The organism is Streptosporangium sp. G11 (assembly GCF_051192615.1).
In the GTDB taxonomy this organism is placed as follows: domain Bacteria; phylum Actinomycetota; class Actinomycetes; order Streptosporangiales; family Streptosporangiaceae; genus Streptosporangium.
In genome coordinates this window covers 1-55,543 of sequence record NZ_JBPJUQ010000061.1, presented here as the reverse complement: position 1 = coordinate 55,543, position 55,543 = coordinate 1, and the positions used below count along the sequence as shown (strand labels likewise).

57 protein-coding genes and 6 pseudogenes (1 of these 63 cut by a window edge) are annotated in these 55,543 nt (G+C 68.7%); 32 read left to right on the top strand and 31 right to left on the bottom strand.

The features are described 5' to 3' along the window. The 7 genes from ACSDR0_RS37965 to ACSDR0_RS37935 form a co-directional block, all read right to left on the bottom strand. A protein-coding gene (locus tag ACSDR0_RS37965; protein ID WP_435293782.1) for an ABC transporter ATP-binding protein crosses the window boundary here: on the bottom strand, positions 1-33 show its 5' portion. 672 nt of this gene lie to the left of the window's left edge; 33 of the gene's 705 nt are visible here — the first part of the coding sequence; it begins with the start codon at positions 31-33; its stop codon lies off the left edge, out of view. 403 nt (positions 34-436) lie between these two features. Next, positions 437-757 carry a GNAT family N-acetyltransferase gene (locus ACSDR0_RS37960; protein ID WP_435293781.1) on the bottom strand — a complete coding sequence of 107 codons (321 nt, stop codon included), beginning with the start codon at positions 755-757 and terminating at the stop codon, positions 437-439. Positions 758-1,356: 599 nt separating this feature from the next. Continuing rightward, positions 1,357-1,533 (bottom strand): hypothetical protein, encoded by a 177-nt coding sequence (locus ACSDR0_RS37955; protein WP_435293780.1) that lies wholly within the window; start codon positions 1,531-1,533, stop codon positions 1,357-1,359. 143 nt (positions 1,534-1,676) lie between these two features. Beyond that, positions 1,677-2,636: an alpha/beta hydrolase gene (locus tag ACSDR0_RS37950; RefSeq protein WP_435293779.1), complete on the bottom strand. Its 960-nt coding sequence runs from the start codon at positions 2,634-2,636 to the stop codon at positions 1,677-1,679. Between the two features lie 205 nt (positions 2,637-2,841). Then, a complete protein-coding gene (locus tag ACSDR0_RS37945) occupies positions 2,842-3,822 on the bottom strand; it encodes an aldo/keto reductase (protein WP_435293778.1) in 981 nt (326 codons plus the stop codon). A 160-nt stretch (positions 3,823-3,982) separates the two neighbouring features. Next, positions 3,983-4,333, bottom strand: a complete 351-nt coding sequence (locus ACSDR0_RS37940; RefSeq protein ID WP_435293777.1) for a UBP-type zinc finger domain-containing protein — start codon at positions 4,331-4,333, stop codon at positions 3,983-3,985. 219 nt (positions 4,334-4,552) lie between these two features. Further along, positions 4,553-5,167, bottom strand: a complete 615-nt coding sequence (locus ACSDR0_RS37935) for an NADPH-dependent F420 reductase (protein WP_435293776.1) — start codon at positions 5,165-5,167, stop codon at positions 4,553-4,555. Positions 5,168-5,716: 549 nt separating this feature from the next. Here ACSDR0_RS37935 and ACSDR0_RS37930 point away from each other — a divergent pair. The 5 genes and pseudogenes from ACSDR0_RS37930 to ACSDR0_RS37910 all read left to right on the top strand — a co-directional run bounded on the left by ACSDR0_RS37930 (position 5,717) and on the right by ACSDR0_RS37910 (position 9,160). Further along, complete coding sequence (locus tag ACSDR0_RS37930) at positions 5,717-6,589, top strand: SDR family oxidoreductase (RefSeq protein ID WP_435293775.1); 873 nt, start codon at positions 5,717-5,719, stop codon at positions 6,587-6,589. Between the two features lie 171 nt (positions 6,590-6,760). Further along, a pseudogene (locus ACSDR0_RS37925) lies at positions 6,761-6,988 on the top strand (transposase); the annotation flags it as partial. A 25-nt stretch (positions 6,989-7,013) separates the two neighbouring features. Beyond that, positions 7,014-7,475: pseudogene (locus ACSDR0_RS37920) on the top strand (IS3 family transposase); the annotation flags it as partial. A 193-nt stretch (positions 7,476-7,668) separates the two neighbouring features. Then, positions 7,669-8,418: a MerR family transcriptional regulator gene (locus ACSDR0_RS37915; RefSeq protein ID WP_435293774.1), complete on the top strand. Its 750-nt coding sequence runs from the start codon at positions 7,669-7,671 to the stop codon at positions 8,416-8,418. 37 nt (positions 8,419-8,455) lie between these two features. Next, positions 8,456-9,160 (top strand): GOLPH3/VPS74 family protein, encoded by a 705-nt coding sequence (locus ACSDR0_RS37910; protein WP_435293773.1) that lies wholly within the window; start codon positions 8,456-8,458, stop codon positions 9,158-9,160. A 20-nt stretch (positions 9,161-9,180) separates the two neighbouring features. Here the strand turns inward: ACSDR0_RS37910 and ACSDR0_RS37905 are convergent, their stop codons facing one another. After that, a complete protein-coding gene (locus ACSDR0_RS37905; RefSeq protein WP_435293772.1) occupies positions 9,181-9,774 on the bottom strand; it encodes a TetR/AcrR family transcriptional regulator in 594 nt (197 codons plus the stop codon). 57 nt (positions 9,775-9,831) lie between these two features. Beyond that, on the bottom strand, positions 9,832-10,377 hold the full coding sequence (locus ACSDR0_RS37900) for a sigma-70 family RNA polymerase sigma factor (protein WP_435293771.1): 546 nt from the start codon (positions 10,375-10,377) through the stop codon (positions 9,832-9,834). Between the two features lie 244 nt (positions 10,378-10,621). Here ACSDR0_RS37900 and ACSDR0_RS37895 point away from each other — a divergent pair, with 244 nt between their 5' ends. From ACSDR0_RS37895 to ACSDR0_RS37880, 4 genes are all read left to right on the top strand, one after another. Next, positions 10,622-11,230 (top strand): hypothetical protein, encoded by a 609-nt coding sequence (locus ACSDR0_RS37895; RefSeq protein WP_435293770.1) that lies wholly within the window; start codon positions 10,622-10,624, stop codon positions 11,228-11,230. 81 nt (positions 11,231-11,311) lie between these two features. Further along, positions 11,312-11,689, top strand: coding sequence for a hypothetical protein (locus tag ACSDR0_RS37890; RefSeq protein ID WP_435293769.1), 378 nt, complete (start codon positions 11,312-11,314; stop codon positions 11,687-11,689). Then, complete coding sequence (locus ACSDR0_RS37885; protein WP_435293768.1) at positions 11,686-12,240, top strand: hypothetical protein; 555 nt, start codon at positions 11,686-11,688, stop codon at positions 12,238-12,240. The genes ACSDR0_RS37890 and ACSDR0_RS37885 overlap by 4 nt, the downstream gene beginning before the upstream one ends. A gap of 320 nt (positions 12,241-12,560) precedes the next feature. Further along, positions 12,561-12,896, top strand: coding sequence for a hypothetical protein (locus ACSDR0_RS37880; RefSeq protein WP_435293767.1), 336 nt, complete (start codon positions 12,561-12,563; stop codon positions 12,894-12,896). Between the two features lie 41 nt (positions 12,897-12,937). Here ACSDR0_RS37880 and ACSDR0_RS37875 read toward each other — a convergent pair whose 3' ends face one another. Together ACSDR0_RS37875 and ACSDR0_RS37870 are read right to left on the bottom strand one after the other, a co-directional pair. After that, positions 12,938-13,945 (bottom strand): zinc-dependent alcohol dehydrogenase family protein, encoded by a 1,008-nt coding sequence (locus ACSDR0_RS37875; protein ID WP_435293766.1) that lies wholly within the window; start codon positions 13,943-13,945, stop codon positions 12,938-12,940. Between the two features lie 105 nt (positions 13,946-14,050). After that, a pseudogene (locus tag ACSDR0_RS37870) lies at positions 14,051-14,775 on the bottom strand (IS256 family transposase); the annotation flags it as partial. A gap of 849 nt (positions 14,776-15,624) precedes the next feature. On the opposite strand from ACSDR0_RS37870, the gene ACSDR0_RS37865 reads away from it, so the two are divergent. Next, on the top strand, positions 15,625-16,137 hold the full coding sequence (locus ACSDR0_RS37865) for a hypothetical protein (protein WP_435293765.1): 513 nt from the start codon (positions 15,625-15,627) through the stop codon (positions 16,135-16,137). Between the two features lie 79 nt (positions 16,138-16,216). Further along, positions 16,217-16,918 (top strand): GOLPH3/VPS74 family protein, encoded by a 702-nt coding sequence (locus ACSDR0_RS37860; protein WP_435293764.1) that lies wholly within the window; start codon positions 16,217-16,219, stop codon positions 16,916-16,918. A 204-nt stretch (positions 16,919-17,122) separates the two neighbouring features. Here the strand turns inward: ACSDR0_RS37860 and ACSDR0_RS37855 are convergent, their stop codons facing one another. After that, positions 17,123-19,282, bottom strand: coding sequence for an alpha/beta fold hydrolase (locus ACSDR0_RS37855; protein ID WP_435293763.1), 2,160 nt, complete (start codon positions 19,280-19,282; stop codon positions 17,123-17,125). Positions 19,283-19,443: 161 nt separating this feature from the next. Between ACSDR0_RS37855 and ACSDR0_RS37850 the strand changes: the two genes are divergently transcribed. Beyond that, entirely contained in the window at positions 19,444-19,629 is a 186-nt protein-coding gene (locus ACSDR0_RS37850; protein ID WP_435293762.1) for a hypothetical protein, read from the top strand. 53 nt (positions 19,630-19,682) lie between these two features. Here ACSDR0_RS37850 and ACSDR0_RS37845 read toward each other — a convergent pair whose 3' ends face one another. Next, positions 19,683-20,771, bottom strand: a complete 1,089-nt coding sequence (locus ACSDR0_RS37845; RefSeq protein ID WP_435293761.1) for an LLM class flavin-dependent oxidoreductase — start codon at positions 20,769-20,771, stop codon at positions 19,683-19,685. A 323-nt stretch (positions 20,772-21,094) separates the two neighbouring features. On the opposite strand from ACSDR0_RS37845, the gene ACSDR0_RS37840 reads away from it, so the two are divergent. Then, a complete protein-coding gene (locus tag ACSDR0_RS37840; RefSeq protein ID WP_435293760.1) occupies positions 21,095-21,823 on the top strand; it encodes a MerR family transcriptional regulator in 729 nt (242 codons plus the stop codon). Between the two features lie 7 nt (positions 21,824-21,830). Here the strand turns inward: ACSDR0_RS37840 and ACSDR0_RS37835 are convergent, their stop codons facing one another. Further along, positions 21,831-22,484: a hypothetical protein gene (locus ACSDR0_RS37835; RefSeq protein WP_435293759.1), complete on the bottom strand. Its 654-nt coding sequence runs from the start codon at positions 22,482-22,484 to the stop codon at positions 21,831-21,833. Between the two features lie 86 nt (positions 22,485-22,570). Further along, complete coding sequence (locus ACSDR0_RS37830; RefSeq protein WP_435293758.1) at positions 22,571-25,351, bottom strand: ATP-binding protein; 2,781 nt, start codon at positions 25,349-25,351, stop codon at positions 22,571-22,573. 127 nt (positions 25,352-25,478) lie between these two features. On the opposite strand from ACSDR0_RS37830, the gene ACSDR0_RS37825 reads away from it, so the two are divergent. Beyond that, on the top strand, positions 25,479-25,814 hold the full coding sequence (locus ACSDR0_RS37825) for an integrase core domain-containing protein (RefSeq protein ID WP_435293757.1): 336 nt from the start codon (positions 25,479-25,481) through the stop codon (positions 25,812-25,814). A 379-nt stretch (positions 25,815-26,193) separates the two neighbouring features. Here the strand turns inward: ACSDR0_RS37825 and ACSDR0_RS37820 are convergent, their stop codons facing one another. From ACSDR0_RS37820 to ACSDR0_RS37810, 3 genes are all read right to left on the bottom strand, one after another. Beyond that, complete coding sequence (locus tag ACSDR0_RS37820) at positions 26,194-28,857, bottom strand: RICIN domain-containing protein (RefSeq protein WP_435293756.1); 2,664 nt, start codon at positions 28,855-28,857, stop codon at positions 26,194-26,196. A 706-nt stretch (positions 28,858-29,563) separates the two neighbouring features. Further along, entirely contained in the window at positions 29,564-29,698 is a 135-nt protein-coding gene (locus ACSDR0_RS37815) for a hypothetical protein (protein ID WP_435293755.1), read from the bottom strand. A 44-nt stretch (positions 29,699-29,742) separates the two neighbouring features. Further along, the gene (locus ACSDR0_RS37810; RefSeq protein ID WP_435293754.1) at positions 29,743-30,663 is read right to left on the bottom strand and encodes an IS1380 family transposase; all 921 of its coding nucleotides are present in this window, start codon (positions 30,661-30,663) and stop codon (positions 29,743-29,745) included. On the opposite strand from ACSDR0_RS37810, the pseudogene ACSDR0_RS37805 reads away from it, so the two are divergent. The 4 genes and pseudogenes from ACSDR0_RS37805 to ACSDR0_RS37790 form a co-directional block, all read left to right on the top strand. After that, a pseudogene (locus tag ACSDR0_RS37805) lies at positions 30,654-30,797 on the top strand (recombinase family protein); the annotation flags it as partial. The gene ACSDR0_RS37810 and the pseudogene ACSDR0_RS37805 sit on opposite strands and share 10 nt — an antisense overlap. 55 nt (positions 30,798-30,852) lie before the next feature. Further along, on the top strand, positions 30,853-31,059 hold the full coding sequence (locus tag ACSDR0_RS37800; RefSeq protein ID WP_435293788.1) for a hypothetical protein: 207 nt from the start codon (positions 30,853-30,855) through the stop codon (positions 31,057-31,059). Positions 31,060-31,761: 702 nt separating this feature from the next. Beyond that, positions 31,762-32,193: a GNAT family N-acetyltransferase gene (locus tag ACSDR0_RS37795; protein WP_435293753.1), complete on the top strand. Its 432-nt coding sequence runs from the start codon at positions 31,762-31,764 to the stop codon at positions 32,191-32,193. Further along, positions 32,186-32,596 (top strand): (4Fe-4S)-binding protein, encoded by a 411-nt coding sequence (locus ACSDR0_RS37790; RefSeq protein ID WP_435293752.1) that lies wholly within the window; start codon positions 32,186-32,188, stop codon positions 32,594-32,596. Before ACSDR0_RS37795 ends, ACSDR0_RS37790 begins: the two co-directional genes overlap by 8 nt. Before the next feature lie 23 nt (positions 32,597-32,619). On the opposite strand, the gene ACSDR0_RS37785 is transcribed toward ACSDR0_RS37790, so the two are convergent. The 3 genes from ACSDR0_RS37785 to ACSDR0_RS37775 form a co-directional block, all read right to left on the bottom strand. Further along, positions 32,620-33,615, bottom strand: a complete 996-nt coding sequence (locus ACSDR0_RS37785) for an NB-ARC domain-containing protein (protein ID WP_435293751.1) — start codon at positions 33,613-33,615, stop codon at positions 32,620-32,622. Between the two features lie 180 nt (positions 33,616-33,795). Beyond that, the gene (locus ACSDR0_RS37780; protein WP_435293750.1) at positions 33,796-34,623 is read right to left on the bottom strand and encodes an alpha/beta fold hydrolase; all 828 of its coding nucleotides are present in this window, start codon (positions 34,621-34,623) and stop codon (positions 33,796-33,798) included. Positions 34,624-34,681: 58 nt separating this feature from the next. Then, on the bottom strand, positions 34,682-36,289 hold the full coding sequence (locus ACSDR0_RS37775; protein ID WP_435293749.1) for an alpha/beta hydrolase: 1,608 nt from the start codon (positions 36,287-36,289) through the stop codon (positions 34,682-34,684). A 144-nt stretch (positions 36,290-36,433) separates the two neighbouring features. Here ACSDR0_RS37775 and ACSDR0_RS37770 point away from each other — a divergent pair, with 144 nt between their 5' ends. The 4 genes and pseudogenes from ACSDR0_RS37770 to ACSDR0_RS37755 all read left to right on the top strand — a co-directional run. Continuing rightward, complete coding sequence (locus tag ACSDR0_RS37770) at positions 36,434-36,706, top strand: cupin domain-containing protein (protein ID WP_435293748.1); 273 nt, start codon at positions 36,434-36,436, stop codon at positions 36,704-36,706. 57 nt (positions 36,707-36,763) lie between these two features. Beyond that, positions 36,764-36,943 carry a hypothetical protein gene (locus tag ACSDR0_RS37765; protein ID WP_435293747.1) on the top strand — a complete coding sequence of 60 codons (180 nt, stop codon included), beginning with the start codon at positions 36,764-36,766 and terminating at the stop codon, positions 36,941-36,943. Between the two features lie 131 nt (positions 36,944-37,074). After that, on the top strand, positions 37,075-38,256 hold the full coding sequence (locus ACSDR0_RS37760) for a sensor histidine kinase (protein WP_435293746.1): 1,182 nt from the start codon (positions 37,075-37,077) through the stop codon (positions 38,254-38,256). Beyond that, positions 38,253-38,366: pseudogene (locus ACSDR0_RS37755) on the top strand (DNA-binding response regulator); the annotation flags it as partial. The gene ACSDR0_RS37760 and the pseudogene ACSDR0_RS37755, both read left to right, overlap by 4 nt. A gap of 34 nt (positions 38,367-38,400) precedes the next feature. Here ACSDR0_RS37755 and ACSDR0_RS37750 read toward each other — a convergent pair. Together ACSDR0_RS37750 and ACSDR0_RS37745 are read right to left on the bottom strand one after the other, a co-directional pair. Next, on the bottom strand, positions 38,401-38,739 hold the full coding sequence (locus tag ACSDR0_RS37750; protein ID WP_435293745.1) for a sigma factor: 339 nt from the start codon (positions 38,737-38,739) through the stop codon (positions 38,401-38,403). A gap of 228 nt (positions 38,740-38,967) precedes the next feature. After that, positions 38,968-39,822, bottom strand: coding sequence for an endo alpha-1,4 polygalactosaminidase (locus tag ACSDR0_RS37745; RefSeq protein WP_435293744.1), 855 nt, complete (start codon positions 39,820-39,822; stop codon positions 38,968-38,970). A gap of 310 nt (positions 39,823-40,132) precedes the next feature. On the opposite strand from ACSDR0_RS37745, the gene ACSDR0_RS37740 reads away from it, so the two are divergent. Next, positions 40,133-40,783, top strand: coding sequence for a hypothetical protein (locus ACSDR0_RS37740; protein WP_435293743.1), 651 nt, complete (start codon positions 40,133-40,135; stop codon positions 40,781-40,783). Between the two features lie 66 nt (positions 40,784-40,849). Here the strand turns inward: ACSDR0_RS37740 and ACSDR0_RS37735 are convergent, their stop codons facing one another. Continuing rightward, positions 40,850-41,746, bottom strand: a complete 897-nt coding sequence (locus tag ACSDR0_RS37735) for a DUF5996 family protein (RefSeq protein ID WP_435293742.1) — start codon at positions 41,744-41,746, stop codon at positions 40,850-40,852. 3 nt (positions 41,747-41,749) lie between these two features. After that, positions 41,750-42,454, bottom strand: a complete 705-nt coding sequence (locus ACSDR0_RS37730; RefSeq protein WP_435293741.1) for an alpha/beta fold hydrolase — start codon at positions 42,452-42,454, stop codon at positions 41,750-41,752. Positions 42,455-42,604: 150 nt separating this feature from the next. On the opposite strand from ACSDR0_RS37730, the gene ACSDR0_RS37725 reads away from it, so the two are divergent. From ACSDR0_RS37725 to ACSDR0_RS37705, 5 genes are all read left to right on the top strand, one after another. Further along, complete coding sequence (locus tag ACSDR0_RS37725) at positions 42,605-44,083, top strand: alpha/beta hydrolase (RefSeq protein ID WP_435293740.1); 1,479 nt, start codon at positions 42,605-42,607, stop codon at positions 44,081-44,083. Positions 44,084-44,223: 140 nt separating this feature from the next. After that, on the top strand, positions 44,224-45,102 hold the full coding sequence (locus ACSDR0_RS37720) for a CPBP family intramembrane glutamic endopeptidase (protein WP_435293739.1): 879 nt from the start codon (positions 44,224-44,226) through the stop codon (positions 45,100-45,102). A 310-nt stretch (positions 45,103-45,412) separates the two neighbouring features. Next, entirely contained in the window at positions 45,413-45,985 is a 573-nt protein-coding gene (locus tag ACSDR0_RS37715) for a hypothetical protein (RefSeq protein WP_435293738.1), read from the top strand. A 96-nt stretch (positions 45,986-46,081) separates the two neighbouring features. After that, on the top strand, positions 46,082-47,284 hold the full coding sequence (locus ACSDR0_RS37710) for a low temperature requirement protein A (RefSeq protein WP_435293737.1): 1,203 nt from the start codon (positions 46,082-46,084) through the stop codon (positions 47,282-47,284). A gap of 15 nt (positions 47,285-47,299) precedes the next feature. Then, the gene (locus ACSDR0_RS37705) at positions 47,300-48,394 is read left to right on the top strand and encodes an N-acetyltransferase (RefSeq protein ID WP_435293736.1); all 1,095 of its coding nucleotides are present in this window, start codon (positions 47,300-47,302) and stop codon (positions 48,392-48,394) included. A gap of 235 nt (positions 48,395-48,629) precedes the next feature. Here the strand turns inward: ACSDR0_RS37705 and ACSDR0_RS37700 are convergent, their stop codons facing one another. The 6 genes from ACSDR0_RS37700 to ACSDR0_RS37675 form a co-directional block, all read right to left on the bottom strand. Continuing rightward, positions 48,630-49,238: an NmrA family NAD(P)-binding protein gene (locus ACSDR0_RS37700; protein WP_435293735.1), complete on the bottom strand. Its 609-nt coding sequence runs from the start codon at positions 49,236-49,238 to the stop codon at positions 48,630-48,632. Positions 49,239-49,395: 157 nt separating this feature from the next. Then, a complete protein-coding gene (locus ACSDR0_RS37695; RefSeq protein WP_435293734.1) occupies positions 49,396-49,602 on the bottom strand; it encodes a hypothetical protein in 207 nt (68 codons plus the stop codon). Positions 49,603-49,621: 19 nt separating this feature from the next. Further along, positions 49,622-50,179, bottom strand: a complete 558-nt coding sequence (locus tag ACSDR0_RS37690; protein WP_435293733.1) for a TIGR03086 family metal-binding protein — start codon at positions 50,177-50,179, stop codon at positions 49,622-49,624. A 305-nt stretch (positions 50,180-50,484) separates the two neighbouring features. Continuing rightward, positions 50,485-51,429 carry a pirin family protein gene (locus tag ACSDR0_RS37685; RefSeq protein ID WP_435293732.1) on the bottom strand — a complete coding sequence of 315 codons (945 nt, stop codon included), beginning with the start codon at positions 51,427-51,429 and terminating at the stop codon, positions 50,485-50,487. Between the two features lie 44 nt (positions 51,430-51,473). Beyond that, complete coding sequence (locus ACSDR0_RS37680) at positions 51,474-52,142, bottom strand: NADPH-dependent F420 reductase (RefSeq protein ID WP_435293731.1); 669 nt, start codon at positions 52,140-52,142, stop codon at positions 51,474-51,476. Next, positions 52,139-53,209 carry an LLM class flavin-dependent oxidoreductase gene (locus ACSDR0_RS37675; RefSeq protein WP_362864077.1) on the bottom strand — a complete coding sequence of 357 codons (1,071 nt, stop codon included), beginning with the start codon at positions 53,207-53,209 and terminating at the stop codon, positions 52,139-52,141. Before ACSDR0_RS37675 ends, ACSDR0_RS37680 begins: the two co-directional genes overlap by 4 nt. A gap of 97 nt (positions 53,210-53,306) precedes the next feature. Between ACSDR0_RS37675 and ACSDR0_RS37670 the strand changes: the two genes are divergently transcribed. The 4 genes and pseudogenes from ACSDR0_RS37670 to ACSDR0_RS37655 all read left to right on the top strand — a co-directional run bounded on the left by ACSDR0_RS37670 (position 53,307) and on the right by ACSDR0_RS37655 (position 55,415). Further along, positions 53,307-53,807, top strand: coding sequence for a MarR family winged helix-turn-helix transcriptional regulator (locus tag ACSDR0_RS37670; RefSeq protein WP_435293730.1), 501 nt, complete (start codon positions 53,307-53,309; stop codon positions 53,805-53,807). An 8-nt stretch (positions 53,808-53,815) separates the two neighbouring features. Continuing rightward, positions 53,816-54,424 carry a GNAT family N-acetyltransferase gene (locus tag ACSDR0_RS37665; protein WP_435293729.1) on the top strand — a complete coding sequence of 203 codons (609 nt, stop codon included), beginning with the start codon at positions 53,816-53,818 and terminating at the stop codon, positions 54,422-54,424. Between the two features lie 120 nt (positions 54,425-54,544). Beyond that, positions 54,545-54,763: pseudogene (locus tag ACSDR0_RS37660) on the top strand (low temperature requirement protein A); the annotation flags it as partial. A gap of 253 nt (positions 54,764-55,016) precedes the next feature. After that, complete coding sequence (locus ACSDR0_RS37655) at positions 55,017-55,415, top strand: hypothetical protein (protein WP_435293787.1); 399 nt, start codon at positions 55,017-55,019, stop codon at positions 55,413-55,415. Positions 55,416-55,543 lie beyond the last annotated feature (128 nt).

Sequence of the window (55,543 nt, the reverse complement as noted above, 5' to 3'; positions counted from 1 at the left end):
CGCGACGACGGCGGCCACGAGGTCTCCGGTCACAGGTTCTTCGTGGTCGATGAACCCTTTACCGGAGACTTCTCTGTTTCGCAGCTACGACACGCCGTTGATCACACTTCGAGACAGGCTCTAGCGGCGCAGCTGCTGCCGTCCCGGAGCTGGGCAGCAAGCCCCGCTCGCCTTCGGGCCTTCCGCTGTGCGGGGGCGGACCCGACGGCGGCCGTCGCTGGTCATGGCCCCCTCCCGTCGATGGCTTCAAGCCGCTTTCAACCATGATTGCCTGACCAGGATCCCTCCACGAGACCAGGGTGGTCACTGGCTTAAGTCCCTGGGGCGCCGCAGACCTCCAGCCCAGGTTCATAGCTGACCGCGACACCCGCCGCCTCATAGCGCTTGTCCTCCGACCGCTAGGTGCGGTCGCCGGAGCCAGGAGTCGGCACGGTCATTAGTCACTCACCCGGCTTCTATTGGTGTACACCAGCGCCCTGTACTCGGGGTGCCGGGTGATCCAGCCGGTGTAGAAGGGGCAGACGGCGAGCACGGGAGCTTCGGCGGCACGGGCAGCGTCGAGCGACGTACGTACGAGTGCTCCCCCGATGCCTTGACCCTCGTAGGCCCCCTCCACTTCTGTGTGGACGAAGGCGATGAGGTTCTTGGTGCGGATGTATTCCGCGATGCCGGCCAGCTCACCGTCGACGTATGCCTCATACCTGTTGGCGTCGGCGTTGTCGACGATTCGCATGGTGGGCGGTCGGGAGTCGTTCATCTTTGTCCTCAGGTGCGTAGTGGGCTTGTGGTGGTCAGTGGTTTGGCCGCAGGGACGGCCGTTATGGGGGCAGGCGGTGGCGCCCAGGGCTTATTGAGACTGGTGGCCGCCAGGAGGCCGGCGTGGTCGCGGGTGTCGCGGCCTCCCGGCGCGAACCTCAGGCGGCGGACCGGACATCAGGCCGTGGCCGTCAGCTGTTGGCAGTCGTTGCGGCCAGCGCCTGCCTGAGGCTGGCGACCGCGAGCGGCACCGACCGTAATCTCGTTGAGGGGCGACAGGACAGGCCCCTACAGCCCTACATTCGCGTTCGGCAACCGAACGCCGCCCTTTCCTCGTCCACATCGAGGAGGCGCAGTGCCTTCCGTGCGACGAGTCGGCTCTCGACGACCGTGGCCCGGTGAGCCACCGGCGCTGGCGCTTCGACGACGGCGCGTGCTGGCTGGTGGCGCAGCCCAGCACCCTGCTCCTCGCCTCGCCCGCCGGTTGACACGCGCCTGTCATCCCGTCCCGGACAGGTAGGAGTTCGCGCGCGGGCTCGGGCAGCTCGGACAAGAGCAGCGCGACGTCATCCGGTGTGCCGACGCGGTCGAAGAAACCGATCAGCAAGCGAGGTCGGCCAACCCGGCCGCCGCCTGCCGTGCCACCGCCGCCAGGAGCGGCCACAGCTGCTCATCCTCGCTCTCGTGGTGATGGTGGAGGTTGGCTACCAAAAACTCGCGCAATTCGGCCAATGCGCCCAACGGCACGGATGGCCGCACCGCCGCCTCGGCCAGCAAGGTGGTGGCGCTCCGGTGAAAATCATGAGTCAGCCGCGTCTCGACGACGGCGGACTGCGTCGGCCACGATGCCGTGGGCCGCTGACGGGCGCGGGCCCGGCGTTGCCCGGCCCGCGCCCGTCACCTCCGCGCCTGTCAACGGGTCAGGCCGTACCGAGCACGCCCGATAGGAAGTCGATGCCCTGTGTGATGGCGGCTTGGGCGGCGCGCGTGCCTCGCAGCGGGTTGAGCCCGACGAAGTCGTGCACGATGCCCTGGTAGCGCACGGCGGTGACCGCAACCCCGGCCTCGCGCAACTTGGCCGCGTAGGCCTCGCCCTCGTCGCGCAGCACGTCGGCCTCGCCCACGATCACGAGCGCCTCGGGAAGCCCGGCCAGATCCTCCAGCGTCGCCCGCAACGGAGAGGCGGTGATCTCCGCGCGCTGCGCGGGGTCGGTCGTGTACTGGTCCCAGAACCACTGCATGCCTTCGCGGGCCAGGAAGTAGCCAGTGTCGAACTGCTGGTAGGAGCCGGTGTCGAAGTTGGCGTCGGTCACCGGGTAGAACAGCAGCTGACCGGCGAAGGAGATGCCGCGACGCTGCTTGGCCAGGATCGTGGTGACTGCGGCCATGTTGCCGCCCACCGAGTCGCCCGCGACGGCGACCCTGCTGGCGTCGAGACTCTGCTCGGCTCCGTTGGTGCGGATCCACTCGGCCACGGCGTAGATCTGCTCGATCGCGGTCGGGTACCTGGCCTCCGGCGAGAGGCTGTAGTCCGGGAAGATCACGGCGGCGCCGGTGCCGACGGCGAGTTCACGCACCAGGCGGTCGTGGGTCTGCGGTCCGCCGAAGACCCAGCCGAGGCCGTGGATGTACAGGATCACCGGCAGATCACCGGTGGCACCCACGGGTCGCACGATCCGCACCGGCACCGTGCCGGTCGGGCCACCGCTGATCGTGAGGTCGGAGATGTCGGCGTCGGGCACCTGGCCGGGATCGGCCTGCACGCTGTCCACGATCTTGCGCCCCTCTGCGGGGGACAGCTGATACAGGAACGGCGGCGTGGAGTTCGCGTCGGCGAAAGCCCGCGCGATCGGTTCGAGGACGGGCTTGATCTCTGTCATCGGTGTTCTCTTTCTCAGGTGAACTTTTCTCAGGTGGATGGGGCAAATCCGCTGTGGGCTTGGCCAAGACGCTTGCAGGCGCGGCACCGCGAAGGCATCTGTCACATGACTGCGGCTGGGACTCGCGGGCGCCTGTCAGCGGCCGTGCCGCCGGTGACCGTGCCGCTGGTCAGCCTGCCCGGCCGGGCGGGTGCCCGGGGGACCTTCAGGCGTTCATGCGGGCCAGCCCGGCCGGTGTATCACGCTCGCCGGCCACCCCGGCTTGCGTCACCGCGCGGGCGAGGGCGTCGCGGTCGTTGTCAGTCAGCCCCAATGCGACGGCCGCGACGTTCTCATCGAGCCGGGAGCGGCGCCGGGTGCCGGGGATCGCGACCACACCGTGCGCTTGCACCCAGGCGAGGGCGACCTGCGCGGGGGTGGCGCCCTTCGCCGCGGCAATGCGCCGGACCTGGTCGACGACCCGCAGATTCGCCGCGATCGCCTCGGGCTGGAAGCGGGGAAGCGAGCGCCGAACATCGCTGGGGTCAAGGTCGTCCACGGCGGTGATGTCGCCGGTGAGGAAGCCCCGGCCGAGCGGGGAGAACGCGACCAGACCGATGCCCAGCTCGCCAAGCGTGTCGAGCACGCCGTTGGTGAGCAGATCCCGGGAGAACAGCGAGAACTCCGACTGGACCACGGCGATCGGGTGCACGGCATTGGCCCGACGGATCGTCGCGGCCGAGACCTCCGAAAGCCCGATGTGGCGGACGAGCCCGTCGCGGACGAGTTCGGCCATCCCCCCGACGGTCTCCTCGATCGGCACCGCCGGATCCACCCGGTGCAGATAGAACAGGTCGATCACATCCGTGCCCAGATGCCGCAGCGACCGTTCTGCCGCCCGGCGGGCGTACTCCGGGCGCCCGTTGAGGCCGTGCGGGCGGCCCTCGTCGTCGAACTCCGTGCCGAACTTGGTCGCGAGCACCGCCTCGTCGCGCCGATCCCCGATCGCGCGGGCGATGAGCTTCTCGTTCTCGAACGGCCCGTACGCCTCGGCCGTGTCAATGAGGGACACACCGACGTCCAGCGCGTGCCGCAGCGTCGCGACCGCCTCGCTCTCATCGGTGCTGCCGTAGAAGGCGCTCATCCCCATCGCCCCCAGTCCCTGGACGGGTACGACAAGGCCGTCACCGAACGGGGTCTGCTTCACGTGTCCTCCTGGCGGCGCCCATGGCACCGGTCGAGACGTACAAGGAAAGGGGTGCCTCTGCAGCGGCAGGCCGTCGGGTTTCCCCGGCCGTCAGGAACGGCCCCATGCTGGACCGGGTGCTCGCGGCGGCGCCGGACCTCGCCGGCGGCTGCAGGGCCGGTCACTGGTGCAGGTGGCGGATCCAGTCGGCGGGCACCCGGCCGGCCGGGCCGGGCGCGCTCTGCTCCACCGGGTGGTGGGTGGGCGCGGCGAGCATGGGACCGCTCTCATACATCACCTGCTCGCCGTAGTCCCAAAACCAGTGCTCGCCGGGTTCGAAGCTGCTGACGAACCGGTGGTCCGTGGCGGCGGCGTGCGCGCTGGCGTGCTGGCTGGGCGAGGAGTCGCAGCAGCCAATGTGGCCGCACTGGGCGCAGCGCCGCAGATGGAACCACCAGCCCGGCGGCTGCGACACTTCGCAATCGGCGCAGCCCGTGCCACTGGGCGGCACCGTGGGATCGATTCCCTCCATGGGTCTCCTTCGGTCGTCTTGTGCCCGGCGCGAGTCGCCTGCAGGCGGCGCAGGGCACGGCTTCAGGCGCAGGGTCGGGTGCGGCGCTCACGGCAGGTGGCTCATCAGCCCAGCAGCCGGAGCAGAACAGGCATCGCCCCGGCGACAGGAGCCGGGTAGCTGACGGGCCCCCGGAGCGCGTTGCGAAGAGCTGAACAGTCGGGCGGGTGTTCGTGTTCCCTACTGCGCGCCGGTGTCGGCCAGCCGCACCAGGTCCTGGCCGACCAACGGCCCCGCCGGGACCTGGTGGAGCCTACCGCCATCGGCCAGATCGCCGAGATCGATCGGCGCGAAGCCGACCCCGGTCAGCAATGCGGTAAACATCTTCTTGGCTGCCTCGTCGTCACCGGAGACGAACAGCACGCGGTTGCCTTCGGGCCGCCGCGGATCGGCGCGCAGCGTCGCCGCGAACAGGTGGTTGAACGCCTTGATCACCCGGGCGCCGGGGGCGCGCCGGGCGACCACCTCGCTCGAGGTGAGATCGTCCGCGGCGGGCGGAGGCGTGGCGTAGTCGTTGGTCGCGTCCACCAGCACGCGACCCTGCCAGTCCGGCAGGCCAGCGAGCGCCTCGGCGGTCCGGGTGCCGGGAACGGCGAGCACGACGAGTTCGGCCTGCGCCGCCTGCTGTCGGCTGGCGGCCGACGCGCCGGGCCCCAGGCCGCGTACGGTGTCGGCCAAGGTTTGCGGACCGCGGCTGTTGCTCAACACGACCTGATGCCCACCCGCGAGCAGGCGTGTGGCGACCGCTGTGCCGATGGCGCCGGCGCCCAAGATCCCGATCTGCATGATGGCCATCTCCTTCGGTTTGGGTGATGGCAGCATCGTGGCCGATGGGGAAGGGGAGACGCATCGGTCACATGACCTACCCGCGCGTCGCCTCCGGCGGCGTTGACCAGCAGTTTTCGAGCGGCCACAGCGATGGGGGACATCACGCCGGTGGGAACGCCTGTGCGAGTGGCGGTCACGGCGACTGCTGGGCCTTGACGACAGCCGGCCCGGACGCGCCCGCCGCGGATTCGTCCCCAGCGTGCGGGCGGCGTGGTGAACCACGTGCAGTCAGGTGACAGATGCTGCAAGCGCCACAATAACGGCACGCTGGCCACGACTGCCTCGTTCTGACGGGCAAGGCACCCGCGGACGTGGGGAACGTCGACGTCGTGCTGCTACCCGAGCGGGATGACGACCCGGCCTCAATCCGTTAGAGGGCGAAAAAACCAGGGGAGATCGACGTGATCGGTGCGGCCGCGGCCATCGTGACGCGGTTCACCTCGCGATGGGCAGGCGCGTCTGTGACCTGCCCATCCGCATCGAGGACCTGCGAGGAACTACGGAGGGAATGACGAGATGAAGGTGCTGGTGACCGGGGCGTCCGGTTCGGTGGGCGCCCCGCTGGTGCGGCGGCTGTCTGAACAGGACGTGATGACGCGAGCGGTGGTGCGTCGGCCGGAAAGCGCTGCCGCGCTGGAGGAGCAGCGCCTGCCTGGAGTGGAGGTGGCGAGCACCGACCTGGCGAACGAAGCCGCCGCCCGCCACCTGCTGGACGGCATCGACGCCGTCTTCCTCCTGACGGCGAACGCAGGCAACCAGCTCGCCCAGGAGCAGTCGGTGATCCGGGCCGCGACCGAGGCCGGGGTGCGGCGGGTGGTGAAGCTGAGTGTCGGTGGCGTTTCCCCAGATGCGCCGCTGGCCCTGGCCAGGGTGCATTACGCGGCGGAGCAGAATCTGGCAGCCAGCGGTCTCCCGCGAACCGTCTTGCGGCCGGCGTTCTTCATGGACAACCTGCTGCAGTTCATCGGCTGGATCGAGCCGTCCGGCCGGTTGGAGCTGCCCCTGGGTGACGGTGCGATGCCCATGATCGACGCGCGCGACATCGCCGACGTGGCCGCTGTCGAACTCCACGACTCCTCCACCCACGACAGGGAACTGGTTCTCACCGGCCCGGAGGACCTCACGATGACGCAGGCCTTGGGCCGGATCGCGGAGGTCGTCGGCAGGCCGCTGAGCTACGTCGACGGCAATCGGACGGACTTCCTGCGTCGTTACGTGGCCGATGGCAATTCGCCCGAGTACGCCGAGGACATCGCCACCCTCTACGACGCGATCCTGCGCGCCGGCTACGGCGCCGGCACGACCGACGGGGTGCGCAAGGTGACCGGGCAAGCACCGCGCACGATCACCGACTTCGCGCAGGCGCACAGGGCGGCCTTCACCGGGTAACCGCCGCGGCGGTGACCCCGCCTCCGGCACCGATATGGCGGCACCCGGCATGGCGAAAGCTTTCCTCGCGCCACACTCGCGATCGACGACGCACTGGATCGCCATGAGGTGCCCTGCGGATTCCGGACAGTTGGCTGCATAAGCTGACAGAAGTCTGGAAGAGGTAGGTACGTGACGAGACGTCGTAGGCAGTTCTCGCCGGATTTCAAGGAAGAAGCCATCCGCATGGTGCTGGAGGGCGAGCGGACGGTCGCGTCGGTGGCGCGGGAGTTCGACATCAACGCCAGCACTCTGGGCAGCTGGGTGAACCGGCATCGGATCGTGAGCACCCAGGACGAGCAGCGGCTGGTTTCCGGGCCGGAGCGGGCGCGGATCCGGGAGCGGGAGCGGGAGAACGCGGAACTGCGCGAGAACCTATACCCCCACCTGGGAGGGCTTCTTGTACCTGGCCACCGTGATCGACTGCCACAGCAAAGCGGTCCTTGGATGGGCGATGGCCGACCACTACCGCACCGACCTGATCAAGGCCGCGATCCGGATGGCCGTCGGCACCGGCCTGCTCCAGCCCGGCGCGGTGTTTCATACCGACCGCGGCTCGAACTACACCAGCGACGAGTTCGGCCGTTTCCTGACCGGCCTGAACATCCGCCGCTCGGTCGGCCGCACCGGGGTCTGCTACGACAACGCGATGGCCGAGTCGTTCTTCAGCGCGCTCAAGAACGAATGGCTGCACCGCTTCGTCCTCACCACCCGGGCCACGGCAAGACGGCAGGTCATCCGCTACATCGAAGGGTTCTACAACCGCCGGCGCCTGCACTCGCCGCTCGGCTACCGGCCACCTTTGGAAGTACTCAACGAGTCCCTTTCCACCCAAACAGCCGCCTAGGCTACGCCCATAAGACGGCTGTCCGGAATCACCATGGCCCCTCATGACACGCCGCTCATTTTGAAACGAGCTGTTAAGGAAGCTTTTCAAGATCCGAGTCGTCGGCGCATTGACTCTGTGGTGGGAACACGGTGTCAACTGCGAGCCAGCACCTGACAGCCGACCGCCGGGTCAGACCCAGGAAGGAACCGACGTGGCCTGGAGCACCCGTGAGCTCGCGGAACTCGCCGGCACCACGGTGAACACGATTCGGCACTACCACCGGCTCGGCCTGCTCGACGAGCCCGAACGCCGAGCGAACGGATACAAGCAGTACGGGGTACAGCATCTCGTCGTCCTCCTGCGCATCCGGCGTCTCGTAGAGCTGGGTGTACCCCTTTCCCGGATCGGCGCGATCACCTCGGGCGGCGCCCCCGCCCCGGAAGTGCTGCGCCAGGTCGACGCCGACCTGGCGGCCGAGGTCGAGCGTCTGCGCCGAGCCCGCTCCGACATCGCGATCATTCTGCGCGACGGGGCGCCGGCCGACGCGCCCGCCGGCTTTGAGTCGGTCGCGCCGCGGCTGACCGTGTCCGACACCTCGCTCATCCACGTCTTCAGCCAGCTCTACGACGACGACGCGATGAAGGACCTGCGGCGCATGGTGGACGCCGACACGGATCCCATCAGCCACGACATCGACACCCTGCCGCCCGACGCCGACGAGGCGACCCGCCAGAACCTCGCCGAGAAGCTCGCCGCGCGGCTGGCGCAGCATCTGGTCGACTATCCCTGGCTGCGCGATCCCGCCCGGCATCTGTCGAAGAGCGAGCACGTCACGCGCCAGACGTTCGTCGACGCCGTCGTCGGGCTCTACAACGCCGCCCAGGTCGATGTGCTGGGCCGGGCCGGCATCCTCGCGCAGGAGCAACTGCGCCGCGAACGGGGGCTCAACTCTCCGGCCTGAGCACCTGCGTCGCATCCCGAATCGAAAGGAAGACACCATGGCTCAGCTCGGGACCGCCACCCTGGGCGAAGACCTCCTGTTGCTCCTGTTCCAGCCGAACGCGGGGATGCGGGGCACCGGTGTCATCGCCGGCGAGAACACGCTCTTCTACGTTCTCGGGGGTGCGGTGCTCGCCGATCTCGGCCTCGGTGGACACGTGCGAACCATCCCCGGCTGGGGCGGATCGACCCGGGTGGAGGCCGTCACGGACCGTCCCCCCGCGGACGACACCCTGCGATCGGCGTGGGACTACGTCGCCGTGAAGCCCCGAGGGGTGCAGGCGACGCTCGCCGCGATCGGGCCGACCCTGCGGAGCCCGTTGCTCGACCGGCTCATCATCCGCGGCGATATCCGCGAGTCCACCCGCAAGGCGCTCGGTCTGTTCGACATGAAGGTCCTCGAGGACGGCGGAACCGGCCGGCGGGCCGGTCTGCTCTCCGACGTGCGGGCGGTGCTGGTCGACGGCGTGGAGCCGCAACCCCGGGTCGCCGCGCTCGCGGCGCTGCTGTCGGGAAGCCGTACGCTCCCGCAGTTCGATCCCGAGATCCCCTGGGCCTCTTCCGTCATCACCCGCGCCCAGAAGCTCGAGCAGGGCAACTGGAGAGCCGAGGCTGCCGCCGAAGCGGTCGCCCGCACCGTCACCGCAACCATCGTCAGCAACGTGATCGTCGCGGCGGCTGTCCTCCCGCCGCAGAACCAGTAGCGGGGCAGGCCAGGAGGAGCTCACGGCCGCCAGAGGAGCATCGCCTGGTCGACGATCTCGTCGAGTTCGGCGTGGTCGAGACCGTTGACGGCCTGCACCGAGAGGCCGAACGCGATCGTCGTGATGTATCGGCCGAGTTGCTTCGGGTCGGCGTCGCCCGGCAGGTCGCCCTCATCGACGGCGCGCCGGAAACGTTCCTCGACCCGCGCCTGGCGGCGTTGCGCCACTGGACCAGCGCCTCGTGCACGGCCCGGCTCTCGTCGTTCGACGGCAGCGCGCCCTGAACCGTCAGATATCCCCCGAAGTCTTCCGGAAGGGTCGAGGTGTGGGCCGCACCGCGCAGAATCGCCTCGGCGGCAGCTTACGCGGTCAGCTCGGCCAGAGCACTGTCCAGGTAGCTGCCCAGACCCTCGACGTAGCGCTGCAACGAGCTGCTCCTTGTTGCCGAAGGCCGCGTACATGCTGGTCTTGGTGATGCCCATGGCGCCGGTCAGGTCGGCCAGGCTCGCGCCTTCATAGCCCTGCTGCCAGAACACCTGCATGGCGCGTTCCAGCGCCTCGTCGGTGTCGAAGCCTCGGGGCCGGCCGATGACGGTGCTGCGCGTACCACCCATGGCAGCATCGTAACCCTCGGTACAGAAGTTGCCGAGCCTTTCCGTACCGATCGGTCCCTATCCCGGGTCCACGCGGCTCAGAACGTCCCGTGCGGTGCGCAGGGCGTTGTACGACCGCGAACGTACGGTCCCCTCCCGGATGCCCAGGATCGCCGCGGTGTCGGCCACCGACGTATCCCTCCAATACACCGACACCAGCACCGCTCGCTGCCGCTCAGTCAGCAGCGTCAACGTGTCCCCCAGAACGAGCCGGTCGAGCACTCGGTCGGTCTCGTCGACCGCCGCCGCGGTCCACGCACCGTGGTCGCTGTAGACCTCGGTCGGCCGGGCTGCCCTGCTCCGGGCCGCGTCGATCGCCACGTTCCGGGCGACGGTGAACACCCAACGGCGACGCAACTCGACGTCGGCGGGCAGGTCGTCGACCTTGCGCCAGGCTCGCAACATGGTCTCTTGAAGCAGATCCTCGGCGTCCTGCAGTCGGTCGGACGTCAGACGCGTGAGGTAACGCCTCAGCTGGGCCGCGGTGGCCTCGTATAGTTCGCGCATGCGCTGCTCCCGGGCGACCGGATCCGCCTCGGGCCCCGTGCCGACCGCAACGGACATGGCCATTGACCCTTCACTGTGTATGCCAGTGGCACGGCAGTGGGTAAGCGGCTCGGACCCGCCGGAGCGAACCCACCGCACCACCGTACGTTTGCGGCTCATGTCTTGACTTTCTCCAGTGGAAACCGTGTTCACGCGACACGGTCAAGATGGTGTGAACACGGCTTCCCCGGGCAGCGTCGTGAACGGAATGAGACTGATTTCCTCGCAGCAGGCCGTTCGGGGGAAGCCCGCGGAGGCTGCTGTGCCGGCGTCGTCCGCAGTGTCCGGGGATCCGCCCCGCCTGGCGCAGCGGTTGAGCTCCCTGCGGCAGTACGCCGCCGAGGCCGATGCCTCCCCCGGGCAGCGCCGGCCGTTCGGCCACGAAGGCGAACAGGTGCCGGTTCACGAGCCCAAGGCGACCATCGACGTGCTGATCGCCCACCCCGAACCGGCCGGCCGCGCGGTCATCCGAGGCATCCTGGACGGCCACCCCCACGTCCGGGTCGTGGCCGCCCGCGGCGACGGCGACGAGGCGGTCGCCGAGGCTCACCGGCTGCGCCCGGCCGTGATCCTGCTGGACGACCGGATCACCACGCCGACCGCCATCGCCGCGCTCTCCCGCCGCTCCCGGGTCATCCTGCTCACCGGCGCGACCGAGTCCCACGTGGTCGCCACCCTGCTGCACGAGCCCGCCCGCGGCTACCTGATCTATGACAACTTCGAGCCGACCGACCTGCTGGGCGCGGTCGATGCGGTGGCGCAAGGCCTGTGCTGGCTCTCGCCCATCGCGGCCTCGGTGGCCGTCGCACAGATTCGCGGGTCGGCCGGGTGCACGGTCAGCGCCTCCGCTCGCGCCGCGAATGACCTATAGATGACCTTTCGGGTGAGCAACGCAAATATGCATGATTCGAGACGGCAGACGGTAAGGCTGCGATCAGTGTGGAGCGGTGACATGTCGCGTACGCGCGTAGCGGTTCTCTTCGGCGGGCAGAACACCGAGCACGAAGTCTCGCTGAGTTCGGCCACCGGAGTCGTGCGGCACCTCGACCGGGACAAGTACGAGCTGACCCCGATCCGCATCACGACGGACGGCCGGTGGATCATCGGTCGCGACACGCGCGTCGATCCGACAGAGCTCATGACCCCGGAACCGGCCGTGCCGATGACCGCCTTGCCGAACCTGGCCGCCGCCGTCGACGTGATGCGGGCGGCCGACGTGGCCTTTCCCATGCTGCACGGGCCCTACGGCGAGGACGGCACGGTCCAGTCCGTGCTTGCGCGCGCCGGAGTGCCGTACGTCGGCAGCTGTGCGGCAGGCATGAGGACATGACCAAGAAGCTGCTCGCCGCCGAGGGCATCGCGGTGGCCGCCGGGGCGACGTCAGGCGACGGCGACCACCTCGGCCCGGCCGACCGACGACGGCTCGGACTGCCCGGGGGCCGCGTGGTGGACGTGGGCGTACTCGAGGCCCCGGACGGCACCCTGCTGGTGAGCCCGGCGCTGGAGATCCGCGTCGCCGCGGACCACGACTTCTTCGACTATCAGGCGAAGTACGAGCAGGGCATCACGAGGTTCGTCGTGCCGGCAGACCTCGACGAGGCGACGACGGTTCGGTTGCGCGGCGACGCGATCCGGGTGTTCCGCACGCTCGGCTGCGCCGGATTACCGCGCGTCGACTTCTTCGTCGCGCCCGGCGGCGGGCTCACGGTCAACGAGGTCAGCACCATGCCGGAACTGACAGCGATGTCGAAGTTCCCGCGCATGTGGCAGGCGGCCGGGCTGCCCTACCGGAAACTGCTCGACGTCCTCATCCGCACGGCCCTGCGGCCCAGCGGCCGGCCGGCGCGAGCATTGGCATCGTGGCCGGGACACGGGGCATGAACGAGGAGTACGTCGCGGCCGTCCACATCCAGCGAGGTCGGGTGACCGCGGTCTGCGCCGCGACGGAGGGACCGGTTCGTGCCACCGTGACGAGGCCGACCCGTCGTAGCGTGGCCTTCGACGCCGCGGTGATCGAGGCCGTCCGCCAGGTCTGGAGTTGCCCCGGTTCGGTAGACACATCAGGGCTTGCGGCCAGGCGGCCGCGTAGCCGTCTTGGTGGACGTTCTTGAGTGCTTGTCGGCGCTCGTACTCGGCCGGGCTGAGCTGGCCAAGGTCCTCACCGGGCCGGTGACTTCCTGCTGATCCGGGCCCAGCGTCACGTGGAGGCCGGACTTTTCCGCACCGGCCCGCTGCGCCACGAGGAGTTCTCGGTCCCGGACAGAGCGATCGACCCGCTCCTGATCGAACGTCTGGCCGATCTCGCCGAACGCTGCTTCGCGGGCCGGCCACAGCCGGTCGTCATGTGGGGCAAGACCACCAGCAACGACCGGCTGCTCCGGCACGACCTGTCGGCCGAGCTGCGCATCCGAGGTCTCGACGTCCCGCGGTTCCGGCCCAGCTCCGCCGGGGTAGACGCCGCGCTGACCGGTGGCCTGTTGCTCGCCACGGCCCGGGTGGGGCGGGCCCGGTCCGCCGACCGCACCCGCTCCTGCTGATCAACCGATGGTGTACGCGCCCGAGGGCGTGGAGCGTTCCGCTACGAGATGCGAGGGGGAAGTGCAAGAGTTTCGCCCGCCACGTCGATTGCGACTTTGCCGCGCAGTGCATACGACTGCCTGTTCTCCAGGAGTTCGTGAGCCTCGCCCATTCGGGCGAGCGGAAGAGTCGCGCCGATGACCGGCTTCACGAGACTGCGCTCGACCAGTGTGGTGAGCGCGTCCAGCTTTCCTCGGTTCTGTCGTGTGAAGACGAAGTGATAGGCGGCGTTCCTGCTCCATGCCTCGATGAGGTTCTGCGGCTGCGCGATGTCGACGATGCTGACGACGCGTCCGAAGTCGGCGAGCGTCAGCGGGCTTCGTGTGAGCGTGTCGCCACCGATCGTGTCGAAGACGACATCGACCCCCTTGCCTCGCGTCAGCTCGGCCACGGCATCGACGTAGTCCGCGGAGGTGTAGTCGATCGCCGCATCCGCTCCGAGAGAGCGCACGAACTCATGGTCGCCGGCTTTCGCGGTGGTGATCACTCGTGCGCCGATTGCCTTCGCGATCTGGATCGCGATCGTGCCGACACCGCCCGTGCCTCCATGGATGAGGATCGTCTCCCCCACGGTGAGCTGAGCTCGCGTCACCAGGGACTCCCAGACCGTTCCGCCGACGAGAGTCAGGCTCGCCGCCTCCAGGTGACTGAGGTTCTCCGGCTTGCGGCCGACGAGGTCGACGTCGGCGACGTGCTGCTCGGCGTAGGAGCCGGGGCCGCCAAAGATCCGGGGCGTGTAGTACACCGCATCGCCGGCGCGAAACTCGGTCACGTGGGATCCGACTTCCTCGATCACCCCGGAGATGTCGTGCCCGATGATCGCCGGGAGCGGCACATGATCCGCGTAGTCTCCGCGACGGATCTGAAAGTCGAGCGGGTTGAGGGCGGTCGCATGGACGCGCACCCGCACCTGGCGGGGTTCGACTTGCGGTACCGAGACGTCGCGCAGCTCGAAAGCATCGGCCCCACCGAAACGGGCGAGCACAACAGCCTTCATCAGATCAGTCATATCGGTGCTCCTCATCGTGGTTCTGGTGCGTGACGCAACGGCAAGGTGGTCATGTCCAGCGAAGTGGTTTATGAGTTGACCTTCGTGTGATCCTGTTTCCGCAGGTTAAGCGGTAAGTGTCTGCGGGATCGGGTTCTGCTGCGGTGTGTCGCTGACGATGACACGCATTCGAATCTTGGCCAGAACGTCCAGGCCCATGTAGCGGCGGGCCTCGGTCCACTCATCACTCTGCTCGGCCAAAACCGCACCGAAAAGACGGACGATCGAGGGCCGGTCGGGGAAGATGCCCACCACGTCGGTGCGGCGGCGGATCTCCTTGTTCAACCGCTCCTGAGGATTGTTCGACCAGATCTGCCGCCAGACCTCCCGAGGGAAGGCGGCGAAGGCAAGGAGCTCTTCGCGGGCTGCGTCCAGGTGCTCACACGCGGCCGGATACTTGGCCTCCAAAGCGTCGATCACCCACGTGTGCTGGGCGCGTACCTGCTCAGCGGTGGGCTGGTCGAAGATGGGGCGCACCGAGGTCGCCACCCAAGGCTGCGCGCTCTTGGGCACCCGGGTGAGTAGATTACGCAGGTAATGCGTGCGGCAGCGCTGCCAGGACGCACCCGCCAGTGTCGCGCCGACCGCCGCCACCAGCCCGGCGTGGGCATCGGAGATGACCGGTTGAACGCCCGACAGGCCACGAGCGACCAGACCGCGCAGGAACGTCAGCCGGCCCGCGCCGTCCTCGGCCGAGGTCACCTCCACCCCCAAGATCTCCGGTTGCCGTTGGCATTGACCGCGGTGGCCACCAGCACGTGCACGTTGATGATCCGCCCGCCTTCGCGGACCTATGGATCGCAACAGATCCGGATCGCCCTGCTGGATCCGCTCCGCCAGCCAGGCGGCTGGGTCCACACTGTCGGATACGGCCATCGCTCTGTGCTCCTTCGTTCTTGGTTCAGCAACCTGAAGGATCACGCGATGGCCGTCCTCATTTCACGGCGCCACGCTCACTACCAGGGGAAACTCGTACACCACCTCCGCGGACGCAACCCGGCAAGGTCGGCATCCATCCAGTGAAAACGGTGTGGTTACCACATAGTCCAGCCGTCGGCCGGTGAACGGGGTCACCGTGCCCGGTTCGCCCATCGCCGGATGGCGGCCCGAACACTTCCCTTACTCACGAGTAGCCTGCTGAAATGCGATGGATGAGGACGGAACACCGTCCGGCCGTTGGACAAGATCGGGGTCTGTTCCGGTGCTGCTTCTGGCCATCCGGTTGATCGGACCGGTTGATTCACAACCGGAACGGTGGAGCCGCGCCGGCCCGGCCTCAGGTCCGGACGACGCCACCGGAAAGGAGCATGCCCCCAGCGGCGGGTCGTAACGGTGGCACCTCGGCCGTTCCGGAGAGTTCCGCCGGCGCAGATCCGCTCAGAAGGCAACTTCGGTCCGGAGTCGTTGCGCGAGATCGACGCCCTGCCGACGCGGCGGTCGCGCCCGACAACGCGTCCCAGCTCGACGTGCTGAGCCGAGCCGGCGCCCTCGCTCAACAGCACTGAGCCAGTGGCCCGAGGCGGACCCCGGCGGGGAACGCGCCTGATCCTCAGGAATGCCACGAACAGGGCGTTTGACTCTGTGCTGAGCACACGGTCTCTACTCGGTGGTGACGCATCTCCCCGCTCGAGGAGCCCTCCGTGAATCCCGTCGAAACGCTCGTTCAGAACTTCCGCGACCTCGTGGCCGAGGTGCCCGAACTGGTCCAGCCGTTCGTCGTCATGCTGGCCGGCGCGATCCCGTTCATCGAAGGCGAGGGCGCATCGCCGATCGGAGTGGTCGGTGGGATCCATCCCGTGGTGGCCGCGGTTGCCGCAGCCGCGGGCAACTTCCTCTGCGTACTCGTCGTCGTGCTGATCAGCTCGCGGGCCCGCGCCGCCGCGGTCGCTCACGGACGCCGACCGAGCAGCCGCGAGGAGCGCCCCGAGTCCAAGGGGCGCCGGCGCTTCCGCCGTTACCTCGTGCGCTTCGGTGTGCCCGGAGCGAGCCTGCTCGGACCGCTGGCCGTGCCGACCCAGTTCACCGCGGCCATGCTCATCGCCTCGGGGACCTCACGCTCCTGGGTGCTGCTGTGGCAGGCGATCGCGATCGTCTTTTGGACGACGTTGACCACCACCCTGGTCTGGGGTGTCGTCTCGTTCGTGGTGGCTTGACCTCCGGCTCCACCCTCCCCTGTCGACTGCATCGCGTTTCCCGGACTCGCGTCGCATTCCCCGTCGAAAGGATTACACGATGACACAGCGGCTCGGCCCGCCGACCCTGGCCGAAGACCTTCTGTTACTCCTGTTCCAGCCGTTCTCCGGGCCGGAGGGCACCGGAGTCGTCGCCGGCGAGGAAACGCTTCCCTACGTTCTCGCCGGAGCGATGCTTGCGGATCTCAGCATCAGCCGGCACGTGCGAACCGTACCCGGATGGAGCGGGTCGACCCGGGTGGAAGCCGTCGCCGAGCGGCCACCGACGGACGACCTCCTGCGATCCACGTGGGACTACCTCGCCTCGAGGCCGCGAGGCGTCCAGGCGACGCTCGCCGTGATCGGACCGGCCCTGCGCCGTCCCTTGCTCGAACGTCTCATCGAGCGCAACGACATCCACCGATCAACCTGTGTCGAGACCGAAGCGCCCATAAGGGAAATGTCGACAGACGGCGAATCCGGGCGCCGGAGGAGCCTGCTCCGCGGCGTACGGGGCGTGCTGGTCGGCGAGGCGGAACCGGAGCCCCGCCTCGCCGCGCTCGTGGCACTGCTGTCCGGAAGCGGGATGCTGCCGCGGTTCCATCCCGAGATCCCGTGGACCACCGCGACCATCGCCCGAGCCAAGCAACTCGAGCACGGCATCTGGGCAGCCGACGCCGCCGCCGACGCGATCGCCCGCAGCTTCGCCGCGACCATCGTCAACAACGTGATACTCGCGGCGGCCGTGCTGTCCAAGCGATGAACGAGCCACACCCCTCGCTCCGGACCGGTGCGGCGCGACCGCTCGCGGAGCCAGACGAAGGCGAGCACGGCCAGATTCATGACGGCCAGAATGATCAGCGAGCGGTATCGCGGCGATGACGATCAGCGACTTCCACCAGGCCATCCCGATGTGTGTACCCGAAGGGACGGGCGTTGTCGAGGGAAGCGATGGCTGGCATCGGGTTCACGAAGCGTCGGTCCTTTTCGTTGCGGATCTCTGGCGTACATGGCGGAAGGTGGCGCGCACCTCCGCAGCCAGCAGCTCGGGTTGTTCCCAGGCGGCGAAGTGTCCGCCCTTGGGCAGCTCGTTGTAGTGCACGAGGTTCGGGTAACGCTGCTCCACCCAGCGACGTGCGGCGAGATAGATATCGCGGGGGAAGAGGCTGACGCCGACCGGCACCTCGACCTTCGGGTCGCGGTAGGTGCGGAAGCTCTCCCAGTAGATGCGAGCCGAGGAGGCGGCGGTGCCGGTCAGCCAGTACAACGTGATGTTGTCCAGCATCTCGTCGCGACTGAGCAGGTTTTCCGGATCGCCGTCGTGGTCCGTCCACTGCTCGTATTTCTCGTAGAGCCAGGCCGCCTGCCCCACCGGCGAGTCGGTGAGCGCGTACCCGATCGTCTGAGGGCTCTGGATCTGCTCGTGCTGATAGCCCGACTCGTTGGCCTGGAAGTCACGCCATCGTTGCAGGGCACGCTCCTCCTGCTCGTTCGTGGCTTCCTCGGTACCGTAGGTGGGGAACATGTTGGAGTGGATGGCCCGGACGGCAGGCTCGCCGATGCCGCCCAGCGCGGTGGTGACCGCGTGCCCCCAGTCGCCGCCCTGCGCGCCGAAGCTGTCGTAGCCCAGCCGCCGCATCAGCTCGACCCAGGCGCACGCGATCCGCTCGGGTCCCCACCCGGTCTCGGTCGGCTTGCCGGACAGTCCGAAGCCGGGCATCGAGGGCAGGACCACGTGGAACGCGTCCCGGGGGTCGCCGCCGTGGGCCCGCGGGTCGGCCAGCATCGGTGCCACCTTCAGGAACTCGATGACCGAGCCGGGCCAGCCGTGGGTCATCACGAGCGGCATCGCCTCCGGTTCGGGCGACCGCAGGTGCAGGAAGTGGATGTCGAGTCCGTCGATGCGCGTCGTCGACGGGTTGAGCGCGTTCAGCCGGGCCTCGCAGGCCCGCCAGTCGTAGCCGTCCCGCCAGTAGTCGCACAGTGCTCGCAGCCTGCGCAGCGGCACGCCCTGGCTCCAGTCCTCCACCGGTTCGGGATCGGGCCATCGCGTACGGAAAAGCCGCTCGCGCAAATCGTCGAGCGCGGCCTCGGCGAAGGCAAAGGGCGATGGCCGAACGGCTTTGCTCTCGGCCTCGGCCAGATACGCCGCGAGATCGTCGTACCCGTAGTGGAGCGCAAGTTGCCGGGGTGTGTGACCGGTGTGCGAGGTGAGGTCGAGGCGGGCGCCCGCCTCGACCAGGGCCTGTGCTGCCTCCCGGTGCCCGTGCCACACCGCGTCGTGCAAGGCGGTAAAGCCGTTGTAGGCACCCTGGGCGTCGATCTCGAGCGTCGGCGTACCGCTGGGGCCGTGCGTCGTCAGCGCCCGGATGACACCGGCGTGCCCGGCGAAGGCGGCCTCATGGCCCGGCGTCGCGCCCATCAGCCCGTTGAGCCGGCGCGGATCCGCACCGGCCTCGCGCAGCACGCGGACGATGCCGGTGTGCCCGTCGCGAGCGGCGATCCCGAGCGGCGTGTAGTCGTCGTCATGATCGCCGACGGCCGGCAGTCGCTCGTCGAGGGCCGCACCGGCCCCGATGAGCCGTCTCACCGCAGTGAGGTCGCCGACCTGTACCGCCGCCGTCAGCGCCAGCGACCGGATCCGGTCGGCGTTGGCCGCCATCCGCGCGTGCAGGAGACCGGCGATGGCCTCGGAGCCGTCGCGCAACGCCAGGTCGAGCGCCGTCTCCTGCCAGTGGTTGCGCACAGAGGTACGGGCTCCGCGGGCCAGCAGCAGCCGGACCGCCGCCTCGTGCTTGTGCCGCACCGCGTCCATCAGTGGCGTGTGACCGAGCCGGGGCGACTGCTGGTCGACGAAGGCGCCATGGTCGAGGAGCAGGCCGATGACGCCGTCGTCACCGGCCTGCGCCGCCTTGTGCAACGCCGTGGCGCCCATGCGCGGCTCGACCATCAACACATCCGCGCCGGCCTCCAGCAGCCGCTCCACCAGGCGTGATCGACCGAGCCCGGAGGCGACCATCAGTGGTGTGAGGCCATCGGCGCCGCGGCGGTGCGGGTCCGCGCCCGACTCGAGCAGTTCCACCACCGCCGCCACGTCGTTGGAACGGATCGCAGCTTCCAGTGTCATGCCGGCTCCTTCCATGAATGTCTCCCCGTATGCGACACCCTGTTCCAGGAACCGGGTCAAGCGGCCGGCCCGCCGCACCGGATCTGGCCGGATAGGTCGCTGCCGCGCTGCACAACATCGTCATCGGTGTCCGAAGCGCGGGAGGAGACCTCGGCGACCTGGTGCGACCAACCTTCTACGGCGTCGACTGGGTGCCGGAAAAGTGGGATGAGGTGCTCGCCGGCATCACCGGGGCGCAGGAGGATGACGGTCTGCCCGCTGCGACTCCCATCTCCATGATCGGGGTCCAGGCTCTCTTCACGTCCGAGTTCGTCGTGGAGATCGAAGCGACAGCCGTCCTCGCCTGAGCCGTTGCGATGTGCAAGACCCCGCACCATACGCCCATCGGTGCCGGCATCGCTCAGGTGCTCGTTGCCGTGGCCGCTGCCTCCTTCAGGGACTCGTGCGTCGGGGCGTCCGGCACGTGGGCTGGTTTGAGCGAGGCGAACTCTTTGCGCAGCACCGGCACGACCTCTTCGCCGAGCAGGTCGAGCTGTTCCAGCACCGTCTTCAACGGCAGACCGGCGTGGTCGAGGTTGAAGAGCTGGCGCTGGTAGTCGCCGGCGTAATCGCGGAACCCGAGGGTGCGGTCGATCACCTGTTGCGGGCTGCCCACCGTGAGTGGTGTGTCCCGGGTGAACTCCTCCAGCGAGGGCCCATGGCCGTAGACCGGCGCGTTGTCGAAGTACGGCCGGAACTCGTTCACCGCGTCCTGGCTGTTCTTCCGCATGAACACCTGACCGCCGAGACCGACGATGGCCCGGTCGGGGTCGCCGTGGCCGTAGTGGGCGAACCGCTCGCGGTAGAGCCCGACCATGCGCTGGGTGTGCGAGGTGGGCCAGAGAGTGTTGTTGGCGAAAAAGCCGTCACCGTAGAAGGCGGCCTGCTCGGCGATCTCCGGGCTGCGGATGGAGCCGTGCCAGACGAACGGCGGAACACCGTCGAGGGGGCGCGGCGTCGAGGTGAACGACTGCAGCGGCGTACGGAACTTGCCGGACCAGTCGACGGTGTCCTTCCGCCACAGCCGGCGCAGGAGCGCGTAATTCTCGATCGCCAAGGGGATGCCGGCCCGGATGTCCTTGCCGAACCAGGGGTAGACCGGCCCGGTGTTGCCGCGGCCCATCATGAGGTCGACGCGGCCGCCGGACAGGTGCTGCAGCATCGCGTAGTCCTCGGCGATCTTCACCGGATCGTTGGTGGTGATCAGCGTGGTGGCCGTGCTCAACAGCAGTTTCTCGGTCCGGGCGGCGATCCAGCCGAGCATCGTGGTCGGCGAGGACGGCACGAAGGGCACGTTGTGATGTTCGCCGGTGGCGAACACATCGAGGCCCACCTCCTCGGCCTTCAGCGCGATGGTCACCATGGCCTGGAGGCGCTCGTGCTCGGTCGGGGTCCGGCCCGTCGTGGGGTCCGGAGTGATGTCACCCACGGTGAAAATGCCGAACTGCATCACGAGTCTCCTTCGAACCGGACCGCCTCATTTGCCGACCGGCCGGAGCCGGTGGGCTTCGGCGCGACGACTCCGGCCAGCGGGACTGCGCCGATGCCGACGGTGTTCCCCCCATCGGAAACCGTGTGCTGGCCACACAGTCAACGTCATCGCACAGCCGTGTCCCAAGGCCCCTGGTGGAGCCCCCGCTGGAGTCGAGTAGCACCGGGTGCCGGCAGCCGACAAACGCCGGATCGGTCGCGGCATTGTCGCGATCATCTTCCTGCCGCGTACCCTTCGTGGGCAGGCCTGTCAGCAGGCCAGTGACCGAGAAGGAGATCGACGTGGCTTGGAGCACGAGCGAGCTCGCGACACTCGCGGGCACCACGGTGAACACGATCCGGCACTACCATCGTCTGGGCCTGATCGAGGAGCCCGATCGCCGCTACAACGGCTACAAGCAGTACGAAACACTAGATCTCGTACGCTTGCTGCGCATCCGCCGGCTGGTCGAGCTGGGCGTGCCCCTGTCCCGGATCAAAGAGCTGAGCACGGGCTCCCCCGAGGCGCTGCACCAGGTCGACGTCGACCACGCGGCCGCCATCGAACGGCTGGAGAAGGCCCGGCAGGGCATCGCGGCCATTCTGAGCGAGAACGCGCCGCCCGACACGCCGCCGGGCTTCGAGCCCGTCGCCGGCCGCCTGTCTGAGGCCGACCGCTCGCTCATCCACATATACACGCAGGTCTTCGACGACCAGGCCCTGGCCGACGTGCGGCACGCGGTGGAGAACGACAAAGACGACGCCGTCAGCGCCGACTTCGACGCGCTGCCCGCCGACGCCGACGAGGCGACGCGGCAGAACCTCGCCGAGAAGTACGCACCGTCCCTGGCCCGTACCCTTCGTAACTATCCCTGGATGGACAACGACGCGATGGCCCACGTGTCGAAGGGGAAGTCCGTCACGCGGCAGACGTTCATCGACGCGTTGCGGGAACTCCACAACGAGGCCCAGCTCGACGTCATCCACCGCGCCAAAGAGCTGGCCCGCCGGCAGTTGCGGGCGGAAGGCTGACCCGCCGTCAGTCCGCCACCGCGTCCAGCCACCGGTTGTACCGCAGGCGCAGGGCACGCTCGGTGCTGCCCACCGTCGCGCTGATCGCGAGCGCGATGTTGAGCCAGGCCGACGCGTCGATCGGCGACTCGAAGACACCGAACCGCTCGGCCAGCGGCGGGAACCGGGAGATCGACTCGACGGTCTGCGGAAGGCCGAGGACCAGCGGCACGATGATCAGGACGAGGGAGATCACGCCGATCCAGCGGCTGAGCAACGGACGCTCGCGGTCGAGCCGGGCGCGGCGCCCCTCGGCCGAGCGCGGATCCGGCACGAGCTGCTGCTCGGTCCCGTCGTCGGCGACGAAGTGGCACCGCCGGAGGCCGAAGGCCGACGTCTCCACCTCGATCGCGCCGCCCTCGATCGGGAAGACGGCAGGGAGCCTCGCCCGCTCGAAGCGCCGGCCGTCGCGATACAGGTGGGCTTCGGTGTCGAGGTTCTCGTTGCTCTTCATGTGGTTCACGTCGACCGCGTATTCCGCCGGCCGGCCCGCGCCGACGTCCACGGGAAGATAGAACAGGGACCGGGACAGAGGCTGCCACCAACGGAATCGCTTCAGCGCGCGCCCGTCCCCGAGCTTGAGGCGCTGGATGGCTCGGCGTCGCCGCCATTCGTCGAACACCCGGTCATCAAAGACTATGTTCCAGGGACACAGTCAAGCATGACCGACCCCTGCGCGTACGCACCGACGCGCAAGGTGGCACCGGGTCAAGGGCGGTTGCGGACTTCTCGAGCGGGCGTCATCCGCTGCCGGTCGGTGAGGGCGTCGCGCAGGGCGGCCCGTGAGTTGATGCCCAGCTTGGGAAAGACGCGATAAAGATGCGCCGATACGGTGCGCGGCGAGAGCACCAGACGCGCGGCGATCTGCTTCGTGGGCAGGCCGGCCGCGGCCAGCTCCGCGACCTCGAGTTCCTGCGGGGTGAGGGCGTCGCCGGCTCGGACACCACCGGCGCGAGTCATCCCGGTCGCCCGGAGCTCGGCGGTGGCCCGGGCCACCCACGGCGCGGCGCCGAGCCGCTCGAAGTGCTCGCGCGCGGCCAACAGCTGGGCGCGCGCTTCGGCTCGTAGCGCCTGACGGCGAAGGTGCTCGCCGTAGGCCAGACGCGTCCGGGCGACCTCGAACGGCCACTGCTCGATGCCGGGCAGCGCCAGGGCCACATCGAACAGTCGTGTCGCCTCCGGCGGGGAGGACGTCATCGCGGTCATCGCGGTCGTGGCGAGGGCGAAGCGCGGCGAGATGCGGTCGACCCGGGCGTCCCGCATCGCCGCCGCGTGTTTCAGTGCCTCCTGCGTACGACCGGAATAGAGCGCCGCCTCGACCAGGTCGAACGCGGTCCACAGCGCCCCCAGGTTGAAGGGTGGCAGCTCGCCGGGCGGGGTGATCGCCGAGGCGTGCGCGAACGCCGACTCGAAGTCCGAGGAGCCGAGTGCGTCCCGGGTCAGCGCCAGATGCGCCCAGCTTTCGAGGCGGCCGAGTCCGCGGCTCTCGGCCCACTCGAAGAGCATCCAGCAATGGGTGGCGCAGGCGTCCGAGTCTCCGCGATGCGCGGCTACCAGCGCAGCGATGTAGTGACCGACCCGGCTGATCAGGTGATATCCGGTGTCCCGGCCGGCGCTGACGACCTCGGTCGCCGCGGCCTGGGCCGCGTCCCACCGACCAGCGTACAGGTCGTCCAGGGCGCTCATGACCAGCGAGGGCAGTGCTCCACCGACCGTGCCGGTGTCCCGCGCGTCGTCGACGGCCCGGGTCAGCCACGGTCGGCAGCGGGACAGACGATCGAGGTACGAGGCGGCCAGCGCCGTCCGGATGACGACGTCGGCGTCGGTCACCTCGCCGAGTCGTGCGAGCTGTTCGTCGAGGTCGTGCAGCAGCTCGTCCGGGACGGAACCCACGTCCTGCAGGATGCGCACCAGGGAGATGGGCGAGCTAGCGGACGTGCTCGGTAGCCTCGCGACCAACTGCCGCAGGGACGCCCAGTGTTCCGCTCGCCCGGAGTAGTGGCAGGCGAGCATGAGAGTGAAGATGGCGGTCGAGAGGTCCTCCTGTTCGGCGTCCGGTCCGGCGGTGCGGGGATCGATCGCTTCGATCAGCACCTTGTGAGCGGTCGCGGCGTCACCGTTGGTCATCAAAGACAGATATCCGGCTGCGGCGGACGCCGTCAGGGACTGGCCCGGTCCCGGGTCGTCCAGCTCCTGGATCAGTTGAGGGGAGAGCTCGAGGTGGCCGGCGACCGAGGCGCCGATGTACGCGGCGTAGGCGAGGCGGCGGCCGCCGTTCGCGCGGTCGGCGCTCAGGACCGCGGCACGCCGTAGTCTGGCCACGGCGCCGAGTATGTCGCCGCGGCGCAGTCTTTCCCGGGCTCCCGTCTCCACGATCTGAGCGACAGTCTCGTCGGGGGTCGTGGTGGCCATCGCCAGGGGATCGGCGCGACGTTCGGGTTGGCCAGCCAGCACCTCGGCCAGCCGCCGGTGGGCTGTCCGCCGCCGTTCGAGGGTCGCCTCTTCGACCACGGCCGACCTCACCAGCGGATGCCGGAAGTGCACGGTGTGCCCGTCCGCGAGGACGTGGATGAGGTGGTCCCGTTCCGCGGGGACGAGCGCGTCGAGCCACCCGGCTCCCCCGGCCTCTTCCAGGACGCAGACCTCCCCCGAGCCATCCAGCGCCGCGAGCAGCAGCAACTCGCGGGTGGCGGGTGGCAGTCGCGCGACGCGGGCGGCATAGAGCGCCCGCACCTCTCTGGCCGGCCCCGAGCCGGGCGCGACCAGCCCGCTGCTGGTTGTCCCGGACGCCGAGGCGAGGGCACCGAATTCCAGCAGGGCCAGCGGGTTCCCCTGCGCCTGATCCGCCACCTTCGTGATCACCCGGCGAGGGAGGCCGGTGAACCGGCGCGACAGCAGCCTGATCGCGTCCACGTCGGCCAGCGGCGCCACCGGCATCTCCGGCGGACGGAGGTGACCGGTCAGCTCGGAGATCCCGGTGCGGAGGGCAGCGAGCACTCCGATGCGGTGGCCGCCGGTTCGCCGGGCCACGAAGCTCATCACGCGCCCGCTGGCCCGGTCCAGCGCGTCCAGGTCGTCGACCACCAGGAGCAGAGGTTGCTCGCGGGCGGCCGCGGCGAACAGCAGGAGGGCGGCGTTCAGGACCGCCATGTCGGCCGGGGCGAGACCGGTTCCGAAACCGAGCGCGACGTCGAGGACGCCCCGCGCCGGCTCCGGCAGAAGAACCAGTTCGGCGCCGAGCGGGTAGACGAGCTGGTGCAGACCCGCGAACCTGACGTCCGATTCGTACTCGACACCGCCGCCCCGGATCACCCGGATGCCTGTCGCCACCGCCCGGTCCGTCGTCGCGTTCAGAAGGGCCGTCTTGCCGACGCCGGGCTCGCCGATGAGGAGCAGGGCGGCGCCGTCTTGTGCGGTCTTGTCCAAGAATGCGGCGAGGTCGGCCAGCTCACTCGCCCGTCCCACCAGACCGGATCCGTCGATGTCCATGCCGGCGGTCAGCCCGCCCGCCGGCGCACGGAGGGCACGGCCGGAATACGACGGAAACACACCGCGGTCTGACGACTGATCGTTAGGGTGGACTTCGTCTTGTTGATGATGGTCTGGGAGGTTGCTGGTGACCTCGATCGACCGGACCGCCTATCCACGCTTCGCCCGAGTGGTCTCGGGCCGGGAGCTGGTGGAGAGCTTCTCGCCGACCGACGCCGAGGTGAGCTGGGCGCGAGTCGGCTCCGCTCTCGACAACGCCGCCGCCGAGGCCTTCAACTCCACCATCAAGGTCGAGTACACCCACCGGCACCGCTTCGCCACCCGCCACGAAGCCCGACTGAAGATCTCCACCTGGATCGTCGACTTCTACAACCTGCGTCGCAGGCACAGCGCCTGCGACGGCATGTCACCCATCGACTACGAACGCTTCATGGCCGAAGCCAGGATGGCTCAAGCCGCATAACGGAGCCCTCCACGATTTCGGGGGATTGACAGGCCCCCCGAGCTGTGCGAACAAGCCATGTGGATCTCCTCATGGTTGTAGGAGCTGGCCGACGGTTGCGGAACCTCCATCAGCGTGGGGGTCCATTGAGCCGTCATTGATCGAACCCCCATGGGGGTTCGATCAATGACGAGCGCCTACCGCTCGCGAGCGAGGCGGTTCGATGCGTTCACTGTGGTGGTCTGCCGGCCCGTACCGATGGGAGCGGAGACAAGGTGCTCGGTGGTGGTCGCCTGCCGACGTTCGGAGTTGACATCTCGCCGCTACCCCTGGCCGCAGGGCCGAGCGGCCAGGGGTAGCGGTCAACGCCGCGGCAGCAGGCGAGAACCGGGTCGTCCGGTCAGGCCGGGTTCAGTTGCCATTGCTGGTTGGCCCCGCCGTTGGCGGCCCACTGCACGACCTGCGCCCCGTCGCTCGTCGCCGCACCGGAGACGTCCGCCACCAGTCCGCTGCCGTGGCTGACGATGGTGTAGTAGCCGTTGCCGGTGGATCGCAGATACCACCTCTGGTTGGTGCCGCCGTTGGCCGTCCACTGCTGCAGTTGCAGCCCGGCCGTGCTGCTGCCGGCGTTGACGTCGAGCATCTTTCCACTCGGGACGTACTTGAGGGTGTAGGAGCCGTCGGAGGTCGTGGCGATGGTCCAGGTGGCGGTGCCGCTCTGCTGGACCACCTTGGCACCGTCCGCGGTGGAGTTGCCCGCGACAGCGAGCGGCTTGCCGCTGTTGCGGTTGACGATGCGGTAGTTGCCCGGTGTGGGTCCGCTTGCGCCGAGGTTGAAGTACTCCACCGCGTCGCTGAACGTCGTGGCGCCCGACTTGGTGGTCGTCAGTACCAGGTACACCCGTGAGCCGCTCGCCGGTGTGGTGAAGGTGACCGGCTGGGTGACCCGCGAGCCGAGCGGGACGGTCAGGGTCGTGCTTCCGGACGCGACGACCGCGCCGTCCGGCGCGTCGAGCCGCGCCGTCCAGGTGAAGCCCACCGAAGTGTCGGCGAAGTCGTCGTTGAAGACGGTGATGTTGCGGGTGACCGTGGCGTTGCGGGCGTAGGTGGGCACGGCCTGGGGCAGAGGGAAGGTGCCGTTCGCGTCCGAGACGCCGGAGGCCGACCAGTACGGCAGGTCGACCGCTGCCACCGGGTTGAACGCCGCCTGCACGCGCTGGAACTGCGGGTTGCTCCAGGGGTTCGGGAGGTTGTCCGCGCCGTAGACAGGGCGACCGCCCTCCTCCGGGACGAAGTCGGTGGTCCGCACTCCGGGCACGACGCTGGCCCAGGCGGACAGCAGCGTGTACGGACGCAGGTCGGAGGCGTCCTTGCCGCGCTTGGCCAAGGTTGCCGTGGCGAACCACTCGAAGCCCTGCTTGGTGTTGCATGCCGGCCAGATGTACTCGCCCTCGCCGTCGGGCCGCCCGTTCACGGTGATCAGGCGCTCCCCGTACCTGGCGAAGCCGTCGACGTAGTGCGGGATCACCGCGAAGTTGGCGTACGTCATCCCGGGATAGCCGTTGACATTCCCGTCGACGCCCACCTCCGTGATGATCGGCCGGGTGCCGTCGGCGCCGTTCATCGCCGCGTACAGGTCCTTCTCGAACTGTTCGGAATCCTGGCCGCTCTGGTTCGGCTCGTTGGACTGACTCCAGCGGATGACCGCGGGGTGGTTGCGGTCGCGCAGGACCAGCGCACGGGCGTGGTTGACCATGTTGTCGTGCCCGGCGATCCAATCCTGCTTGCCGGAGGAGCCGCGAATCGCGGTCTCGCCGATGATCATCAGGCCCATCTCGTCGGCGACATCCAACATGTACGGGCTGGCCGGCTCCTGGTGGATGCGCACCACGTTGAAGTTCAGCCGCTGGTAGTTGTCCACCGCCTGCGGCCAGCCGCCGTTGCCCGACGAAGGCGGAAGGAATCCCGGCAGCGTGTCGTAGGCGTCGCCCTTGCCGCCGTTGTTGACCCGGTCGTAGTCGGCACCCTGGAGGTTGTCGCCGCGGAAGTTCACGCGCACGCCGTTGAGGTAGTAGTACTCGCCGTTCTGGGTGGCCTCCCGGAACCCGAACCGGTACGTGGCGTCGCTGGTGTGCCCGTCATCGGTGGCGGCACGCACCGCCAGCCGGTGCAGCTGCGCCCGGTACCCCGACCGGTACGGCACGTTGGGCCACCAGTACGAGGTGCTGTCGAGGTTCCACGCGACCGGCCCGACGGTCACGGTCGCGGTCGAGCGGGCCGCCACGGTGACCGTACGGCTGGGCAGTTGCGGGTAGCTGAAAGCCGTTCCGTTGTCGGACGACAGCGACCCGGTCAACGTCACCGACCGGGAACTGCCCGACGTGTTACGCACCGACACGTCGTAGCTCAACGTCTTGTTCGCCACCGACGTACGCACGAATGTGTCGCTGACGTACACCTCCGGGTACACCCGCAGGAACGCCGAACGGAAGATCCCCTGCGGTATCGCCTCGGACCAGTCGGCGGCGTCGGGCACCAGGTACCGGCCGTTGGATGCCTTCAACGCGCCGCGGCCCTTCACATCGACGCTGATCGTATGAGTGGTGCCCGGGGCGGCGTAGGCGCTGATGTCGAACTTCGAGGGAGTGAAGGCCGTGGTCTGCGTCGCGACCACCCGGCCGTCCACCGACAAGGTCGCCTGGTGGTTCACGGCGCCGAACTCGATCCACGCCGACTGCGGCTGCCCCGAGTCCGGCACCGTCACCGTACGCGAGTACACCGCCTGGGACACATCGGTGAAACCCTGCTTGTACCAGCCACCTCCGGGCACCTTGATCGACGTCGTCGACCGGCCCGCCGGAGTGAAGCTCCACGTCCCGGCCAGATCGACCGAGGCGACCGCGGCATTGCCCGCGGTGAAGCCGTCGAGGTCTCCAGCGGCGGCGGCGACCGACGCGGTGGACTTCGACGCGGCGGACTTCGACGCGGTGGATTCCGACGACGCTGACCGCTGTGCCGCCACAGCCGGCTGAGTCCCGATCAACGCGACCAGCAAGGCCGCCACCGCAGCCGGCCACCTGCTCGCCCTACGTCGAGGACGGGAGGAGGGATCGCTCCGCTTCATCGGTAATCCTTTCGGGTGAATCCCGTTGGTGAGGCACTTCCCGGGGCCGGCCGCCCCTCCGCGGGCGCCACCGCCCGGCCGTTCAGGCCGTCGCCGTTCGTCGGCGAAAGCCGACGGCTTGAGGGGGGCATCCTGTCTCCTCGTAATGGGAGCGTCGTATCGGTTCGACGGCATGGCCGAACATCACAGATAAGGCCCAAACTCCCACCTGTCAATGCTCAGGGTTCCGCAGAGATCGGACACTTCGGCCGTCTGGCTCCCATCAGGCCCGATGAGATCACGCGGTCCTAGACGTCGTGTAATTTTCATGCTGCGTTGGACGCCTCGAACACGGTTCCAAGATCGAATCGGCATGCTCAGGACCATCCAGACCTGTGTCGAACTTTCACAGTTGAACGGAATCGATTCGATGCCGTCGGGCGTCTGGTAGAGGAATGGGCCCACCTACGGCCCTACGCCAGCAATGACGAACGCACCGATGCCCTCGGAGACTTCCTGCACCGCTACAACAGCGGCGACAGCGGTTGCGTCTTCACCGCCGAACTCGGGCGACCGTTGCGTCCACAACACGTCGGCGACCAGTTTTCCTGCTCGCCTGCCAGGCAGGGCTCCCGCCTACGGATGCGGAGTTCGACCGCACGCCGGGCTATGCCGGTGAGGGACCGCCGAAGACGAGTTCGCCACCAAGCTGGCTGTACAGCTCCAGCTGGTCGTAGTAGATCCGATGAGTGATGATCTTGTCGTTGCCGACGGAGCAGGTGCTGGGGGCGCGGGTGACCATTGCCTGGTCGTCACGAGCTGGTGGTGACCTTGGGTTTGGGCTGGTCAGGTCACATGGCGTGGGAGCGGCCGGTGAAGGGCGTCGAAGACGTTGAGCCAGGCGGCCTGCCAGCGCCAGTGTTGGGGTAGATGGAGGGTGAGGTGGCCGCGGCCGTGCCGGGCGATGCGGGCCGGAACGGTGAGCAAGTGGCGGCGCAGCATCACCCCACGGGCTCGGGCATGAAACGCACCGGCCAGGCAGCCGGCCGCGCGGAGCAGATTGTGGGTCAGAGCGGCCAAGGTCAGCCAGGCCGCGTTCGCGGTGAACACCCCGGACGGCAGGTGGGCGAGCGGTCCGTCGATCAGGTCGGCGTTGACCTGCTCCATCATCGCGTGGTCGCGGTGCTGGGCCTCGGCCTGGATGAGGGTGAACGGACTGTCAGTGAAGATCGCATGGTAGCGCCAGGTGGTGAACAACTCCTCTTGGCCGATCTTCTCCTGCAGGTTGAGCCGCTTAACCCGGCGGACGATCAGCCGGGCGGTGGCGGCCCGGTCCTTGTTCGACGCGAACGCGGTGTAGGAGATCTCGGCGATCTCGGCGTCTGACACCCAGCGGCCGGCCTGCTCCTCGAAGACCGCGTCCGGATACTGGATCGCTGTCCAGGACGATTCGGGGATCGCCGCGATCGCCGCTTTGATCTTCTTGTCCATCGTCGCGGTCACCGAGAAGCACACGTGGTTGTCCCGGCAGGCGGCGATCACGCCCGCGCTGTAGAACGCCGAATCGGCACGCACCACCACGATGCCGCCAATACTGCCGCTGCCGCTGGTCCTGCCGCTGCCGCTGGTCCTGCCGGTGCCTGCCCCGGCGGCTTTGGCGGCACCGATGGCCTCACGGACGAACGGCTCGGCACCGCGCGCCGAGTTGGCCGTCCCGCCCCGCAGCCGGGTTCCGCAGATCACCGGGGCGGCCTGCGGTGTGGACACGGCAGCAGCACATTCAAGCCACCTATGACCCGTCCGGGCCGGGCCGGATGCTGTTCGCCTTCTTCGCCGCGATGGCCGAGACCGAACGCGAAGCCATCCGCGAAGCCACCCTGGAAGGCCTGGACGCCGCCGCCCGCAAGGGCAATCACGGCGGCCGACCCCCGGTCATCACCGACGACACTGCACACCGTGCTGCGCCGCAAGGCGGCCGGGGAACGCGTCGAAGACATCCACAAGGATCTGATCATCCCCACCGGGAAGCGCAAGGGCGAGAACCCGGCCCTGGCCAGCATCTACCGGGCCCTGGCCGAGCACGAAAAGAAGCAGACCTACCCCGAGGCCGTCGAGCAGGCACACACCGAGTTCGTCGTGCTCCAGACCGGTGGCCGCCGCTGACCTTCGTGCTCAGGTCGCTTGGCACCACCAGCGCTCGCGCCAACAGTCCGGGCCCTTTCCACACCACGCGGTGTGTTTCTGGCGTACTCCGGCCGTACCCCCACGGGAGCCTCCAGCGCCCGGCGAGCGCGCCGGCCCGGCTGATCGTCGAGCCGCCCGGAGCCGGCGCTGAGGGACGGCATGCTCGAGCCACCGCGCGAAGTGGTCCTCATGTGCCGCCCCCACCCGATGAAGTGCCACTTTCCGAATTCGATCTTATCGTCGATTGAAAAGTATGTTCTAGCAACAGGGTCAAGCCGGCGTCGCGACGCCGCGCCCGGTTACGGTTCGCTGCCGCATCCGAGCATGCCCCGAGGATCGTCCGGAACTCAACAATGTTCGCGACCGCGGACACCAGCAATTTGACTGATTCGACGGCGGCGCGAACGGGCCAGCCTCAGAGGGACAAGCCATGAAACTGGGGGCACCATGGAACCGACGATCGTCGACAGGCACGTCGCCTCCTCTTGCATCGAGGCCGAAGACGTGCCCTCCCGCAGCACGAATTCTCCGCACAGCGCCGGGGACAACGATCCGTCGGCCCCCTCGGGTTGGTGTGCCGCGGCCCTCGCGCTCTTGATCGCCATGAAACTCGAAGAACGCCGCCTCTAAAGACCCGCCCGCGTACCGACCGGTGGGGCTTGACGGTGTTCCAACCACACGGTGTTAGCTGACAACGGACCGAGGGGCGAGTGCGCCACTTCGGGATCGCGGAACGGCGGACGACGGAACCGGTCCCGCTGTCGGCCGCCCCACCGAAAGGACACCATGAGCGACAACGTCGACGTGCGCGACAATCCCGCACAGCACCGCTACGAGATCGCGGTGGACGGCGATCTCGCGGGCTTCGCCGTCTACTACCTCGAGAAGGAGCGGATCGTCTTCATCCACACCGAGGTGGCGATCGCCTACGAAGGACGAGGGTTGGGCAGCCGGCTCGCGCGTCAGGCCCTCGACGACGTACGCGGAAGGGGCCTGTCGGTGGTGCCGGCGTGCCCGTTCTTCGCGAGGTTCATCAAGATCCACCCGGAGTATCAGGATCTGACCCGTCGCGGCCAGGGCTCCCGCGCCGTCCTGGGCGAGCACGATGAGTGAGCCGAACCTGAAGTCGTACCCGGGATCCGAGATCACGGTCACGTTCGACGGCGGCCGGTGCCTGCATTTCGCCGAGTGCGTGCGGGGGCTCCCGGAGGTGTTCGACGTCTCCGCACGGCCCTGGATCGCCCCGGACAACGCCGGCGCCGCCGCGCTGGCCGCCGTCGTGGAACGCTGCCCCAGCGGCGCGTTGCAATACACCCGGCACGACGGGAGCGTCGAGGAGACACCGCCCGACCCCACCGTCGTGACCGCGAACGAGCGCGGGCAGATCCTGCTGCACGGCAACCTGACGCTGACCGGCCCCGGCCCGCGACCTCACCCGAAATATCGGATGACGCTGTGCGCTTGCGGCCGATCAGTGAAGCGACCGTTCTGCGACAACGCGTGCCGCAGCACCTGACGGCCGCCGAGCGCGCGTACTCGTCATCGCCCCGGCGACGCGATACTGACGCGGTACGCGTGCCACCGCGAGAGCACAGCTCGTACGTCGTCCGGGCCGTCGTCGATCAACGCCCTGCGATGGGCGAAGTTCCATACCGGATTCAGGTAGTGGTACCCGCCGTCGCCGTCCGCCTCGATCAGATGGGCGTCGGCCAGCGCCTCCAGCAGGTCCTCGGCATGGGTCTCGGGCACCACGAGCAGCGCGGCCACGACAGGCACGGTGATCTCCCAGCCCCGCGACACCGCGAGCAGCCGGAGCGTACGCGCCGCATCGGGTGCGAGCAGGCTCATGGCCTCCGCGTAGGGCGAGTCGATCTCCTCGCACTCCGCAGCACGCAGCCGGGCTACCGGCATCTCGACGAGAATGCGCGTACTCGCCTTGGTCAGGCTCCACTGCGGGCGGGCGACAAGCCGCAGACCTACCGCGCGCACGGCCTGCCCGAGTCCGGCCGTGCCCTGCGCTATCCGCCGGGCCGCCTCGGGCTCGCCCCGGAGCCGGCTCTCGCCGATGATCGCTCCCAGCAGCCGTTCGGTCTCGTCGGGGCTGAGCGGGCCCAGGGTGAGCCAGCGCGCCCCGGCCGCCTCCACCAGCTTCTGCCGCGAAGTCAGCAGCACCGCCGCCCCGCCCGCGCCCGGCATCACGTGCCGGATCAGGGAGCCGTCCCGGACGCCGTCCAGGACAAGCAGGATGCGCCGCCCGGCCGTCAACGAGCGCCACGCCGCTGTACGCTCCGCCAGGGAATCCGGCACGGCGGCCCCGGTCAGCGCGCGAATCATGCCGGCGAGCGCGTCGAACGCGGTTCCCACGGCGTCGCCGTCCACCACGATCTGCCCGTCCGGGAACCGCCGGACGATCCGGTGCGCGGCGTGGACGGCGAGCGCGGTCTTCCCCACGCCTCCGATGCCGTCGATACCGACCATCGGGACGGAGGAACCGGTGGGCCGCAGCGCGTCGGTGAGCGTGCGGAGCTCGTCCACCCGGCCCACGAAGTCGGGCAGGTCGGCCGGCAGTTGCGCGGGGGTGACGCGCGCGGCCGGAGACTGGGTGGCCAGCAGATCCGGATCCCTGGCGAGAACCCGGGCATGTATCTTCTGCAGGGCCGAGCACCAGAAAGCGCAGTCCGAGCGGAACCTGCGGCTCCGGTGCCATCGTCGGCCTCAGCGGCTCCAAGAGCCCCCGCCCCGTTCGGCCTCCGCGAGGACCCCGGCCAGCTCCGCCGGGCGGGACAGGAAGGCGGAGTGGGAGCTGTCCAGCGTGACCACCCCCGTCGCCGCGACGGAAGCGGCGTCGATGACCCGCACCAGGCGGCGCTGCAGGACCTCCGGGATCGCGTTGTCCTTGGCACAAACGATGTACGAGTGTGGGACCGCGCCGAAGCGCTCCCGGGTCACCGTCACCTTCTCGGCGGCGAACTGCGCGGGCGCGTCGTTGCTGAGCAAGGCGATGGCCGCCTCGGCCGCCGACACGTCGACGTCGCCGTAGAACAGCTCCCGGATCTCATCCCGGAGGGCAGGGTTCACCGGGTCGAGACGCAGCGCGCCGACCACCGCGGGGTCGGCGACCAGCACCCGGTCAAAGGAGTGGTAACTCGCGGCGAGTTCGGCCACGGACGCGGCGACAGGGACGTACGCGCTGAGATAGACGAGGTGGGCGAACAACTCGGGAGCGAGCTCGGCGGCGGCGGTCGCGATCACGCCACCGAGGCTGTGCGCGACGACGACGCAGGGCTCGCCGTTTCCGGCCAGCCGGATCCGGTCGACGAGCGCCTCGGCGGCATCGCGCACGCTGACGCCGGCGACCGGCGAGAGCTCGGTGGCCAGCGCCGCCGGATCGAAGGGCCGCGCCGAGCGGGCGAACGGCGGCCGGCCGTTCAAGCCGTGCCCCGCGAGGTTCACCCCGACCGACGGTATGCCACGAGCGGCCAGGTGGGGCGTGACCGACGCCCAGCACCAACTGCCGTGCCACGCGCCGTGAACGAGAATCATCGGTCGCATGCTGCCGACCCTGAGTTCGTCATCAACACAACACCGCCTTTCCGCCGGCTCAGACCGAACATTCCGGCATCGGCTCCGGCAGCTTGAGATCGATCAGATAGTCGGCGGCGATCTTGTCGACACACGTGTTGGCCCCGCTGGAGACAACCGTGTGCCCCTCACCCTTCACGGTCAGCAAAGCACTGCCGAGGGTCTCGGCGAGTTTGACGCCGCCTGCGTGCGGGGTCGTCGGGTCACCGGTGATCGAGATGACGAGCGTCTTCGGAAGGCCTTGAATGTTCTGGGCGTACGGAATGCCGAGAGTCGGCGGCGCCGACCAGAACTCGCATCCGTCCCGGGCGCCCCGCCCGACGTCGCCGCCCGGGCTCATGAAGGGAGCGACCTCGAACGCCCGGGCGCGCAACTGGGCGACGTCCTGCGGGGTGAGGCGCCGCTCGTCCATGCAGTTGATCGCAAAGAGGGCCTCGGTCACGTTGCCGTTCACCGCGTTGTCGGCCGCACCGCCGCCGAGGTCCTGCACCAGACGCATCAGACTGTCGCCGCGCCCCTGCCGCACCTCGTTCAGGCCGCGCACGACGGTGGGCCACAGCGTCGGGCTGTACAGTCCCGCCATCACACCGCCGACGGCCCCGTCGAAGTCGAGTTCCTGGCCCAGCGCGGGCACGGGCTTGTCCCGCAGCGGCTGCACGAGCGCCTGGAATCTCGAGGTCCAGGCCTTCGGGTCGGTCCCCAGCGGACACGAGGCGTCCTTGGCGCAGGTGGCCGCCATCACCTCGAACGCTCGCTGGAACCCGCCGTACGCGGCGAGTCGCCGCTCGATCGTGCCCAGCCCCGGATCGAACGCGCCGTCGAGGATCATCGCCCGCACCCGCTGCGGGAACTGCTCGGCGTAGACCGAGCCGAGCCGGGTACCGTAGCTCTGGCCGAGCAGGGTCAGCTTCTCGTCGCCCAGAACGGCTCGCAGAACGTCCATGTCGCGAGCGGTCGTGCGGGTGCCCATCGAAGCGAGCCCCTTCGCGCCCCCGGATCCCTCGGCGCAGCGGTCGAACACCGCGCGGGTGTCCTCCTCCGTCAGATCGACGGTCAAGGTCAACGTGGGGAACACCTTGTCCCCCCGCGTCGTGCCTTTCTCCGAATAGCAGTCGGCAGCCGGCTTGGTGGCACCGACACCGCGCGGGTCGAAGCCGACGATGTCGAAGGCTTCGGAGATGCGGCTCTTGGCCAGCCCCCGGCTCACGGCCAGCCCGCCCAACACGCCGGAGCCGCCCGGGCCGCCCGGGTTGAAGACCACCGAGCCCTTCGACTCCCCCCGCGCCTTGACGCGCAGGACCGCGACGGACGCGGTGGCGCCCTTCGGGTCGTCGTAGTCCAGCGGAACCGACAACCGTGCGCACTGGGCCTTGGGGTCCGCGAGAATCTCCGCTTCCCGTTTGCTGGTGGCGAACTCGGCGCAGCCCGACCAGTCCAGCTTCTGAGAATAGAATTTCGTCAGGTCGGCCGCTGACGAACTGGCGGCCGACGTGGGTTGCTCATTCTCTGCCGGCGTGCAGCCCATGGCCGAAATCGCGCAGATCGAAAGTACGAGACCAGAGAGGCCGGAGCGGCGGAATACCCGGGCTCGCCGCGCGAAGAGCTGGTCAATCTTCGTTCTGGGCACAGGGCGGACTCCCCTTCGTCCCCGCAAGTCAAAACCATGTTCCCGCCACCGGGTCAAGCCGGACACTCCGCTGCCGTCCCTGTGCAGATTTCGTCAACGTCCCGTCAATGCCGACGGTGGCCCAATGGAGCCGTGAGCTTCTCCTTGCCGGGCATCGACCCCGACGATCCGCGTTACCACCGGCGCGGCGTGATGTACGTACCCGCCGACCAAGGCATCACCAAATGGGTGTCGGGCGACGTGTACACGGTGAAAGCCACCGCGGGGAACACCGGCGGGGCCCTCGGCTTCATCGAGGCGACCGTTCCACCAGGGCGCGGCTCTTCTCCGCACGCGCACAGCAGCGAGACCGAGGCGTTCTACCTTCTCTCCGGCGAACTCGAGTTCCTGGACGGCGACCAGCGATTCACCGCGTGACAGGGTGACTTCGTCCTCGTTCCCGCGGGCATCCGGCACTCCTTCACCAACCGCGCCGTGCACACCGCGCGGATGGTCTTCATGTACTCGCCGGGCGGCCCCGAAGGCATGTTCCTGGACATGGGAGACGATCCCCGCGCCGGCGAGCAGCCGCGGGCCTGGGGCCCGGAGAAGGTGGCCGAGGTGCTGCCCACGCTGGCTCGCTATCAGACCGACGTGCTGCCGGACCCCGACTGAGCCGGGATGGGCTCAAGTAGCTTCAACGGCATCGGTCCGTCGGAAACTGATGTTTGCTCAAGCAAAATTCTAGTGAGTACCGTGGCCCGCGCACTCCCCCCATCCCAGTCCAAGGAGAGCCTGCCCCGGTGATGAAGCGGTTCATCGTGGCGACCGCCATCCTGCGGGCGGTCCTGATCGGACGACTCGTCTCCGCCACCGTCGCCACGGTGGTGACCATCCGGTTGAGCGCGGACGTGACGGCCGCAGGCCTGACGTTGGCCCTGATCGTCGTCGTCACGATCGTCGCGCTGGCCTTGATCAGTCGTCATCCGGCTCTCCTGCGCCATCGCGTCGCCGTGGTCGCGGTCGACGCCGCGGCCACGGCCGCCGTCCTGTTGACCGATCAGGGCGGGGTGGCGTATTTCTGCTTCGCCGCCGGATCCGCCGCGCTGGCCGGGGTGTTGCTGGGCACGGTCGGCGCGATGTTGTGGATCGCCCACACCGTGATCGGGCTGTCCGTCGCCGTCCAGCTGCTCCGGGACCTTCCGCTGGTGGCCCGCGAGCAGGTCGCGCCGTTCCTCGTCGCCGCGCCGATGCTCGCGCTGGTGTACGGGGTCGGCGCTGCGATGCTGACAGCCGCGCTGTATCGATACATGCAGGCCTCCATAGCGATGGCGGTCGCCGCGCAGCGCTCGGCGGCCGCCTCCGAGCGGGCCCGGCTCGCCCGCGAGCTGCACGATTCGGTGGCCAAGACGCTCCGCGGGGTGTCCTTCGCCGCCGTGGCGCTGCCGTCCTCGCTGCGCCGGCAACCGGCTCTCGCCGAGCAACTGGCCGCCACCGTCTCGCGGGGCGCCGACGCCGCCGTCCGCGAGGCCCGTGAGCTCCTCACCGCGCTGCGCCGTGATGTGCCCGACCAACCTTTCTGCCGGACCGTCCACGGTGTCGGCGACGACTGGAGCCGGTCGACCGGCATCGCTGTCCGGTTGACGACCGCACCGGTGGAGCCGTCACTGGCCGCCCGTTACGAGCTCGCACAGATCCTGCACGAGGCGCTGGTCAATGTGGAGAGGCATGCTGAGGCGTCGGCGGTCGAGGTCACGCTCGACCAGGTCGGCGGCCCCGTACGTCTGACCGTTCGCGACGACGGCGCCGGCTTCGACCTGCCCGCCGACCTTTCCCACCTGTCCGCCCAGGGCCGGTTCGGGGTGGTGGGCATGGCCGAGCGGGCCGAGACGGTCGGCGGAACCCTCCAGGTGAGATCCCGCCCGGGGTCCGGAACCGTGATCACGGCCGACGTACCGGCCGCGGCCGAGCGGATGTTCGCCGCATGATCGACGTGCTGATCGTCGACGACAACCCGATCGTCCGGTCCGCCATCCGCACCTACCTCGACGGCGACGACGACATCCGGGTGGTCGGTGAGGCGTCCGACGGGCGCACCGCGCTGTCGGCCGCGCAACGCCTGCGCCCGGCGGTCACGCTGCTGGACCACCGCATGCCGATCGCCGCAGCACCTGGCGATCGAGCAGGCGATCGATGTCGTCGTCGACCGTCGCGGTCCAGGGCCCGTGATCGCTGTAGACCTCGGCCGGCCGCGCCATCCGGGTCCGGACCGCATCGATCACCACGTTACGGGCGACAGTGAAGATCCAGCGGCGCAGCGACTCGGCTTCCTTGGGCAGGTCGTCCACCTTGCGCCAAGCCCGCAGCACCGTCTCCTGGAGCAGGTCCTCGGCCGCCTCCGGCTGGCCCTGGGTGAGCCGCACCAGGTAACGCCGCAGGGGAACCGCCGTGGCCATGAACAGGTCGCGCATCCGCTGTTCCCGCGCCGGCGGGGCGGTCTCAGGCCTGGTGCATACGGCGACGCACATCGCCGGTCTTCCCTCCGCTGTCGACGCCACCGGCGGCGTGCCGGCCGGTGCTGCCGCGGACGGTAATGTCCCGGAAGGCCTGGACGAATGAGCCCAAAGGCCCAGAAGGACCCAGGCGGGACCCAGCCGTCCGGACGGTGCGTCGGTCTCGAGGAAGTCGGATTTGTCAGCTTAGCAGGCTCGGAAGGTTCCGTTCGGCGTGACGGCCATGTCCCGTCGGACGACGGCGACCTTGGCGCCCACTGTCGCGCAGGCGTTGTTGTAACCCGTGGCCGTGTACTCGATCACGACCATGTTGTCGCCGTACAGTTCCTGGTAGCCGGGGCATTCCTTCCACCGGCCGCACTCCTCGACCACGGCGAAGTCGAGCCCGGCGTCACGGCCGGCGCTGCCGATACCGCCGTCCTCCGGGTCTCCGAGGGCGTTCTTCTGGGCGATCGCCAGCCCGCGGCTGTGCGCGTGCTCGATCAGAAGGCGGAGGTATGCGACGGTGTCCTGGACGTCGATCAGCCCTTCGGACCGGTCGAACGCGTCCAGGTTGTCCGGCTCGACGGCCTGGTAACCGGCGTCCGCGCAGCCGTCGATCCAGCCGTTCACGACACTCGCGACGGCCCGCCGCTTGGCGTCGGTGGTGATGTCGAGCAGGATCTCCCGCCACTCGCCGTCGATGACCTCCTCGCCCTGCGCGTTCTTCAGCGTCAGGCCGCGGTTGCGCCAGTCCTGCACCTCCGAGGCGATCGGCTGGGTCTGGAAAGCGTTGACGTAGCAGATGTTGTAGAGGTCGGGGTCGGCCTCGTCCTGCCTGTCCCGGCTGACGACCTTGGCGGCCGGATTGTCGTAGGCGCCGCCGATCTGGTAATCGAACACCGCGTTTGGGGTGGGCGGCGAGACCGCCGCGGTGGACGGCACGACCGCGTCGGACGAAGACGTTGTGGAAGCCTGCGCCGTATGAGTGGCGATGATGCCACCCGCGGTGATAGCGGCGCCCAGGGCAAGCGCCAGGATCCGGCGAGATGCGATAGCCACGTGCGACTCCAATGTTTCAGGATCTGACCGGCTGGACGCGATCACGTTTCGCACCATCAACGGACGAGATCGAGGCCGTGTTCACTTCTCGCGCGGATCGCAATGAATGCGGATCGAGCCACGAGAGGCCGGGCTTGACCGTGTGGTCTGCACAGGGTTTCCACTGAGGCCCCAGCGCCGCCGGGCCGCTGGACAAGCATCGACCACTCACCGCAGCGGGAAGCAAGTCCTGCGGCTCAGCCGACCGATCCCGTCTCGACCCGAGAGGACTGTCATGTCCTGCTCTCGCACTGTCATCAGTGCCGTCCTGTTGGCCGGATTTGTCCTCACCCAGCACGCCTGCGGTACCGGCGAGACGACCGACGCGGCGGGAGCAACAGCAGCGCCCTCGTCGTCGTCGCTGTCGGTCACCTCCCCGGCCGAAGCCACGACGACCTCGGCCTCGAAGCCCACCCGCACCAGCCGGACACCCGACGCGCCCGGAGGCGGTAGCAGCGGCAACGGACCCATCCTTCGGGGGGAGCGGCAGGTCGTCATCCGGCCGACACAAGAGGCCGAAGGCATCCTGGCCCTCGACGCCCAGGGCCGGCTCAACCTCACCGACGGGCCGTCGAACTTCACCCTGTTCGTGTTCGTGCCGGTCCGTGACGGCCTCCACCAGATCCGCACCGCCAAGGCCGGCGCCGGCGGCGAACCGTCCTGCTTGGGCATCCGCGATAACGGCTCGAACCCGCTGACCGTCGTGGCCGCCGCCTGCGACACCCGCCGCCAAGGGCAACTTTTCCGGATCCGTAAGGCCCCCGAAGCGGCGACCGACGGGTACGGCATCAGCAACCAGGGCGCCTACCTGCAAATCTCCGCCGAGCGAGGACTGATCGCCGAGAAGCTGAGCGACGCGCCCCTGCGCACCGTCTACACATTCGTCGACAACGGCAGCGCTCCGGCCCAGCCCGGCAGCTGACGGCGGCGGGCAAGGCTCGGCGGCCGGCGTCGCGTCCCCTGAACCCCCGTCCAGGGGACGCGACGGTCACGCCTCCACGGCCGAGCGGTCCCAGGCGGCCAGGTCGGCGGCGGCACCGTAGGTTGCGCGGAGGAAGTCGAGGAGTGTCGCGTCGGGATCGGCTGACTCGGCCACCTTCTCGTACGGAAGCACACACTCCTGCAGGGTCTTGTCGAAGTACGCCTCCGTGCGCTCCCGGTAGCCCGGCGGTTCCGGATACGCGTACGCATAGAAGGCGCCTTCCTCACCACCGCCCGGCCAGAAACCGAAGCTGGCCAGCTCGTGCGAGTAGCCCTCGTGCATGACCCACGGCGGGCAGTTGGGCACGCCGCCCGGGTGTTGCGGGGCGACCCGACCGGAGAAGCGGGTGTATGCCAGATCCATCGCACCCCAGAAGAAGTGCACCGGGCTGGCCTTTCCCACGAACTCGGAGCGGAAGCGGCTCATCACCCGCTCGGCCTGCAGCAGCTGCCGCCAGAACAGTCGTGCGGCTTCCCCGTCGTACGAGCAGTTCCGGTCGTTCTCGGCGAAGGGGATCGCGAGCTCGACCTCGTTGGGCACGGGGTGGATGCTGGGCTTCAGGCCGAGCGCGGCCAGCGCCTCGAGCGTCTCGCCGTAGAACGTCGCGACGGGCTTCGGTTCGAGAACCACATCGCGCGAGCCGCCGTCGCTGGTGCGCACGCGCAGCCGCTCGTCGACGAAGTCGAACTCGATGTCGAAGACGCCCTTGTCGTACGGCACGGCCGAGGTGGTCAGGCCGCGGGCCGTGGGATAGAGCGTGACGTGCCACCAGTGGTTGGCCGACGGCGTGTACGCCATCCGGATCTTGCCGACGATCTGGGTCCACATGTGCAGGGTGTCGCGGGTCTCGGTCCAGTCGGCCACGCGCAGCCGGGGCCACAAGTTGGTGATCGTTTTCTCCACGGTTCAGCCGATCGATCGGGTGGCATCGAGGACGATCTCGGCGACCGCGACCGGTTCCGACGCGGGAATGGCGTGCGACGCGCCGGCGAGTTCGACGGCGGCGCGAGCGCCGGCCCGCTTGGCCATGAAGCGGTGAGCCTCGAGCGGGATGTTGTAGTCCAGCTCCGGGTAGATGAACCAGGACGGCACACTCGTCCACGCCGGGTCGCCGGATCCCTCGTTGAGCGCGGTGGTGTTCAGCGGGCGTTGAGCGGCCGCGTCGATGACGGCCCGCTCGGCCGGGACGTCGGCGCTGAACTGCTGGTGGAACTTCTCCTGCTGGATGTACAGATCAACCGTTCCGTCGGCCAGGGGGACCTCCTGCAAAGTCGCGCCCAGGGTGCTGCCGGGGAACTTGCCGGACAACGCGCCGATGCTCTCACCGGCTTCGGGCGCGAAGGCGGCGACGAAAACGAGCGCCTTGACGTGGTCGTGTCCGACGGCGGCGTTGGAGATGACCGCCCCGCCGTACGAGTGGCCGACGAGCACGACCGGCCTGTCGATCGTGCTCAGGATGCTGGAGACGACGGCGGCGTCCCCGGACAGGCTGCGCAACGGATTGGGCGCGGCGATGACCGGGTAGCGGTCGTCGAGCAGGCGCTGGATGACGCCGCCCCAGCTGGCGGACTCGGCGAACGCGCCGTGCACCAGAACGATGGTGGGTTTCACTTCAGTTCCTTTCATCGGGCCGGCAGGACAGGTCGCGGCTCCGGCCCAGCAGAAACCATGTTCTCCGAACAGGGTCAAGACCTTGACTGTGTTCCCGCGACATGGTGTCGCATGACACCGAATGCCGACGGACGACGCAGGAGGTTGTACATGTACCGAAAACGTGGCGCTGTGCTGATCGGGGTGATCGCCTTGCTCGGCACATTTGTCGTGGCCGGGCCGGCTGCTGTGGCCCGGCAAGCCGCACCCGAGCTGACGTGGGAAGCGTGCCCGGCCGAAGTCGTGATGCCGGCGCCGGTCGCGGTGCAGTGCGCGAAGATCCCCGTACCCCTGGACTACCGCGACCCGGACGGCGAGCAGATCGAGATCATGATCTCGAAGATCGCCAGCACCAACCCGGCCAAGCGGCGCGGCATCCTGCTGCTCAACCCGGGCGGCCCGGGCGGCATCGGGATCGACCAGGGCGCCTTCCTGGTCAGCCGGGGCCTGCCGACCACCGTATCGGATGCGTACGACCTGATCGGCATGGACACCCGGGGGGTCGGGCATTCGACGAAGATGAGCTGCGGCTTCACGCTCGAGGATCCGTACTGGGCCAACGTTCCGCCGTACGCGGCCGACGACGCCGCGGTGACCCGGCAGGCCGCGATCGCGAAGCAGGTGGCCGACAAGTGCGCCGCCACCGACAAGGACGGCCGGCTGCGGCACATCACCACGGCGAACACGGCTCGCGACCTGGATCGGGTCCGGGCGGCGCTCGGTGAGAAGAAGGCCAGTTACTACGGAGCGTCCTACGGCACGGCCCTCGGCGCGACGTACGTCTCCTTGTTCCCGAAGACCACCGACCGGATCGTCTTCGACAGCAACGTCGGCGACACCCACCTCGACCCGGCGGGCATGCGTCGGTTCGGGCTCGGCTTCGAGCAGACGTTTCCCGATTTCGCCCGTTGGGTGGCGACCCGGCACGACTCGTACGGCCTGGGTCGTACGCCGCAGCAGGTCCGCCGGACCTTCCTGCGGATCACCGAGCGGCTCGACAAGACCCCCGCGCCGGACGGTGCTGACGGCGCCGTCGTCCGGTACCTCACCTTCGCCGGCCTCTACAGCGAGTTGTCGTACGGGCGGGCAGCGCGCACCTTGCAGACGTACCTCAACCCGGCCGAAGCCCCGGCGACCAGGCAAGCGGCGCCGGCGAACCCCATCGACAACGCCCTCACGACGTTCCTCGCGACCACCTGCAACGACGTCAACTGGCCCGAGGACGTGGCGACCTACCGCCGGGCCGTCGCCGAGGACCGCAAGCGGTACCCGCTGTTCGGCGCCGCGACCGCCAACATCACGCCCTGTGCCTATTGGAAGCACGAGCCGTACGAGCCTGCGGTGAAGGTCGACGCCAAGGGCCCGGCCAACATCCTGATCCTGCAGAACCGCCACGACCCGGTGACCCCGTGGGTGGGCGGAAAGCTGCTGCGCGACAAGTTCGCCTCGCGCGCCAAGCTGGTGACCGCCGACGAGAGCGGCCACGGCGTCCTCCTCGTCCACACCAACGCCTGCGCCCTCCACATCGCCACGGACTGGCTGGTCGAGGGCAAGATGCCGGCCCGCGACACCACCTGCCGGCCCAGCTGAACAACCTGCGGTGACGGGTCTGGCGGATCCACCGCCCGGCCCGTCATCCGCCTGCGGTGGGCAGCCGGGGTTCACGGATCTTGCCTGTGTCGCCAGCACACGGTTTCTCATGGTCCCCACAATTCGAAAGGGGACAACACATGGGGAACGTCGAATACCACCGCGTCCTCGCGGGGGAGCGTCGCCGCGTCGGTCGCGGCATCCTCGCGATCGTGCTCCTGCTCGGCGGCATGCTGGTTTTCAGCGTCGTGTTGTCCGTGGGCGCTGCCGCTCTGGACGACCGTGGCAGCGACGGCTCCTACACTCCGCTGACGCACGCGGTCGGGATGTTCTCCTTGGCGCTGCTTCTCCCGTGGAGCATGGTCATTCAGCGCTGGCTCTACGGCGTACCGGGGGCGTCGCTCCACTCGGTGTTCTCGCGCTTCCGCTTCGACGTGTTCGGCCGCGCATTGCTGCTCATCCTTCCGGTCTGGGTCGCGACCCTGGTCGTGAGCGACTACCTGGCACCCGAGCCGCGCAGCGTGTGGTCGGACACCGATGTGCTGTGGCTGCTGGCCACCACCCTGCTGCTCACCCCGTTGCAGGCCGCGGGCGAGGAGTACGGGTTCCGCGGGCTCATCTTCCGGGTCGCCGGAAGCTGGACCCGGGGCAGCCGATCGGGTCTCGTCGTCGGCCTGATCGTGATGGCGGTGGCCTTCACGGCGAGCCACGGGGCGAGCGACGCGTGGCTGAATCTCTGGTACGTCGTGCTGGCCATCGGCACAGGGCTCGTCACCTGGCGTACCGGCGGCCTGGAGATCGCGGTCGTCCTGCACGCGCTGTGGAACACGCTGGGCTTCGTCTTCTCCATCGCCATGCGGTCCGACTTGAACAGCGTCGTGACCGACCGTGATGCCGGAGCCGCGACCGCCGCCACGCTCATCCCGAGCGCCGTCGTCCTCGTCACCGTGGTGATCGTCTGGCTCACCACTCGGCGCACCGGACCGCTGACCGCTCAGGCCGGTTCGAGCCGGACATGACGATCGAAACCGCCTGCGTCATCGGTGCGAGCTTCGCCGGGCTGCCGACGGCGCGAACACCGGCTGACCACGCGCGACGGGTGGTGCTTCTCGAGCGGGATGTGCTCGCCCCGGGGGCGGTCGGGCACACCTCCGTTCCGCAGGGCAGGCACGGTCACTTCCTTCAGCCCGCAGCGCTGGAGAAGCTCGAGGACTGGTTCCCTGGATTCACCGACGACGCCGTCGCGCGTGGCGCCGTCCTGGCCCCGCCCGGACACCACAGCCTGTTCACGAACAGCGAGCCGATGGCGGACTGGGAAGCCACAGCCTGGTGCGCTGGCTCGAGCAGGGCGGCTTTCCGGCTCCGCCCGTGCAACGGGTTCCTGTCGGCATCGGCTACACGACCGCGCTGTTCAGACGGTCCCCGGACGACCTCCGTCCGAAGATATCGTGCGCGCTCGACCAGTTCACGCCGGGCGCCGACGGCCAGGGGCTTGTCGCTGTCGCTGTCTACGCGATCGAGGGAGACCTCTGGCAGGTTGTCGGAGTGGCCTATGGCCGTGACCCTAAGAAGGCGACTGTCAAGGACCTCCGGGCGGTCTGCGCCGGGCTGCCGGAGATCTTCCGGAGGGCCACCGCGGGCGAGCAGGTAGGCGAAGCCGAAGGATACTTCTACACCGACAGCCGTCGTCGCCGGATCGCGGATCTCGACCGTTTTCCGGCCGGCCTCGTCGATATCGGTGATGCCGTGGCGACCTACAACCCTGTTCACGGCATCGGTATGGCGTCAGTCTTGAATCAGGCCTCGCTCCTGGCTGATTCTCTCGCCGGGCGAAGCGGAGACTTCCTGCGCATGCGTGAAGCCGTCGTGGATGAGGCGTGGGCCGTAGGAGCCGGGCGATGAGACGTCACCCCGGACCCTCGCAACAACGGCGGTTGACCCTGTTCTGGCAACAGGGTCTCTACTGGGGCCCCGACGAGTCGACCTAGGTGAGCCCATATGAATGCACCCACGTCTCGCTACCGGCTCGTGCCGATGTGGCCACGCGACCCGGACGAGGCCGGCCGGACCGCGTCGTCACTGGAGCTGTTCTTCGACCTGGTCTTCGTCGTCGCGGTCAGCATCGCTTCCGTCCAGCTGCACCACCAGCTCACCGAAGCGCATTTGTTGGACGGCATCGTCAACTACGCCGTCGTGTTCTTCGGGATCTGGTGGGCGTGGATGAACTTCACCTGGTTCGCCACCTCGTTCGACACCGACGACTGGCTCTACCGACTGTTGACCATCGTTCAGATGGGCGGCGTGCTCGTGCTCGCCTCCGGCATACAGGCGGCGTTCGAGGACCAGGACTATGTCGTACTGATGCTGGCATACGTCGTGATGCGCATCGCGCTCGTCGCGCAATGGATGCGCGCCTCACGCTCAGCCGGGGACACCCGCCGGTCCACCACCACCTACGCCATCGGGATCGCCGTCGTTCAGATGCTCTGGCTGGCCTCTCTGCTCCTGCCCGCCGCCGCGTTCTGGGTCGCCGTGATCGTCCTGATTGGGGCCGAGCTCGCTGTGCCGGTCGCCGCGGAACGACGGGCCAGAACCCCGTGGCATCCGCACCATCTGAGCGAACGGTTCGGCCTGTTCACCCTCATCCTGCTGGGCGAGAGTCTGCTGGCCTCGGCCAACGCGATCATCGAGGCGCTTCATGAGGGCGACACACTCGGGCCGCTGATCAGGGTGGCCGTGCTCACGCTCGTCGTCACGGCCGCGTTGTGGTGGGTGTACTTCTGGGCACCGCACCACACCGCCATCAGCGGTCTGGGCCTCTCGCTCGGTTACGGCTACGGTCACTACTTCATCTTCGCCGCGGCCGGCGCGCTCTCCGCCGGAATCGAAGCCGAGGTCGATGTCATCACCGGCCACAGTGAGCTCGACCCGGTGGTCGCGTCCTTCGCCTACACCATTCCGATCGCCGTCTTCATCCTCGGGATCTGGCTGCTCGTGATGCGTCGCAGCGCCGGGAGCCACATCAACATCATCGTGCCGGTCGGAGGGGTCCTCGTCCTCATCGACCCTCTCATCCCGATCCCGTTCGCGCTCACCGCCGTCATCCTCACCGGTGTGGTGGCCGCCCTGATCTGGCAGAAGCCTCTGAACCGCACGCCACAAGCTCACCCTGCGGCTCTGATGACATCGACCCCGAAGTAGACAAATAGAGGGCACATGGCAGTCGAAGTTATAAACGTTCCCGAGGCCAAACGGTACGAGGCCCGGCAAGAAGGAGAGACCGAGTTGGCGGGCATCGCGGAATACATTCGCACGGCGGAGCTCGTTGCGTTTGTACACACCGAAGTTCCTGCGAAATACGAAGGCAAGGGAGTAGGAGCAGCGCTGGCCCGCGCTTCCCTTGACGAGGCTCGCGCCGCGAACCTGCGGGTGCTGGCGATCTGCCCGTTCTACACGGGGTGGATCGCCCGGCACCCCGAGTACCAGGACTTGCTGTGCGTGAACAACGTACGAACCCCCTTCACCGCTCTGGACGAACAGAGCGCCGACAATCGGCGCTTCCTGTTGCGGCACATAGAGGTGGCCGCCCAATTGCCGACGATCCGTCGAGTCCGCCGAAGGGCGCTGGAGGCATGGGACCTCCAGGATCCTGGCCGGCTGCTGGACGTGGGCTCGGGCGCGGGTGAGGTGGTGCGCGACCTCGCAGCACTGGTCGGCCCGGCCGGTGAGGTGATCGGCGTCGACAACTCGCAGGCCGCCGTGGACTTCGCCCGCGAGCGAGCGGACGCCGCGGTGGTGCGGTACGACCAGGGAGACGCGCTCGCATTGCCGTACCCGGACGATCATTTCGACGGAGTCCGGTGCGAGCGCGTGTTGCAACACGTCGTCGATCCCGATGCCGCCATCGCCGAGATGGTGCGGGTGCTGCGTCCCGGCGGCCGGGTGTGCCTGATCGACACCGACTGGGAGTCCATGCTGTTCGACGGGACGCCGCAGTTGGGTGAGGCGTACCGAAAGCTCGCTCCGGCGCTGCCGGCCGCGACGTCCACCGGGCGCACGCTGCGCCGCCGACTGGTCACGGCCGGTCTCGCCGACGTCAGTGCCGAGCCGGTCACCGTCGCGATAACCGACTATGCCGAGGCGGCCGCCCTGATGTCCGTCGTGGACCGCGCCGTATTGCAAGGCCCTCTCTTGAATCTGGGCGAGACCGCGGAGCCGTGGCTGGCGGAGGTGGACCGGGCCGTCGCCGACGGCACGCTGCTCGCGGTGCTCACGATCTGGGTCGTCACCGGCACGAAGCCCGCCCCTTGATCAGCGCTCGTATCGGATGGGCAGCGTCCGAAGGCTGTGGACCAGTGAGCTCGACCGCCATCGCAATCCGGGGGCGGCCGCCGCGAGCTCGATCTTCGGAAAACGGCCGAGCAGCGTACGCAGAGCGACCTCCCCTTCCATTTGGACCAGTCCCGCATCCGGTCCCGGTCCTCGTGCGGCACCCCGAGCAGCTCGGAGATCACGGTGATGGGCAACGGGAACGCGAAGGCGTCGATCAGATCCACCTCGCCGGCGTCCCCCATGGCGTCGGCCGGCCCACCGGCGACCTGCTCGACGGTGCACGCATCCGCACGACCGTACGCGGGGTGAACGCCTTGTTGCCCAGCCGCCGCAGCCGCGTGTGGTCCGGCGGATCGGTGTTGAGCATGTTCTCGGTCAACGACCAGCGCAACGTCGGCGGCACATTGTCCGGCAGAGTCCGGCTCTTGGTGCCGAGATGGTCGACGCCCGTCGTCGAGCCCGCAGTGATCGCCGAGCTGTAGACGAGGTGGGCGACGCCGCAGCGCTCGGCGATGTCGGCCACCGCCGTGCCGAAGCGGACCTCGTCCTCGTTGGTCACCTCGGCGCCGGCCTGGCCGGAGTTCGGCTGGACACTGAAGACGCCGTGGGCGTCGGAGAAGGCAGCGCGGAGCGACTCCGGATCGGCGAGGTCACCGCGGACGGTTTCGACGCCGGCGGCGGATAGGGACCGGGCCCGGGGGCCGGACGGATCGCGCACGACCGCGCGGACTGCCCAGCCGTCGGCCCTCAGCGCAGCGGCGACCGATCCTCCCTGCTGCCCCGTGGCGCCCAGGACGACGACGGTTTTGCTGATGTCGGTCATGCCGGCCACGTTGCGCTCCCGGCGATCACGGACGTGTTCCTGACGAACATTGCTGATCCCCCTGGGGTACTGAGAAGTGAGTCGGAGCAGGTTGTCGTTCAGTCCGGACCAGACGACACCCTGTTCTCACCACCAGGTCAAGGTTTCGAGCGGTGCGTCATACTTCAGCGGTGAAGAGCAGGACGCCGGCCGGCGACCATCGGCGGCAGCGTGCGAGCAGCGTCGCGGGCGCGTCGAGCATCGCGATGAAGCGGCGCTCGACCGCGGCCCTTTCCGGCGTGGCGTCGGTCGTCGGTTTTCTCCTGATCCTGCAGTTCGCCTCCGGGCTCACCCAGGGCCGGCTCGCACCCCTGGTGCCAAGCATCCTATGGATCGGCGGGCCCTTACCGGTGGGTTGCCGGCGACCAACCAGGGTCACGGCCGGCGAAAGCGACGACCCGTTCCACCGGAGAAGCATCGGGCGAGACCGCGTACTCCGGGCCGAACGCCATGCCGGGGCCGCGCCACTCGGGCTTGAGCGTCGCCCGGTAGAAGGCGAGTGCCCGCTCGCAGGTCGCCTCGTCCGGTTTCCAGGGCAGACCCGCCGCGGTGGCCATGTCCCAGCCGTGAGTGATCACCTCGATCAGCAGCATGTCCAGGACCACGGCGCCGGGAAACGCTCCACCGAGGTGAGGCACGTTCACGATGGTCGTCTCGACCCCGGCCGCCAGCGCGGATCGCAAAGTCGCCGAGAGCCGAGGGAGGACGGCCTCAAGCTGGTCGGGCCCTGAGTAGGTGTGCGGGTCCGCTCCTCGCTCCTCGGCGCCAGGGTCGCCGAAGGCGGCGTCGAAGTAGGTCAGTCCGCCGGTGAGGTGCTGCCGCAGTCGCCGCACGTCGAACCCGTCGCACGGAGTCGGCAGCGCGTACTGCTCCGCGGTGGTGTCGGCCGCTACCCGCGCCAAGTCACCGAGCAAAGTCAAAATCACGCGGGCATTCAACACCGTGTTCCGGCAACAGGGTCAAGTGCCGTCGGCGCCGCCGGTCGATCCCTCGCCGCTCCGAGCCGGAAGAAGCGGAACGGCGATGCGACGCCGCACAACGACGGCCGCCGCATCGCGCATCCAGAGCAGGCGGTTGCACAGGGCGGGGCGGCATCATCGGCGCCAGCGGGGCGTGCAGTGGATTCGAGCGGAGGCAGGACCATGGCGAGGTTCCGGGTCCCCGGGCATGACCGGCGTTGGAGGAGCTGTCGTTGGCGCGATGCCCCTCATGCCCGATCGGTGCGGCCCGGCGGGTTACGTCGTGGCGTGATGATCACGTCCGGCACCGGCGGCGCGGGAAGGCGGTGCCCGTGGTAGCCCTCGACGCTTCCGAAGCGGTCCGAAGCGGCCTCCCAGTCCTGGCGGGCTCGCAGGATCTCCTCGTGGTCACGGACGACGAAGTTCCACCACATGACGATCTCCTCCTCGAACGGCGGGCCACCGAGCAGGATGGTGCGTGCCGGACCGTCCGAGCGGTTCGTCACCGTCAGGATGTCGATGCCCGGCGCCACGTAGCCGAGCTCCCCTGCGGGGACCGCGGTACCATCCAGGCGTACGTCACCGGCATCGACGAGCAGGCCGTGCTCGAATCCGGGGTCGATGGACAGCGTGACCGTGGCGTGCGGCTCGAGGTCGAGCTGCGCACCCAGCAGGGGTGTGAACGTCCGCACCGGAGAGGTCTCGCCTGCCACTGAGCCGAGGAAGACCCGCAGCTCGGCCCCGTCGATCTGTACGGGCTCCGGCACGTGGTGCTGGAAGTCACGCCCGGCTTCCCGATCCGCGTCGGGCAGGGCCACCCACAACTGGACGCCGTGGAGGACCGTGGTGTCCGCAGTGGAGACCTCGGAGTGGGCGATGCCGTGGCCGCCGGTCATGAGATTGAGCTCTCCCGGACGGATGAGCGAGTGGGTGCCGAGGCTGTCGCGGTGCTCGATGGTGCCGCTGAAGAGCCAGCTCACCGTCTGCAGCCCCGTGTGGGGATGCGGCGGTAGGTCCATGCCGCCCGCCGGCACCTCGACCGGTCCGTAGTGGTCGGCGAAGCACCAGGCGCCGATCAGTGTCCGAGCCCGCTGGGGAATCGTGCGCCGCACCTGCAAGGCCCGCGGTCCGCCCAAGGGCACGTCGCGGGCCGAGAGCACCTCGACCCCGGTGGTGCTTCCGACCTGTGTCATGGACCGCATCACTTCCGAGGCCGCTTCCGGATTGCTCACTTGGATCACTCCGCGATCGGGTTGTGCACGGCTGCCTGGGTCAGAAGTCGGAGCTCGGCGGCCTGGACGTTGGCGCCGAAGGCGGCGGTGCCCGGCTCGAGTCGGACACCCTCGGCGAGAGGTCCGATAGGCACGGGGTCGAAGCCCAGGTCATCGACGAGCGCCGCGACCTCGGTAACGTCCGCCTCGCTGTCACCGGCGACCGCGATCGCCTTGCGGCCCGGTGCCCCGGCGGGCCGGCCCTCGTCCTCCAGGTCGTGGTACCCCATGTGGTTGAAGGCCTTGACGACGCGTGCACCGTCGAGGAAACGCTGCACCTCCTCGCTGGAGGAGACGCCGGGCGCGAGGAACCGCTCGCGGGGCCCGTCGACCTCCCACCAGTGGTTCATGGTGTCGATGACGAGCTTGTGGCGCAGCTCGTCGGTCGGGAGCGCGCGATACTTGCTGAGCGGGAGGGCGAGAATCACGACGTCGGCGTCCCGTACGGCTTCGACGGACCAGACGGCGGTGGCGCCGGGCGTCAGGACGTCGATGGTGAGGGCGATCTTCGCGGGGTCCCCCGACCCCGCGACGAGTACTCGATACCCGGCGGCGAGAGCGAGGCGGGCCAGGACCGTGCCCACCTTGCCGGCCCCGAGGACGCCGATGGTGCGTACGGCCGTGCGCACCGTCATCGGGCCACCTCCAGCGTGCTGGGCTCCTCGGCGAGCAGCTCGCGCACCATTGGGATCACCTTGGTGCCGTACAGTTCGACGGCGCGCAGACGGTCGCTGGCCGAGACGGAGCCGGCGGCGGAGTAGATCAGGTCGAAGCGCCCGACATCGAGCGTGCGGATGGCACGGGCCATCTTGCGCGCGACGGTCTCGGGCGAACCGACGTAGAGGGAGCCGTGCTCGACGTCGGCCTCGAACTCCTCACGCCGCACAGGGGGCCAGCCGCGCAGGGCGCCGATGCGGTCGCGTATCTCCTTGTAGCCAGGCCAGAAAAGTCGCTTGGCCTCCTCGTCGGTCTGGGCAACGAAGCCGGGCGAGTGCACCCCGACCGGGTAGGCGGTGGTCTCCAGCTGTTCCGTGGCGCGCCGGTACAGGTCGACGTACGGGGCGAAGCGGTCGGGCGCACCGCCGATGATCGCGAGCATGAGCCGGAACCCGTACCGCGCGGTCCGGATGACGGACTGGGGCGACCCGCCCACACCGACCCAGGTCGTCAGCCGCCCGGACTCCGTCTTGGGGAACACGTCGGCGTCCTTGAGCGCAGCGCGCGTGGTGCCCTCCCACGTGACCGGTCCCTCGTCCAGCAGCTTGTGGAACAGGTCGATCTTCTCCTCGAAGAGGATCTCGTAGTCAGCCAGGTCATACCCGAACAGCGGGAACGACTCGGTGAACGACCCGCGGCCCAGGATCACCTCGGCGCGCCCGTTCGAGAGCGCGTCGACCGTGGCAAAACGCTGGAAGACGCGCACCGGGTCGTCGGAGGACAGGACTGTCACACCCGAGGCGAGGAGGATGCGCTCGGTCCTGGTGGCGATGCCGGCCAGCACCGTCTCGGGAGTGGAGATCGAGTACTCGGGGCGGTGGTGCTCACCGAGGGCGATGACATCCACGCCGACCTGGTCGGCGAGGACCGCCTCGTCCACGACAGCGCGGATCGCCTGACCATGGGAGACGACATTTCCTTGATCGTCGCGAGGTAGGTCGCCGAAGCTGTCGATACCGAACTGGACGGCGGTGCTGTCGGTCATGGGTTCGCTCCTTGCGGGATCCGGGTCTCACCGTGATTGGGATTGACGTGTCAATCCTGTAACGTGCAGAGTTGACGTGTCAATTCCGGGAGGTGCCATGGCGCAGAAGAAGCGCCGCGCGATGCCCACGCGTGAGGAGCTGCGCATCTGGCGCAATTACATCGAGACCGCCGAAACATTGCGCACCCTCCTGGAGGGACGGCTCCAGAGCGAGTCGTCCTTGTCCTCCGCTGACTATCGAGTGCTGCTCGCACTGAGCGAGGCGGATCGGAGGACGATGCGTTCCTCCGAGCTGGCCCAACTGATCGGCTGGCAACGCAGCCGCCTGTCACACCACCTGGGGCGGATGGAGAAGCGCGGGCTCGTACGCCGAGCCCCGTGCCCCGACGACGTCCACGGCATCGACGTGCGGCTGACCGACTTCGGAGCGGAGTCGTTCCGGCACGGCTCGGTGCCGCACCTGCGTGACGTGCGCGAGCTCTTCGTCGACGCGCTCTCCCCGGAACAGCTGGTGAAGGTCGACGAGTTCACTGAGGCGCTACGCCGACACCTCGACCTCGAGCCGCAGCGCGTGCATCAGGAGAAGGGAACTCCATGACCATGCAGATGGCCGGCAAGACCCGCAGATTCGACAGGGGGTGGCTGAAGGTGAGATTCACCTTCAACTCGCCGTCGCAGGGCAGCTTCGTCGTGGAGGAGGGCGGGGTCATACCGAACGGCCACGCCGAGACCGTCGCGCTCGATCTGAAGGAGATGCGCGACGACGTCCACCTGAACTCGTGGACCGAGGCGAGCGGCGCGACGGTGACTCACGTGGAGAACTTCGCGAACGCGACGGTGTACTCCAAATACGTCACTTCCCAAAACGAGAGGACCACAGCAATGAACGATCAGAACCAGCAAGAAGTGACCATCCGCGACAACCCCGACAAGGGTCGCTTCGACGTCCTCGTCGAGGACACCCACGCCGGGTTCTCCATGTACAAGGACTTCGGAGAGATGCAGCGCATCTTCTACCACACGGTGGTCTTCGATGAATTCGAAGGCCGCGGTCTCGCCGGCACGCTCACTCGCACCGCACTGAGCACCAGCGCCCAAGCCGGATATCGCATCGTGGCGGTCTGCCCCTACGTCAAGAAGTGGCTCTCCACGCACCACGACTTCGACGAGGTCACCGACCCTGTGGGCCGGGAGCACCTCCGCGCTTTGCGCTGAACCGTGCACGAGCGCGCACCAGAGCCATCCGCCACGACGCCTCTCGCGCTTGCGACAGGAAGGGCCCCGCGACGATGCCCGTACCCCCGGCGTCGGACGAGCAGGTTCCGCCTCATCCCGATGGCGGCCCGCGACCCCCACGAACCGGGCCGGTCGGCCAGCATGCTCGAGCTGTTCTTCGACCTCGTCTTCGTCGTCGCAGTGAGCATCGCCGCCGTACAGCTGCACCACGCCCTGGCCGAGGGGCACGTGCTCGACGGCCTGGTCACCTACGGTCTGGTGTTCTTCGGGATCTGGTGGGCCTGGATGAACTTCACCTGGTTCGCCACGTCCTTCGACACCGAAACCACATCTCCACTGTGCTGGGCAAGCTCGCCGTCGACACCCGCCGGCAGGCCGTACTTCTCGCGGAAGAGCGCGGCTGGATCTGATCGGCCCCGCGGCTCACCCCACGAGCGCGTCGAGCTCGGCGATCGGTTCGGGGGCGAGTCTGTGCCTGCCGATGATGTCATCCGGCCAGGTCATGGTCTTGCTGGGGGTCGCCTGACGTGCGTGATGCCCAGCCGCTCGGAGCGCGGCATGATGATCGTCTGTGCTCTTTCGCCTGGCCTATCTCGCCGTCACGAACACCTTCGCCGCACTGCGGCTGCTGCCGATGGGCGATCGGGACAAGGACGTCGAGATCCTCGCTCTTCGCCACCAGATCACCGTTCTTGAACGGCAACTCGGCGCCGATGTCAGGATGAGATTCGCTCCCGAGGACCGCGCCTTCCTCGCCGCTCCGCTGACGTCGCTGCCCCGTACGGTCCTGCGCCGGCTGCGGCTCCTCGTCCGCCCGGACACCGTCCTGATGCTCAAGGGCGCCGCCGGCCTGGACAGCGTACCTCCGCGCCCGCGAACCCTGAGGCCGAGCCACGTCCACCACGGGAACCGGCGTGGCCACGGAAGGAAGCCAGGCCCGAGTGCCGGGGCATTTCGGCCAGATCTATAGCGCTTCGTCCGCCACACACTGCGAGAAACCCCCGCAAACGCCTCACCATTCTTCCGAACCACGCTGCGCATATGGGAGACGAGGCTAGAGTGGCCGAGTTCTCCAGGAAAGGATCATCATGCTCAGCA

Excerpts from the sequence above, each read along its gene's own strand:
- ACSDR0_RS37960 (WP_435293781.1), bottom strand. The coding sequence starts at position 757 with ATGAACGACTCCCGACCGCCCACCATGCGAATCGTCGACAACGCCGAC.
- ACSDR0_RS37950 (WP_435293779.1), bottom strand. The coding sequence starts at position 2,636 with ATGACAGAGATCAAGCCCGTCCTCGAACCGATCGCGCGGGCTTTCGCC.
- ACSDR0_RS37940 (WP_435293777.1), bottom strand. The coding sequence starts at position 4,333 with ATGGAGGGAATCGATCCCACGGTGCCGCCCAGTGGCACGGGCTGCGCC.
- ACSDR0_RS37935 (WP_435293776.1), bottom strand. The coding sequence starts at position 5,167 with ATGGCCATCATGCAGATCGGGATCTTGGGCGCCGGCGCCATCGGCACA.
- ACSDR0_RS37930 (WP_435293775.1), top strand. The coding sequence starts at position 5,717 with ATGAAGGTGCTGGTGACCGGGGCGTCCGGTTCGGTGGGCGCCCCGCTG.
- ACSDR0_RS37910 (WP_435293773.1), top strand. The coding sequence starts at position 8,456 with ATGGCTCAGCTCGGGACCGCCACCCTGGGCGAAGACCTCCTGTTGCTC.
- ACSDR0_RS37905 (WP_435293772.1), bottom strand. The coding sequence starts at position 9,774 with ATGGGTGGTACGCGCAGCACCGTCATCGGCCGGCCCCGAGGCTTCGAC.
- ACSDR0_RS37900 (WP_435293771.1), bottom strand. The coding sequence starts at position 10,377 with ATGTCCGTTGCGGTCGGCACGGGGCCCGAGGCGGATCCGGTCGCCCGG.
- ACSDR0_RS37890 (WP_435293769.1), top strand. The coding sequence starts at position 11,312 with ATGTCGCGTACGCGCGTAGCGGTTCTCTTCGGCGGGCAGAACACCGAG.
- ACSDR0_RS37885 (WP_435293768.1), top strand. The coding sequence starts at position 11,686 with ATGACCAAGAAGCTGCTCGCCGCCGAGGGCATCGCGGTGGCCGCCGGG.
- ACSDR0_RS37875 (WP_435293766.1), bottom strand. The coding sequence starts at position 13,945 with ATGACTGATCTGATGAAGGCTGTTGTGCTCGCCCGTTTCGGTGGGGCC.
- ACSDR0_RS37860 (WP_435293764.1), top strand. The coding sequence starts at position 16,217 with ATGACACAGCGGCTCGGCCCGCCGACCCTGGCCGAAGACCTTCTGTTA.
- ACSDR0_RS37855 (WP_435293763.1), bottom strand. The coding sequence starts at position 19,282 with ATGACACTGGAAGCTGCGATCCGTTCCAACGACGTGGCGGCGGTGGTG.
- ACSDR0_RS37845 (WP_435293761.1), bottom strand. The coding sequence starts at position 20,771 with ATGCAGTTCGGCATTTTCACCGTGGGTGACATCACTCCGGACCCCACG.
- ACSDR0_RS37830 (WP_435293758.1), bottom strand. The coding sequence starts at position 25,351 with ATGGACATCGACGGATCCGGTCTGGTGGGACGGGCGAGTGAGCTGGCC.
- ACSDR0_RS37815 (WP_435293755.1), bottom strand. The coding sequence starts at position 29,698 with ATGGTCACCCGCGCCCCCAGCACCTGCTCCGTCGGCAACGACAAGATC.
- ACSDR0_RS37790 (WP_435293752.1), top strand. The coding sequence starts at position 32,186 with ATGAGTGAGCCGAACCTGAAGTCGTACCCGGGATCCGAGATCACGGTC.
- ACSDR0_RS37780 (WP_435293750.1), bottom strand. The coding sequence starts at position 34,623 with ATGATTCTCGTTCACGGCGCGTGGCACGGCAGTTGGTGCTGGGCGTCG.
- ACSDR0_RS37760 (WP_435293746.1), top strand. The coding sequence starts at position 37,075 with ATGAAGCGGTTCATCGTGGCGACCGCCATCCTGCGGGCGGTCCTGATC.
- ACSDR0_RS37750 (WP_435293745.1), bottom strand. The coding sequence starts at position 38,739 with ATGCGCGACCTGTTCATGGCCACGGCGGTTCCCCTGCGGCGTTACCTG.
- ACSDR0_RS37725 (WP_435293740.1), top strand. The coding sequence starts at position 42,605 with ATGTACCGAAAACGTGGCGCTGTGCTGATCGGGGTGATCGCCTTGCTC.
- ACSDR0_RS37720 (WP_435293739.1), top strand. The coding sequence starts at position 44,224 with ATGGGGAACGTCGAATACCACCGCGTCCTCGCGGGGGAGCGTCGCCGC.
- ACSDR0_RS37710 (WP_435293737.1), top strand. The coding sequence starts at position 46,082 with ATGAATGCACCCACGTCTCGCTACCGGCTCGTGCCGATGTGGCCACGC.
- ACSDR0_RS37705 (WP_435293736.1), top strand. The coding sequence starts at position 47,300 with ATGGCAGTCGAAGTTATAAACGTTCCCGAGGCCAAACGGTACGAGGCC.
- ACSDR0_RS37700 (WP_435293735.1), bottom strand. The coding sequence starts at position 49,238 with ATGACCGACATCAGCAAAACCGTCGTCGTCCTGGGCGCCACGGGGCAG.
- ACSDR0_RS37695 (WP_435293734.1), bottom strand. The coding sequence starts at position 49,602 with ATGCTTGGCACCAGGGGTGCGAGCCGGCCCTGGGTGAGCCCGGAGGCG.
- ACSDR0_RS37685 (WP_435293732.1), bottom strand. The coding sequence starts at position 51,429 with ATGACACAGGTCGGAAGCACCACCGGGGTCGAGGTGCTCTCGGCCCGC.
- ACSDR0_RS37680 (WP_435293731.1), bottom strand. The coding sequence starts at position 52,142 with ATGACGGTGCGCACGGCCGTACGCACCATCGGCGTCCTCGGGGCCGGC.
- ACSDR0_RS37675 (WP_362864077.1), bottom strand. The coding sequence starts at position 53,209 with ATGACCGACAGCACCGCCGTCCAGTTCGGTATCGACAGCTTCGGCGAC.
- ACSDR0_RS37670 (WP_435293730.1), top strand. The coding sequence starts at position 53,307 with ATGGCGCAGAAGAAGCGCCGCGCGATGCCCACGCGTGAGGAGCTGCGC.
- ACSDR0_RS37665 (WP_435293729.1), top strand. The coding sequence starts at position 53,816 with ATGGCCGGCAAGACCCGCAGATTCGACAGGGGGTGGCTGAAGGTGAGA.